General features: G+C 31.9%; 39 protein-coding genes, 3 tRNA genes, 1 pseudogene and 1 CRISPR repeat array (1 of these 44 cut by a window edge). Of the genes and pseudogenes, 25 read left to right on the top strand and 18 right to left on the bottom strand.

Going from position 1 to position 57,671, the window contains the following annotated elements:
* Positions 1–27: 27 nt before the first annotated feature.
* The 4 genes from AC2TDS_RS06815 to AC2TDS_RS06800 form a co-directional block, all read right to left on the bottom strand.
* On the bottom strand, positions 28–1,068 hold the full coding sequence (locus AC2TDS_RS06815) for a M28 family metallopeptidase (RefSeq protein ID WP_484738351.1): 1,041 nt from the start codon (positions 1,066–1,068) through the stop codon (positions 28–30).
* Between the two features lie 61 nt (positions 1,069–1,129).
* A complete protein-coding gene (locus AC2TDS_RS06810) occupies positions 1,130–1,915 on the bottom strand; it encodes an ABC transporter ATP-binding protein (protein ID WP_484738350.1) in 786 nt (261 codons plus the stop codon).
* A gap of 62 nt (positions 1,916–1,977) precedes the next feature.
* Positions 1,978–3,009 carry an iron chelate uptake ABC transporter family permease subunit gene (locus tag AC2TDS_RS06805; RefSeq protein WP_484738349.1) on the bottom strand — a complete coding sequence of 344 codons (1,032 nt, stop codon included), beginning with the start codon at positions 3,007–3,009 and terminating at the stop codon, positions 1,978–1,980.
* Entirely contained in the window at positions 3,010–3,588 is a 579-nt protein-coding gene (locus tag AC2TDS_RS06800; protein WP_484738348.1) for a non-canonical purine NTP diphosphatase, read from the bottom strand. It abuts the gene before it with no gap.
* Positions 3,589–3,792: 204 nt separating this feature from the next.
* On the opposite strand from AC2TDS_RS06800, the gene AC2TDS_RS06795 reads away from it, so the two are divergent.
* The gene (locus tag AC2TDS_RS06795) at positions 3,793–4,557 is read left to right on the top strand and encodes a helix-turn-helix domain-containing protein (RefSeq protein WP_484738347.1); all 765 of its coding nucleotides are present in this window, start codon (positions 3,793–3,795) and stop codon (positions 4,555–4,557) included.
* Positions 4,558–4,786: 229 nt separating this feature from the next.
* Here AC2TDS_RS06795 and rlmH read toward each other — a convergent pair whose 3' ends face one another.
* Entirely contained in the window at positions 4,787–5,260 is a 474-nt protein-coding gene (gene rlmH, locus AC2TDS_RS06790) for a 23S rRNA (pseudouridine(1915)-N(3))-methyltransferase RlmH (protein WP_484738346.1), read from the bottom strand.
* A gap of 60 nt (positions 5,261–5,320) precedes the next feature.
* Between rlmH and nadC the strand changes: the two genes are divergently transcribed.
* From nadC to folE, 6 genes are all read left to right on the top strand, one after another.
* Positions 5,321–6,181 carry a carboxylating nicotinate-nucleotide diphosphorylase gene (gene nadC, locus AC2TDS_RS06785; RefSeq protein ID WP_484738924.1) on the top strand — a complete coding sequence of 287 codons (861 nt, stop codon included), beginning with the start codon at positions 5,321–5,323 and terminating at the stop codon, positions 6,179–6,181.
* 15 nt (positions 6,182–6,196) lie between these two features.
* On the top strand, positions 6,197–8,299 hold the full coding sequence (locus AC2TDS_RS06780; RefSeq protein ID WP_484738345.1) for a M3 family metallopeptidase: 2,103 nt from the start codon (positions 6,197–6,199) through the stop codon (positions 8,297–8,299).
* 22 nt (positions 8,300–8,321) lie between these two features.
* Positions 8,322–8,891 (top strand): pentapeptide repeat-containing protein, encoded by a 570-nt coding sequence (locus AC2TDS_RS06775; protein WP_484738344.1) that lies wholly within the window; start codon positions 8,322–8,324, stop codon positions 8,889–8,891.
* Positions 8,892–8,915: 24 nt separating this feature from the next.
* Positions 8,916–9,845 (top strand): YihY/virulence factor BrkB family protein, encoded by a 930-nt coding sequence (locus AC2TDS_RS06770; RefSeq protein WP_484738343.1) that lies wholly within the window; start codon positions 8,916–8,918, stop codon positions 9,843–9,845.
* 106 nt (positions 9,846–9,951) lie between these two features.
* Positions 9,952–11,316, top strand: coding sequence for a histidine--tRNA ligase (hisS, locus tag AC2TDS_RS06765; protein ID WP_484738342.1), 1,365 nt, complete (start codon positions 9,952–9,954; stop codon positions 11,314–11,316).
* Between the two features lie 44 nt (positions 11,317–11,360).
* Positions 11,361–12,050 (top strand): GTP cyclohydrolase I FolE, encoded by a 690-nt coding sequence (gene folE / locus AC2TDS_RS06760; RefSeq protein WP_484738341.1) that lies wholly within the window; start codon positions 11,361–11,363, stop codon positions 12,048–12,050.
* A gap of 94 nt (positions 12,051–12,144) precedes the next feature.
* On the opposite strand, the gene AC2TDS_RS06755 is transcribed toward folE, so the two are convergent.
* Entirely contained in the window at positions 12,145–13,389 is a 1,245-nt protein-coding gene (locus tag AC2TDS_RS06755) for a tetratricopeptide repeat protein (protein ID WP_484738340.1), read from the bottom strand.
* Between the two features lie 12 nt (positions 13,390–13,401).
* Complete coding sequence (gyrA, locus tag AC2TDS_RS06750) at positions 13,402–15,906, bottom strand: DNA gyrase subunit A (protein ID WP_484738339.1); 2,505 nt, start codon at positions 15,904–15,906, stop codon at positions 13,402–13,404.
* Between the two features lie 321 nt (positions 15,907–16,227).
* Here gyrA and AC2TDS_RS06745 point away from each other — a divergent pair, with 321 nt between their 5' ends.
* Complete coding sequence (locus AC2TDS_RS06745) at positions 16,228–18,780, top strand: ATP-dependent Clp protease ATP-binding subunit (protein ID WP_484738338.1); 2,553 nt, start codon at positions 16,228–16,230, stop codon at positions 18,778–18,780.
* Between the two features lie 46 nt (positions 18,781–18,826).
* The gene (locus AC2TDS_RS06740; protein ID WP_484738337.1) at positions 18,827–20,509 is read left to right on the top strand and encodes an ArnT family glycosyltransferase; all 1,683 of its coding nucleotides are present in this window, start codon (positions 18,827–18,829) and stop codon (positions 20,507–20,509) included.
* A 305-nt stretch (positions 20,510–20,814) separates the two neighbouring features.
* Here AC2TDS_RS06740 and AC2TDS_RS06735 read toward each other — a convergent pair whose 3' ends face one another.
* Both AC2TDS_RS06735 and AC2TDS_RS06730 read right to left on the bottom strand, forming a co-directional pair.
* Positions 20,815–21,582: a C40 family peptidase gene (locus tag AC2TDS_RS06735; RefSeq protein ID WP_484738336.1), complete on the bottom strand. Its 768-nt coding sequence runs from the start codon at positions 21,580–21,582 to the stop codon at positions 20,815–20,817.
* Positions 21,583–21,603: 21 nt separating this feature from the next.
* Positions 21,604–22,779 carry an acetyl-CoA C-acyltransferase gene (locus AC2TDS_RS06730; protein WP_484738335.1) on the bottom strand — a complete coding sequence of 392 codons (1,176 nt, stop codon included), beginning with the start codon at positions 22,777–22,779 and terminating at the stop codon, positions 21,604–21,606.
* A gap of 105 nt (positions 22,780–22,884) precedes the next feature.
* Here AC2TDS_RS06730 and AC2TDS_RS06725 point away from each other — a divergent pair, with 105 nt between their 5' ends.
* The 4 genes from AC2TDS_RS06725 to AC2TDS_RS06710 all read left to right on the top strand — a co-directional run bounded on the left by AC2TDS_RS06725 (position 22,885) and on the right by AC2TDS_RS06710 (position 25,299).
* The gene (locus AC2TDS_RS06725) at positions 22,885–24,948 is read left to right on the top strand and encodes an HD family phosphohydrolase (protein ID WP_484738334.1); all 2,064 of its coding nucleotides are present in this window, start codon (positions 22,885–22,887) and stop codon (positions 24,946–24,948) included.
* Positions 24,949–25,042: 94 nt separating this feature from the next.
* A tRNA-Ser gene (locus AC2TDS_RS06720) sits at positions 25,043–25,125 on the top strand.
* Positions 25,126–25,144: 19 nt separating this feature from the next.
* Positions 25,145–25,219: transfer RNA gene (locus tag AC2TDS_RS06715), tRNA-Pro, on the top strand.
* A 6-nt stretch (positions 25,220–25,225) separates the two neighbouring features.
* A tRNA-Arg gene (locus AC2TDS_RS06710) sits at positions 25,226–25,299 on the top strand.
* 153 nt (positions 25,300–25,452) lie between these two features.
* On the opposite strand, the gene AC2TDS_RS06705 is transcribed toward AC2TDS_RS06710, so the two are convergent.
* Positions 25,453–25,914, bottom strand: a complete 462-nt coding sequence (locus tag AC2TDS_RS06705; protein WP_484738333.1) for a lipocalin-like domain-containing protein — start codon at positions 25,912–25,914, stop codon at positions 25,453–25,455.
* A gap of 253 nt (positions 25,915–26,167) precedes the next feature.
* On the opposite strand from AC2TDS_RS06705, the gene AC2TDS_RS06700 reads away from it, so the two are divergent.
* The gene (locus AC2TDS_RS06700) at positions 26,168–26,752 is read left to right on the top strand and encodes a GNAT family protein (protein WP_484738332.1); all 585 of its coding nucleotides are present in this window, start codon (positions 26,168–26,170) and stop codon (positions 26,750–26,752) included.
* An 11-nt stretch (positions 26,753–26,763) separates the two neighbouring features.
* On the opposite strand, the gene AC2TDS_RS06695 is transcribed toward AC2TDS_RS06700, so the two are convergent.
* A complete protein-coding gene (locus tag AC2TDS_RS06695) occupies positions 26,764–27,108 on the bottom strand; it encodes a transposase (protein ID WP_484738331.1) in 345 nt (114 codons plus the stop codon).
* Between the two features lie 352 nt (positions 27,109–27,460).
* Positions 27,461–27,622, bottom strand: a pseudogene (locus AC2TDS_RS06690) (ISAon1 family transposase N-terminal region protein); the annotation flags it as partial.
* A gap of 356 nt (positions 27,623–27,978) precedes the next feature.
* Here AC2TDS_RS06690 and cas9 point away from each other — a divergent pair.
* The 6 genes from cas9 to AC2TDS_RS06660 all read left to right on the top strand — a co-directional run bounded on the left by cas9 (position 27,979) and on the right by AC2TDS_RS06660 (position 37,357).
* On the top strand, positions 27,979–32,130 hold the full coding sequence (cas9, locus tag AC2TDS_RS06685) for a type II CRISPR RNA-guided endonuclease Cas9 (protein WP_484738330.1): 4,152 nt from the start codon (positions 27,979–27,981) through the stop codon (positions 32,128–32,130).
* An 8-nt stretch (positions 32,131–32,138) separates the two neighbouring features.
* Entirely contained in the window at positions 32,139–33,029 is an 891-nt protein-coding gene (gene cas1 / locus AC2TDS_RS06680) for a type II CRISPR-associated endonuclease Cas1 (RefSeq protein ID WP_484738329.1), read from the top strand.
* A 374-nt stretch (positions 33,030–33,403) separates the two neighbouring features.
* Positions 33,404–33,709: a CRISPR-associated endonuclease Cas2 gene (gene cas2 / locus AC2TDS_RS06675; protein ID WP_484738328.1), complete on the top strand. Its 306-nt coding sequence runs from the start codon at positions 33,404–33,406 to the stop codon at positions 33,707–33,709.
* A 109-nt stretch (positions 33,710–33,818) separates the two neighbouring features.
* Positions 33,819–34,854: a CRISPR direct-repeat array (repeat unit 47 nt; unit sequence CTTGTGACTTCTCACGTAAAAATACAAAATGAAAGCAATTCACAACA).
* Positions 34,855–35,337: 483 nt separating this feature from the next.
* The gene (locus AC2TDS_RS06670; protein WP_484738327.1) at positions 35,338–35,862 is read left to right on the top strand and encodes a hypothetical protein; all 525 of its coding nucleotides are present in this window, start codon (positions 35,338–35,340) and stop codon (positions 35,860–35,862) included.
* Between the two features lie 397 nt (positions 35,863–36,259).
* Positions 36,260–36,532: a hypothetical protein gene (locus tag AC2TDS_RS06665; RefSeq protein ID WP_484738326.1), complete on the top strand. Its 273-nt coding sequence runs from the start codon at positions 36,260–36,262 to the stop codon at positions 36,530–36,532.
* Between the two features lie 630 nt (positions 36,533–37,162).
* Entirely contained in the window at positions 37,163–37,357 is a 195-nt protein-coding gene (locus tag AC2TDS_RS06660; protein WP_484738325.1) for a cold-shock protein, read from the top strand.
* An 855-nt stretch (positions 37,358–38,212) separates the two neighbouring features.
* On the opposite strand, the gene AC2TDS_RS06655 is transcribed toward AC2TDS_RS06660, so the two are convergent.
* From AC2TDS_RS06655 to AC2TDS_RS06630, 6 genes are all read right to left on the bottom strand, one after another.
* The gene (locus tag AC2TDS_RS06655; RefSeq protein ID WP_484738324.1) at positions 38,213–38,869 is read right to left on the bottom strand and encodes a hypothetical protein; all 657 of its coding nucleotides are present in this window, start codon (positions 38,867–38,869) and stop codon (positions 38,213–38,215) included.
* 1,163 nt (positions 38,870–40,032) lie between these two features.
* On the bottom strand, positions 40,033–42,141 hold the full coding sequence (locus AC2TDS_RS06650; RefSeq protein WP_484738323.1) for a prolyl oligopeptidase family serine peptidase: 2,109 nt from the start codon (positions 42,139–42,141) through the stop codon (positions 40,033–40,035).
* Between the two features lie 149 nt (positions 42,142–42,290).
* Entirely contained in the window at positions 42,291–42,446 is a 156-nt protein-coding gene (locus AC2TDS_RS06645; RefSeq protein WP_484738322.1) for a hypothetical protein, read from the bottom strand.
* Positions 42,447–42,568: 122 nt separating this feature from the next.
* On the bottom strand, positions 42,569–44,278 hold the full coding sequence (locus AC2TDS_RS06640) for a helix-turn-helix domain-containing protein (RefSeq protein ID WP_484738321.1): 1,710 nt from the start codon (positions 44,276–44,278) through the stop codon (positions 42,569–42,571).
* An 8-nt stretch (positions 44,279–44,286) separates the two neighbouring features.
* The gene (locus AC2TDS_RS06635) at positions 44,287–45,135 is read right to left on the bottom strand and encodes a thiopeptide-type bacteriocin biosynthesis protein (RefSeq protein WP_484738320.1); all 849 of its coding nucleotides are present in this window, start codon (positions 45,133–45,135) and stop codon (positions 44,287–44,289) included.
* The gene (locus tag AC2TDS_RS06630; protein ID WP_484738319.1) at positions 45,135–47,279 is read right to left on the bottom strand and encodes a lantibiotic dehydratase family protein; all 2,145 of its coding nucleotides are present in this window, start codon (positions 47,277–47,279) and stop codon (positions 45,135–45,137) included. Before AC2TDS_RS06630 ends, AC2TDS_RS06635 begins: the two co-directional genes overlap by 1 nt.
* A 442-nt stretch (positions 47,280–47,721) precedes the next feature.
* Here AC2TDS_RS06630 and AC2TDS_RS06625 point away from each other — a divergent pair, with 442 nt between their 5' ends.
* The 5 genes from AC2TDS_RS06625 to AC2TDS_RS06605 all read left to right on the top strand — a co-directional run.
* Entirely contained in the window at positions 47,722–48,255 is a 534-nt protein-coding gene (locus tag AC2TDS_RS06625) for a UpxY family transcription antiterminator (protein ID WP_484738318.1), read from the top strand.
* Positions 48,256–48,310: 55 nt separating this feature from the next.
* Positions 48,311–49,162: a hypothetical protein gene (locus AC2TDS_RS06620; protein ID WP_484738317.1), complete on the top strand. Its 852-nt coding sequence runs from the start codon at positions 48,311–48,313 to the stop codon at positions 49,160–49,162.
* A 37-nt stretch (positions 49,163–49,199) separates the two neighbouring features.
* Positions 49,200–55,652 carry a non-ribosomal peptide synthetase gene (locus AC2TDS_RS06615; RefSeq protein ID WP_484738316.1) on the top strand — a complete coding sequence of 2,151 codons (6,453 nt, stop codon included), beginning with the start codon at positions 49,200–49,202 and terminating at the stop codon, positions 55,650–55,652.
* A 240-nt stretch (positions 55,653–55,892) separates the two neighbouring features.
* On the top strand, positions 55,893–56,858 hold the full coding sequence (sbnA, locus tag AC2TDS_RS06610; RefSeq protein WP_484738315.1) for a 2,3-diaminopropionate biosynthesis protein SbnA: 966 nt from the start codon (positions 55,893–55,895) through the stop codon (positions 56,856–56,858).
* Between the two features lie 20 nt (positions 56,859–56,878).
* Positions 56,879–57,671, top strand: the 5' portion of a protein-coding gene (locus AC2TDS_RS06605) for a 2,3-diaminopropionate biosynthesis protein SbnB (protein WP_484738314.1). The gene runs 176 nt beyond the window's last position; 793 of the gene's 969 nt are visible here — the first part of the coding sequence; it begins with the start codon at positions 56,879–56,881; its stop codon lies beyond the right edge, outside the window.

Below are 57,671 nucleotides of genomic sequence, written 5' to 3'. Positions count from 1 at the left end.
ACGAGTAATTTAAATAGTCAATAACTATTATTTTTCAACTTTATCAACCAATATACGATGTTCACGATTGGCAATTTCCCAAGCAGTATGGAAAACCAAACGAGTTCTATTTTTAAGCATTTCGTAGTTGATTTTGTCTGCTGTGTCCGTTGGTTGATGGTAATCGGCATGCGTGCCATTAAAGTAAAAAATAATAGGAATATTGTGTTTAGCAAAGTTATAGTGATCAGAACGATAGTAAAATCGATTTGGGTCATTCTCATCGTTATATTTATAATCTAAGCCTATTTTTGTGTATTTTGTATTCATAGCTTCAGAAATAGTATGTAGTTCAGTACTTAGCTTATCAGAACCTATTAAGTATATATAGTTTGGATTTCCTTTATGACGGTCGTCAACTCTACCTATCATATCGATATTTAAGTTGGTAACGGTATTTGCCAATGGAAAAATTGGGTTTTCTGTGTAATACTTAGAACCTAACAATCCTTTTTCTTCACCTGTAACATGTAAAAATAAAACGGAACGTTTAGGTCCTTTACCTATATCAGATGCTTTTTTAAAGGCTTCTGCAATTTCTAAGATTGCTACTGTACCGGATCCATCATCATCAGCTCCGTTGTATATCTTTCCATTTTTAATACCTTCATGATCGAGGTGTGCAGAAATAACGATAATTTCGTCTGGCTTTTCCGTTCCTTTGATAAAAGCAACCACATTTTCTGAGTCTTTTAAAGCCTGACCTCTTTGATTGTTACTCAAATAAGCAGAAGGCACTTCTTGAAAATAATCACCATTTCCAATAGGAGATTTAATATTCTGACTTACATAAAAGTCTTTTAAATATTTTACAGCTTTCTTTTGCCCTGGTTCACCAGTATCTCTTCCCTCAAATTCATCGGAAGCATAGATAAATAAGTGTTTTCCAAGATCTTTAGCCGTGATGGTTTCAGCAAACTCGATGGCATAATCAACATCACGATCATTTTCAATTCCTGATGTCTCTTTACTAGAACCACAAGCTACAAGTGTCGCTGCACTTGCTACCAGATATAATAGTTGTTTCATTAATAGTAATTAAATTTGGTGATTAAATGTTAACAGTATTGTTATTCTGTAACCCCCAAATTTAGTCTTTCTTGATAACGAATTGTTCTAATGTTTTGTTAAAAATTATAAGTTCTTTAGGAAAAAGAGTATCAAAAGCATTTTTTTTAATCAGTTCCTTAGAGGTTCCTGTGTGTATTTGATTTTCAGAAAGCAATACGAATTCGTCAGCCAATTGAATCGCTAAATTGATTTCGTGCGTAGAGATTATAATAGTTTTTTGAGTAGTTTTAACAAGTTTCTTTAAAAGCGAAAACACTTTAAAAGTATGATGAATATCTAAATGAGCTGTGGGTTCGTCTAAGATAATTATTTCAGTATCTTGAGCTAAAGCCCTTGCGATAAGAACTCGTTGCAATTGTCCATCACTCAATTCGTAAAACAACTTGTCTTTTAAATGACTAATTTCTGTAAGTTCAATAGCCCAAAGTATTTTCTTTAAGTGGTTATGTGTTAGTTTATCTATCCAATTGGTATAAGGTTGTCTACCAAGAGCTACCAATTCTATGACGGTTAATTGACTTAGAGGTAAGCGTTCAGTCAGTACTAAACTTAAGGAAGTCGCTAATTCTTGATAAGAGTATTCCTCTAGGTTTTTGTTTTTAATCTTCACATGACCAGATAGTGGTTTTTGGACTTTAGAAATAGTCCGTAGCAAGGTAGACTTACCTATACCATTTTTACCTAACAAAACGACGAATTTCCCTTTGTTTATAGATAAATTGATATTTGAGGCAATGACGTTTTTTTGTTTTTTATCAGCATAACCAATAGAAAGATTTTCTGTTTCTAAGATGGGTTCTTTCATATTAAACGCATAGATTTTGTTAAAGATAAGTATTTTTGTTCACGGCTCAATATTTACAAAACTTACACATATATTTTTTTCTTTCTCACGAGTAACCAGATAACAATAGGAGCTCCAAATAGCGATGTAATAGCGTTTATAGGCAAAACAAAAGAACTCGTTGGTAGTTGAGCAATACTGTCACAGATTAATAAAATGATTGCGCCTAGTAAAGCAGCCGCAGGAAGTAATATTTTATGGTTTGAACTTAAGAATGTAATTTTTGCTAAATGAGGCACAGCCAAGCCAATAAATGCGATAGGCCCCGAAAAAGAAGTTATGACTCCTGTAAGAAGGCTGGTTACAAGTAAAATAATAATTCTGCTTCTTTTGGTGTTAATCCCTAAACTTTTGGCGTAGTTTTCGCCCAATAGAAAACTATTTAAAGGTTTAATAACTGAAAAGGTTATGATAATAGCTGTAAGGTAAATAGCAGCAAATACAAAAATTTCACTCCAAGTTAAATTGCCTAAACTACCGAAGCCCCAAAATTGATATTGTTGAATTTGTTCTGCTTCGCTAAAATAAGATAAAACGCTAATAATTGCCGAGGTAAAAGAACCGAACATTAGGCCAATAATTAAAATTGACATGGTATTACGAACCTTATTTGCGGCAATAATAACAGCAGAAAGAACCAAAAATGCACCGATGCTTGAGGCAAAGGCTAATGACCAGTTTGAAAAAATAAGTTTTGCGAAAACGCCTCCGAACATTCCTGAGCCAAAAATAAACAGAGCAACCCCTAAGCTTGCGCCAGAAGAAATTCCTAGAACAAAAGGACCTGCTAGGGCATTTCTAAACAAGGTTTGCATCAATAAGCCACTAATTGATAATCCAGAACCTACCAAAATAGCTGTAATTGCTTTCGGAAGTCGGTAGTTAATGATAATAGTGTGCCAACTATGTTTAGAAGCAGGGTTTCCAAGCAGTATATCCAGTATATCATCTAAAGGAATCGCAACAGAGCCTAAGCTAATATTTAAAAGAAAAAATAGTATGAGCAATACTGCTAATAGAATAAAGTGCTTGGTGTATGTTTTTGGTAGCTTCAATTAGTTGATTGCTTTTAAAAATTCCACAAGCTTTTGAATAGCCAGTCCACGATGGCTTATTTTATTTTTTTCTTCCAATGACATCTCAGCAAAAGAGATAGGATATCCTTGGGGTTGAAAAACAGGGTCATAACCAAACCCTTTTCCTCCTTTTTTCTCTGTTAAGATTTCTCCTTTGCAAATACCATCAAATAAAAATTGCTCATTATTAACATTTAGGCAGATAGAAGTTCTAAACTGTGCTTTTCTATTTATGTTGTTTTCAAGAGCTACTAATAGTTTTTGAATATTGTTTTCTGCATTGGAAGGCTCACCAGCATACCTAGCAGAATACACACCCGGAGCTCCATTTAAACTGTCTACTTCTAATCCAGTATCATCAGCAAAACAAGAATATCCAAATTTCTCCGTAACATAGTTTGCTTTAACTTTAGCATTTCCTTCTAAGGTCGAGGCTGTTTCTTCAATATCATCAAAACAGTTGATGTCTTTTAAAGAAAGTAACTCAATTGTATCAGGAAGCATTTTTTGAACTTCCGCTAACTTGTTTAGATTGTTTGTGGCAAAAACTAATTTCATTCAAAGTAAGTTTAGAACTAACAAATGTAGTATTTTTTATCATCTTTGTAAGATGTTTTATTGTATAACAATAATATTAAATAGTTGGTGTAACTATTGTAAATAAAGGAATGTCGTGTGAATGTCGGGTGAAATACTGGCTATTTTTTTCGTCAATTTAAAACCCTAAACTAATATTGTATGGAAAATGAAAATATATACATTATGAAACAGCCAGGATTAGGAAAAAAGATTTCCGACTTAAGAAAGCAAAAAGGATTAACACAAGAGGAACTTGTTGAGAAATGCAATATTAGTGTTCGAACAATTCAACGAATTGAAGCAGGGGAAACAACACCTCGGAGCTTTACTGTAAAAACAATATTGCAAGCATTAGATGCGGACTATCATATAGACCGTTTAGAAGATGAAGTTGTAATAAATAAACAAGATAAAAAAATAGTAACGATAGCATGGATTTTTGGAATTGTATATTTAGTTATAGGTTTTATTGAATCAATTGCAGATGTTTTTCAAACGATTGATAATGTTCCGTATTTTGATAATATCCCTTACTCTATCATAAAATTGATATCAACGATATCCTTTGCACTGTTCTTTTTAGGTTTTTGGAAAATATCTAAAATATACGCATCAAAATTATTAGAAATAGTGGTGTATATATTCATTATTGTATACGGAATATCTGAATTATATGATGTTTTGAGTATAGACGCTTCTGGAGAAACACTAGCTGCTAGTATGTTAATTAAATCAATAGTTTTTGGGAGTCTTCAAATAGTTTTTGGTTTCAGTTTATTGCAACTTAAACATAAGCTAGGAACACTAATTCAAGTTAACGCCATTTTAGAAATAATTGTAGGGGTTTGTTTGGCAACAATTATTTTAGCTTATTTGGGCTTGTTCCTTTTAGTACCGACAGTAATAATTGAAATAATAGTTTTGTACAGATTCGCTAATAAACAATAGCTGGGTGTGTCTTTTCATATTGATAACTCCTTGTTTGTTATAGTCTTGTGAAAGTAACTAAACAAGTGGTTTTTTGTAGGGGTTAATGAGAATGTTTTTCACCTGTCTTTACCAATAAAATGAAGAAGCGTAAATTACTTGCAGTTTATGAGAATCGTACTTTTGAAAAGAAGTTGTCTAATATAATATCTATAGAGTTTATATACACCCGGAATTTTTTTTGTCGTAACTATTCATGATGATACGGTTCGTTTCGAAGAATAGTAAATCCACGATAAATTTGTTCTATTACAAATAAACGAATCATCTGGTGGGAAAATGTCATTTTAGAAAAAGATATTTTCCCATTGGCTTTTTTATAAACAGCATCTGAAAAGCCATACGGACCACCTATAACAAATACCAGTTGTTTAATACCTGAATTCATTTTCTTTTGGAGGTATTGAGAAAATTCAATTGACGAAAATTGCTTTCCTTTGTCATCTAATAAAACAAGTTGATCAGTATTTTGAAGCTTCGCTAAAAGTAAGTTTCCTTCTTTTTCTTTTTGCTGAGCTTCACTTAGATTCTTTACATTTTTGATGTCAGGAATAATGTCAACTTCAAATTTTATGTAATGCTTTAAACGGTTTTGGTATTCCTCAATTAGCGCAATTAGAGGTTTGCTATCTGTTTTACCAATAACGAGTAACTTTATTTTCATGGGGTAAAATTATGAATTATGAATTACGAATTAGTATTTTTACAACAAGAATATAGAACAATGATTTCAAAAGAACAATTCAATAGCGAACTAGAGATAATAATAACCAATGCCATTAGAGAAGATATAGGAGATGGCGATCATACGTCTTTATCATGTATACCAAATGATGCACAGGGGAAAGCAAAGTTATTAGTGAAAGATGAAGGGATTATTGCAGGTGTTGAATTTGCTAAAAAAGTATTTGCCTACGTTGATGAAGATTTAAAGGTAGAAACATTAATCCATGATGGGGAAAAGGTCGCTTATGGCGATATAGTTTTTTACGTTTCAGGGAAATCTCAATCTATTTTACAAGCTGAGCGATTGGTGTTGAATGCCATGCAACGTATGAGTGCTATTGCTACGAAAACACATTTTTTTGCTAATTTACTTGAAGGAACAAAAACAAAAGTGCTTGACACTCGTAAAACAACACCAGGAATTCGAGCCATAGAAAAATGGGCAGTAAAAATTGGAGGGGGAGAAAACCATCGATTTGCGTTATATGATATGGTTATGATAAAAGATAACCATATTGATTTTGCGGGAGGAATTACCCAGGCTATTACGAAAACAAAAAAATACCTTGCTGACAAAGGTTTAGATATCAAAATAATTGTAGAAGCTCGTAATTTGGAGGAAATCAAAGAGATTTTATCAAATGAAGGAGTCTATAGAATTTTAATAGACAATTTTAATTATGAAGACACTCGTAAAGCTGTTGAAATGATAGGAAATCAATGCTTAACAGAATCATCAGGAGGGATTAACGAAAAAACAATTCGTAACTATGCAGAGTGTGGTGTTGATTTTATATCTTCAGGAGCCCTTACTCATTCTGTTTATAATTTGGACTTAAGTTTAAAAGCAGTAGATTAAATAAAAAATAGTATAATGAATAAATATGCAATAGTGATAGTAACTTTAATATTGATTACATCTTGTAACATTAAAGAAGCTAAAAAAGAATTAAAAATGAATACAGTTGACAATCCATTATTAGTAAAAAGTACGTTAGACTATGGAGCTCCAGACTTTACAAAAATAAAAGATGAGCACTTTATGCCGGCTATACTGAAAGCAATGGAAATCCAAAATGAAGAAATTGCTAAAATTATAGAAAACAAAGAAGCTCCTAATTTTGAAAATACTATTCTAGCTTTAGAAGAAAGTGATAAAGTATTAGATCAGGTAAATGCTGTGTTTTACGCTTTAGCAGGAGCTCATACAAATGATGTTATCAAAGAAAATCAAAAAGAATTAGCACCTAAGTACTCGAAACACAATGATGAAATTTTCTTGAGTACTAAATTATTCGAAAGAATAGAATTGGTGTACAAAAGCTTAGAGGTTTCAACCTTAGATAGTGAATCAAAACATTTAGTGAAAGAGTACTACAGAAAGTTTGTGAAAGCAGGTGCGAACTTATCGGAAGAGATGAAAAAACAAATGAAAGAACTCAATGCTCAGTTAGCAGAACTTTCTAATGATTTTGGAAAAAAACTATTAGATGCTAGTAAAAAAGGAGGTCTTACAGTAACGGATATAAAAGAGTTAAAAGGGCTTTCGAAAGACAAAATAAAATCGATTGAAAAAGAAGGGAAGTATGAAGTTCAACTTATCAATACTACTCAACAGCCCTTATTGCAAACACTTGAAAATAGAGAAACAAGAAAAGCATTGTTTGAAAAATCAATTCATAGATCAGACCAAGGGGAGTACGATACCAGTGAATTGGTGAAGAAAATGGCGCTTTTAAGAGTAAAAAAGGCGCAAATATTAGGATTTGATAATTATGCTAGCTGGAGTTTACAAGGAACAATGGCTTCAAAACCTGAAAAAGTTTTTGAGATGTTTAAAGGGTTAATTCCAGGAGCCTTGGAGAAGGCGACGTCAGAAATTAATGAAATTCAAGCAGAGATTGGCAAAGAGGGAAAAGATTTTACCTTAGCGGCATACGATTGGAATCACTATGCCGAAAAAGTTCGTAAATCAAAATACAATTTAAATGAAGAAGAAGTAAAACAGTATTTTGAATTAACCAATGTACTCGAAAAAGGAGTGTTTTATGTAGCGACAAAGCTTTATGGAATAACCTTTAAAAAACGATCGGATATTCCAACGTATCATCCTGATGTGGTAGTTTATGAAATTTTTGAAGAAGATGGTAGTAAGTTAGGGTTGTTTTATGGTGATTTCTTTGCGAGAGATAGTAAGCGAGGTGGAGCTTGGATGAGTGCTTTTGTGAAACAATCTAAATTACGTAAACAAAAGCCAGTAATATACAATGTTTGTAATTATGCCAAACCAGCAGAAGGAGAGCCAGCACTTATTAGTTTTGATAATGTTGAAACGACTTTTCATGAATTTGGTCATGCGTTACATGGGTTGTTTGGAAATCAAAAATATGAATCTATTTCAGGAACAAATGTTGCCAGAGATTTTGTTGAATTCCCATCTCAGTTTAATGAAAATTGGGCCACTCACCCCGAAATATTAAATAATTATGCCTTACATTATAAAACGGGAGAAGTTATACCTACTGAATTATTGCAAAAAATTAAAAACGCAGGAACTTTCAATCAAGGATATTCAATTATAGAAAATTTATGCTCTTCTAATTTAGATATGCAATGGCACACCATTTCGACGGAGACGAAGGTTGAAAATGTGGAAAAATTTGAAGAAGAAGCGCTAGAGAAAATGAAACTGAAAATAGCTGAAATTCCACCAAGATACCGTTCAACGTATTTTGCTCATATATTTAGTGGAGGATACGCAGCGGGTTATTATTCGTATTTATGGACAGAAATGTTGAGTCATGACGCCTATGATTGGTTTAAAAACAATGGATTGCTAACTCGTGAAAATGGACAAAAGTTCCGAGAGCAGATATTGTCAAAGGGAAATACAATGGATTATGCTGAGATGTATAGAGTTTTTACAGGACGTGATCCTAAGGCTGAACCTATGTTAAAAGCAAGAGGGTTAAGATAATAGATAAGTTAACATGTAATTAATGAACGATTATATTGACAATGAAATATTTTCCAAAGTCAGTTTTACCAGTGAAAAACTGAGTAAAACTGACTTTGATTCTTGTACTTTTAAAAATTGTGATTTTTCTGAGCTACATATCAATGGCTCTGAGTTTTTAGAATGTGAGTTTGTAGATTGTAATTTGAGTAATGCCCGATTGAAAGACACGAGCTTTAAGGAGGTGAATTTTGTTGATTCAAAATTAGTAGGAGTTAAATTTTTTGAAGTAGATCCATTTTTACTTCGAATACATTTTTCACGTTGTCAATTAGATTTTTCGTCTTTCTATCGCCTTAAAATGCATAATTTTCAGTTTGTAGATTGTCAGATGTTGGAAGTCGATTTTACGGAAGCAGACGCTCAGCATTGCTATTTTGAAAACAGTAATTTAAATGGAGCTATCTTTGATGAAACGAAACTACAAAGCACCAATTTTAGTACGGCTAAAAATTTCTGTATTGATATTGAAAAAAACAATATAAAAGGAGCAATATTCTCGAGGGAAAACCTAGCTAATTTATTGAATAAATATCAAATAAAGGTAGAGTAAGAACCGATTAAATAACAGCGCTCAATGATAAGAACAATTGAAGATAAGTTAGAAAAAATACCGGTTATAAATTTGTTGGTGCGCTTTGGTAAAACCATTAAAATACCGGGGTTAGAAGGATTGTCGTTATACGATGTTCTTGAAATGTATGTTATTGGAATTGTAAAGGGAGCGTTAACTACTAGGGCTGGAGGTATTGCCTTTAGTTTTTTTATGGCAATATTTCCTTTTTTGTTATTTATATTAACACTGATACCCTATATGCCTATTGCAGGCTTTCAAGATGGATTGTTTTCGTTAATTCAAGAAGCATTACCGCCAAAAACATTTGAAGCTGTTGATGGAGTTTTAAAAGATATTTTGAATAATCAGTATGGTGGGTTGCTTTCTTTTGGTTTTTTAGCATCTATTTTTTTAATGACAAATGGGGTAAATGCTATTTTTGGTGGGTTTGAATATTCCTACCACGTTAAAGAATATAGAACGCTTGTAAGAGGATACATTATTTCATTGGGTGTATCACTGCTTATGTCGTTCTTTTTAATTATCACAGTGGTTTTTGTGATTTTATATCAAATCGCTTTGACAAAGATTAATGAAAAGGGCTGGTTTGACACGAATGACTTGGATTTGTTTTACTACGGCAGAGGGTTCTTGTTTTTATTAATGGTTTTTACCATTGTATCCTTGTTGTTTCGTTATGGAACTAAACAAGGCAAAGAAATTAGGTTTTTTTCACCTGGCGCCATTCTTACCACAGTAGTGTCAATGTTTTCATTTTATTTATTTGCTATTTATGTAGTTAAGTTTGCAAAATATAATGAATTATATGGCTCAATAGGAACCTTACTCATTCTTATGTTGTTTGTGTGGTTAAATGCCATAATCTTACTTTTAGGGTTCGAATTGAATGCAACAATTTATCGACTAAAACGCAAAAATAAAACTTCTTAATTTCCCGATTAATTCGGATATTTGTGCCTTTAATGAAGCAGGAAATAATTGTACTGTGAACAATTAGTAATGATAATTCACAACCCAAAATCGAATATAGTTTATTATGAAACCAAGTATCCCAAAAGGAACCAGAGATTTTTCATCAACAGAAGTGGCAAAAAGAAATTATATATTTTCTGCTATAAAACATTCGTTTGAAAACTTTGGGTTTCAACCGATAGAAACACCAAGTTTTGAAAATTCTTCCACGTTAATGGGGAAGTACGGTGAAGAAGGCGATCGTTTAATTTTTAAAATATTAAACTCTGGAGACTATTTGAAAAAGGTAGATAATGACGTGTTGTCAGAAAAAAATAGTCAAAAATTAATATCTGAAATTTCTGAAAAAGCATTGCGTTACGACTTAACAGTGCCTTTTGCACGTTTTGTAGTACAACATCAAAATGAGATTTCATTTCCATTTAAGCGCTATCAAATTCAACCAGTATGGAGAGCTGATCGTCCACAAAAAGGGCGCTTTAGAGAATTTTATCAATGTGATGCTGATGTGGTAGGGAGTAATTCTTTATGGCAAGAAGTGGAGTTTATTCAATTATATGACACGGCTTTTAGTAAGCTTGGCTTGCAAGGAACGACCATTAAAATCAATAACCGTAAGATATTGTCGGGAATAGCTGAGGTAATTGGAGCAAAAGACAAATTAATTGATTTTACGGTAGCTCTAGACAAGCTTGATAAAATAGGTAAAGATGGGGTTGTAACGGAGATGTTATCTAAAGGAATTTCGGAAGAAGCAATAGAAAAAGTAGACCCGCTATTTGGTTTTTCGGGAGGAAGTAATGAAAAATTAGCTGCTTTAGAAAAGATGTTAGAAACCTCTACAGAAGGATTGACTGGAGTACGAGAGTTGCGTTTTATCTTTGATACAATTGCTGAACTAGGATTGATATCTGCAACCTTAGAGTTAGATGTTACCTTAGCGCGAGGATTAAATTATTATACAGGAGCTATTTTTGAAATTGCGGCACCAAAAGGAGTGAAAATGGGTTCCATTGGAGGTGGAGGAAGATACGATGATTTAACAGGGATTTTTGGCTTAAAAGATGTATCGGGTGTTGGAATTTCTTTCGGGTTAGATAGAATTTATTTGGTAATGGAAGAGCTAGGGTTATTTGATGTAGTTGAACTTCCAAAACCTAAAATATTGTTTTTAAACTTTGATGAAAACGAAAGTTTAACCAAGGTAAAAGCAATTAAGAGCTTACGAGAAAAGAATGTAAAATCAGAGATGTATCCTGATGTTGCAACAAGTAATAAACAGCAAAAGAAACAATGGAAATATGCTACGGGTAGACAAATTGAATTTGTAGTAATAGATTGTAATGGTGGTAAATTTCTATTGAAAGACATGAAAACTGGAGAACAGAATTTACTAGATTTAAATGAAATAGTTGATTTGGTAAACTAACTAGTTAGATTGTCGTATCTTTGCAAAATCAATTTTTTAAAATAATGTTCGAACTAAATAATACTATGAACGACGATAGAATTGACGAAATAGGGGAGGATCACGTTGGTACGTCTGCGAAAACACCATTGCGTAAGGATGCTTTTGATATTTCGGACAAGGAGAAAATAGCAAAAATTCAAGAGAGTGTAAAAGATATACTCGAAACGCTTGGAATGGATTTAACTGATGATAGCTTAAAAGGTACGCCAAAGCGTGTCGCTAAAGCTTATGTGAGTGAGCTCTTTATGGGATTAAATCCAGCGAATAAGCCAAAAGCATCAACATTCGACAATAATTACAATTATGGAGAAATGTTGGTTGAGAAGAACATTGTAGTATATTCAACTTGTGAACACCATTTATTACCTATTATTGGTAGAGCACATGTGGCGTATATTTCTAGTGGAAAAGTCATTGGGCTTTCTAAAATGAACAGAATAGTTGAATATTTTGCGAAAAGACCTCAAGTACAAGAACGATTGACGATGCAAGTGGTACAATCATTACAAGAAGCACTTGGTACACAGGATGTTGCTTGTGTTATTGATGCGAAACACTTGTGTGTTAATTCAAGAGGAATTAAAGATATCGAGAGTAGCACCGTAACCGCAGAATTTGGTGGTAAGTTTAAAGATAAAGAAACTAAGAGAGAGTTTTTAGATTATTTAAAAATGGACACTGATTTTGATTAATGTCTACTAGAAAATATATTCTATAAAAAAAATCAGGCCGCGAGCCTGATTTTTTTTATAGAAAGAAGTTAGTTTTAACACTAACTCTTTTTTGTTACTTCATAGATTTATAAAGTTTTCTAAATTTATCTGCTTTATCAGTTAATTCTAATATTTCATAAATATTCATTAACGTTTTAACAGTCTCCATATTTCTATTAAGACCATCAGCTTTTTCTAAATAAGGTACCGCTTCTTGATACACTTCTTTTTGTTGCAAAGCTAACTCATCATACTTTTTAAAATTAGATAAGTTTTTGTTCATTTCTTCAACGATTGCTTTGTCTTTTTCTAAAATAACAACAGCAAGATTCATGTAGGCATCAGAATAATCAGGTTTTAATTCGATGGCTTTTTCGTAGTGTTTTTTAGCATCTTCAACTCTTCCTTGATTAAAGTTAACTACACCCAAGTTGTAATATAAAGTTGGGTTGTTAGGATCTAGAGCCACCGCTTCTTTCATTAATTCACCAAACTTATCCATTCGCTCGATGTCAATATATAACTGAGCTTCATTTAAGATAAGATTCAAATCTTTTGGATTTGATTTACGTGCTTCTGCCATGGCTGTAATAGCCTCTTCTGTTTTACCTTGTTCTTTCAATATTAAAGCAATATTTTTAACGATAGTCGCTTTTTTCGACTCAGAAACTTGGTCTTCTGGTTTAATATATTGCTTAGATTTAACCATTAAATCTCTTTGTACTTTAGAACCTAAGTTTTCAACTTTACCAGTAGCTACGTTTGTAGCTAGGTATTTTGTTTCGATTCCTGAATACCCCAAGTCTTTTAGCTCATAATAGTATTTTAATGCCGTTTCATAGTCTTTTCCTTGTGTAGAAGCAACGGCTGCATTGTATACAAAAGAGGTGTCTCTTGGGCTTAATTGATAGGTTAAATAAAAATTCTCGGCAGCTGCTTTGTAATCTTTATTCTTGTTATAAAGAGCTACTGCTTTGTTTGAAACATCTTGAATAATACTATTTAATAAAGGTTCTGCTTCTTTAGAATACTTGTTTTTTCCTGTTTCTTTTTCGAAAGCGATTAAATTTTGAAAAGCTTTGGCAGCAGTTCTGTAATCTTTCTTTGAAACATACGCTTTACCCTTCAAGAAGTAGAATTTTGATTTGTATTTATCATCTGCATCCGCAATTAACTTTTCGGCTGCGGTAATTGATGAAATAGCACTGTTAAATTCTTGTTTTTTTATTGCTTTCTCAGCGGCTTTAAGTTCCGCTTTTTGTGCAAAAGCTCCCATTGATACCACCCCTAAAGAAAGTGCTAAAATTTGTTTTTTCATTTTAGATATTATTTATTGTTGTTCTTGGTTATCATTTTCATTGTCATCATTTTCAATTTCTATGCCATTTTCATTTTCTTCTTCATGCATAACCTTAGCAACGGCAGCAATACTGTCATTATTTTTAATATTAATTAAACGAACCCCTTGAGTAGCACGACCCATTACTCGAAGATCTTCTACTGCCATTCTAATGGTAAGTCCTGATTTGTTGATAATCATTAAATCATTTGAGTCATCAACGTTTTTTATGGCGACTAAGTTACCTGTTTTTTCAGAGATATTCAATGTTTTAACACCTTTACCTCCACGGTTCGTTACACGATAATCTTCCAGTTTAGAACGTTTACCATATCCTTTTTCCGAAACAACCAGGATATTACTGTCCATATCGTTCACAGAAACCATGCCTATTACCTCGTCTTTATCATGTTGTAAGGTAATTCCTCGCACACCAGAAGCAGTTCTACCCATAGGCCTAGTTTTTCCTTCTTCGAAACGAATAGTTTTTCCAGATTTTAGTGCAAGCATTACCTGGCTATCACCAGTAGTTAACTTTGCTTCTAGTAATTCATCTCCTTCTTTAATGGTTATTGCATTAATACCATTAGCCCTTGGACGCGAATATTGTTCTAAAGAGGTTTTTTTAACTTGCCCTTTTCTAGTGGCCATAATTACATAATGGCTGTTGATATATTCTTCATCTTTTAAATCGGCAGTCACTAAGAAGGCTTTAACCTTGTCGTCCTGCTCAATATTAATTAGATTCTGAATAGCTCTTCCTTTAGTGCTTTTACCACCTTCAGGTATTTCATAAACACGCATCCAAAACACTTTTCCTTTTTGAGTAAAGAACATCATATATTGATGGTTGGTGGCTACAAATAAATGTTCTAAGAAATCTTCATTTCGAGTAGTGGCACCTTTCTGACCACGACCACCTCTGTTTTGTACTTTATACTCGTCTAAATTGGTTCTTTTTAAATAACCAGCGTTAGAAATAGTAACTACTACCTTTGAGTTAGGAATCATGTCTTCAATACGCATGTCTCCACCAGCGTACTCAATAGTTGAACGACGTTCGTCACCGTATTTTTCTTTGACGTGAACTAGTTCTTCCTTTATGATTTTATAACGTCTAGGCTCATTTGAAAGAATATCTTTTAAATCAGTAATAGTTCTAATGATTTCGTCATATTCAGTTCTTAACTTGTCTTGCTCCAGACCAGTTAACTGACGTAAACGCATTTCTACGATGGCACGCGCTTGAATTTCTGTTAGTTCAAAGCGTTCAATCAATTTTTCACGAGCTTGATCAGCATTGGAAGAACCTCTAATAATTGAGATCACCTCATCTATATTGTCGGAAGCAATAATTAATCCCTCCAAAATATGTGCACGTGCTTCTGCTTTTTTTAATTCATATTCTGTTCTGCGAACCACTACCTCATGGCGATGCTCAACAAAATAATGAATAAGTTGTTTTAGGTTTAGTTGTTCCGGGCGCCCTTTAACCAAAGCAATATTATTTACACTAAACGAAGTTTGTAGTTGTGTATACTTAAAAAGCTTATTTAAAATAATGTTTGGAATAGCATCTCGTTTTAAAACATAAACAATACGCATTCCTTTTCGGTCAGACTCGTCGCGAATAGTGGCAATTCCATCTAATTTTTTATCGTTAACTAGGTCAGCAGTTTTTTTAATCATTTCTGCTTTGTTAACTTGGTATGGGATTTCGGTAACGATGATGCACTCACGCCCCTTCACTTCTTCAATAGTCGCTTTTGCTCGCATGACAATGCGTCCGCGTCCAGTATGAAATGCGTCTCTTACGCCGTCATAACCATAAATAATTCCTCCAGTAGGAAAATCAGGAGCTTTAATGTGTTGCATCAACTCATCGATGTCAATATCTCGATTGTCAATGTAGGCAACGGTTCCATTAATAACTTCTGTTAAATTGTGAGGTGCCATATTGGTAGCCATCCCCACAGCAATTCCAGAAGCACCATTAACTAGTAAAGTTGGGATTCGAGTTGGTAGTACAGTTGGTTCTTGTAACGTATCATCAAAATTTAATTTATGATCTACCGTGTCTTTGTCAATATCGGATAACATTTCTTCCGATATTTTTTGCATACGCACCTCTGTATAACGCATAGCCGCAGGGCTATCGCCATCAACAGAACCAAAATTCCCCTGTCCATCGACCATCATATATCGCACACTCCAATTTTGAGCCATACGAACCATCGAGTCGTAAACAGAAGTATCACCATGCGGGTGATATTTACCCAAAACTTCACCAACTATTCTTGCCGACTTCTTATAGGTTCCTGTAGCTTTTATTCCTAGTTCATGCATTCCAAATAAAACCCTACGGTGCACAGGTTTTAAGCCATCACGTACGTCAGGTAAAGCTCTTGATACAATTACCGACATAGAGTAGTCGATATATGCTGATTTCATTTGTTCTTCAATATTGATAGGAATCAACTTTTCACCATCTGCCATATATTTTTCTTTAAAATATTAGTACTTGTTATTTAATAAAAAAAAGTGAATTTTATAACTCATAAAACCCCCTTTTAAGCATGCCGTAAAAAGCACGTGTTTTCTAAAACATTGCAAGATACAATAATGACAAGTTTTACACAAAATTTGAGGTTGTTGTTTTTAGGTAGAGTTATTAACATTTTTATGTTGAATAGATGAGTAGGAGTCAAAGCTCGCGTCTTTTTGAAAAGTCATAATGTCAGCGTGTAACTATATGGCATCTTTTTTGTGGTTTTGTAAGAAAATCTCACTAACTTTACAGAGACACAAATTAAATTTATGGACGATAATTTTTCACCACAAGTTAGAGATGTGATTACTTTTAGTAAGGAAGAGGCTTTACGTTTAGGTCACGACTTTATTGGAACAGAACACTTGCTTTTAGGATTGATAAGAAAAGGAGATGGAAAAGCGATTGAAATCTTAACTACGTTTGACGTAGATTTGGATTTGGTACGTAACAAACTAGAAAAGCTAAATCCGTCTACCTCTTTAATAGAAAACAATCAAAAAAAGAGTTTACATCTAACAAGACAGGCAGAGAAAGCAATAAAAACCACGTTTTTAGAAGCTAAGTTATATCAGAGTAATGCTATTGATACAGCTCATTTATTGTTGTGTATTTTGCGTAATGAAAATGACCCAACAACAAAGTTATTGCAGAAATACGATATTGATTATGAGCAGGCGAAATCATTATATAAGGAGTTGCATGTAGACGACTCAATAAGTCCTATTGCTGAAACACCTTCGGATGACGAATTTGCCGATGATAAGACAAATCCTTTTGGGCAACAAACACCTAGAGGAAAACAAGCGAAAAAATCAAAAACCCCAGTTTTAGATAATTTTGGGCGTGATTTAACCGCTTTGGCAGAAGGTGGGAAATTGGATCCGGTAGTCGGTAGGGTAAAAGAAATAGAACGTGTTTCTCAGATTTTAAGTCGTCGTAAAAAGAATAATCCTATGCTAATCGGTGAACCAGGAGTTGGTAAATCCGCTATTGCTGAAGGGTTGGCTTTACGAATTGTAAACAGAAAAGTTTCTAGAATTCTTTTTGATAAACGAATTGTTTCTCTCGATTTGGCAAGCTTGGTTGCTGGGACTAAATATAGAGGGCAATTTGAAGAACGAATGAAAGCTTTGATGAATGAATTAGAGAAGAATGATGATATCATTTTGTTTATTGATGAGATTCATACTATTGTTGGGGCAGGAGGAGCAACAGGTTCACTAGATGCATCTAATATGTTAAAACCTGCATTGGCGAGAGGAGAAATTCAATGTATTGGAGCAACCACATTAGATGAATACCGAACAAATATTGAAAAAGATGGTGCTTTGGAGCGTCGTTTTCAAAAAATAATTGTAGATCCTACAACGGTTGAAGAGACTATTCAAATATTACACAATATAAAAAGTAAATACGAAGCGCATCATCATGTCAATTTTACAGATGAAGCAATAAATGCGTGTGTAAAGCTTACCAATCGTTATATGACTGATAGATACTTGCCAGACAAAGCTATAGATGCATTAGATGAGGCAGGATCGCGTATACATATCACAAATATTGTAGTGCCGCAACAAATACTAGAATTAGAAGCTAAGTTGGAGGAGATTAGAGACCGAAAAACAAAAGCGGTAAGTGGTCAGAAGTATGAAGAGGCAGCTAAGTTGCGTGACGATGAGAAGAATCTAGAAGTCGCTTTAGAATCTGCTCAAAATCAATGGGAAGAGGATTCAAAATTGCATAGAGAAACAGTAACTGAAGATAATGTAGCGGAAGTAGTTTCTATGATGACAGGAATTCCCGTGAATAGAGTAGCGGAAGCAGAAAATAGTCGTTTGGCTGAATTACCTAACTTAATTAAAGGGAAAGTAGTAGGGCAAGACGAAGCGGTAACGAAAGTAGTTAAAGCCATTCAACGTAATAGAGTTGGGTTGAAAGACCCGAATAAACCGATTGGATCCTTTATATTTCTAGGTTCAACGGGTGTTGGTAAAACACAGCTAGCAAAAGTACTTTCTCGTGAGTTATTTGATTCTGAAGAATCATTGATTCGAATTGATATGAGTGAGTATATGGAAAAGTTTGCTATTTCTCGCTTGATAGGTGCACCTCCAGGATACGTAGGGTATGAAGAAGGAGGGCAATTAACTGAGAAGGTTCGCAGAAAACCATATTCGGTAGTGCTTTTAGATGAGATTGAAAAAGCGCATCCTGATGTATTTAATATGTTGCTGCAAATTTTAGATGATGGGTATATCACTGATAGTTTAGGAAGGAAGATTGATTTTAGAAATACGATCATAATAATGACTTCAAATATTGGTGTTCGTAAACTAAAAGATTTCGGAGTTGGAGTTGGTTTTGGAACTTCTTCTAAAAAGGAACAAGAAGATGAGCATGCAAAAGGTGTTATAGAAGGAGCTTTGAAAAAGTCGTTCGCGCCAGAGTTCTTGAATCGAATTGATGATGTTATAATTTTTAATACGCTAGAGCGATCAGATATTCATAAAATTATTGATATTGAGTTGAATAAATTGTTAAGTCGTATTTCAGATTTAGGATATCACTTAAATTTAAGTGAAGAGGCCAAAGATTATATTGCAGACAAGGGATATGATAAGCAGTATGGAGCGAGACCTTTGAAAAGAGCAATTCAAAAGTATATTGAAGATGCGCTAGCAGAAGAAATCGTAAGCTCTAAACTAGATGAGGGAGATTCCATTTTTATGGATTTAGACAAAAAAACAAAGAGGCTCAGTATTAAAATTGAAAAGGGTGAAAAACCAGCAGAGACTCGAACAGAAGTTGATGAAGATTAATTTGAAATTGTAAGCTTTATCATTAAATTATATTGCATAAGAATTTATGAAGCAGAATAAAAAATCACAAGGAATACTTTATGTATTCCTTGTTTGTTTATTGTTGTTAAATGTACTACAAGGAAAGTACTGCGAGTTACTTGGAGATGAGGCTTATTATTGGGTCTATAGCAAACAATTAGATTTTGGATATTTTGATCATCCACCTATGGTGGCTTTATGGGTTTATATTTCTAAACTTTTTATACCTACAGGTGAACTTAGTGTTCGGTTTTTTTCGGCTGTAACGTTATCCTTAACATTTTATTGTACGTGGTTACTGATTAAACATCCAAAAAAAAGAGAGCATATAGGGCTATTTATCTTAACGGCATTTTCTTTTGTTCTAATTAATGTATATGGTTTTATTACAGTGCCAGATACATCACTGATCTTTTTTATGGCGGTCTTTTTAATAGGTTATCAAAAGTATTTAGAAGATGAGTCGCTATTGAGTTACGTGCTTATAGCCTTATCAGTGGCCGGAATGATGTATAGTAAATATCAGTCAGTGTTGATCGTTTCTTTTGTGATTCTATCTAATTTAAAAGTACTTAAAGACTATAAGGTATGGATAACCTTCGCGTCGATTGTATTACTGTATACGCCTCATTTATATTGGCAATATGTAAATGGGTTTCCTTCGTTTAAGTTTCATTTATTTGAGAGAATGAATGATACTATCTATAGTTTTGATTTCACGTTTGTACATATCGTGAATATGATTGCTGTGGTAGGGCTGACTTTTCCAGTGGTTTATTATGCGTTCTTTAAAGGATTAAAAGAAAAAGACCTATTCTCTAAAGCACTGAATAGCATCGTAATTGGGTTTTTCTTATTTTTTTTACTGTACTCTTTTAAAACTCATGTGCAAGCGCAATGGGTAGTTCCGATTTCAATACCGTTAATAATTATAACCTTTAAGTATCTTATTGATACTGTAAAAAGTAGGAGGGTTTTTGTTTGGTTATCTTCGATTTCGATTTTATTGATGCTAATTTTAAGGGTTTTTATAGTTTCTGATACATTGATCGCTAAAAAACTGGGTGTTCGAAATAATAAGGATTGGGCATTGACGTTATCAAATAAATATGAAGGGTCTACATTTCTTTTTCAGGATGCTTACCAATTAAGTTCGTTGTTTTGGTTTTATTCAGGGGAAGAACCACTCCAGTATAATATTTGGTCTAGCAGAAAAAATCAATTTGATTTACTTCCTCAAAACAAACGATTTTTAAAGAGAGATGTAATTCATATTTTAAGTAGGAACAATAAAGAAGTTATTGATTCCTTAACCTATGGGGTAAATCAAAAAACCTATATTTCAAAAATAAAGAATTATCAAAATATAAATGGTTTAAAAATAGAACTATTAAGCGATAATATAGTGATTGAATCGAACAAAGAGAATAGGGTTCAAATAGCGAGTATAATTATCCCTGAACACATGGAGAATCTTACTAATATAGATGTGGGAATCGTGTTTAGAGAGGAAGGTAAACGCCCTATTAGATTAGAGAATTGTAAGTATATTACTGCCCATATAAATACTAATGAAATGGTGTTTTACTGCCCGAAATCAGATGTAAAAGATATTCCACGTTATATGCAATTAGTGGCTAGTGTTCGTGGTGAAGCAAAACGGCCAATAAGAGTAAGTCCTATTTACGAAGTTGTATTTAAAGAATAAAAAGACTTATTTTGGTGATGAATATTAAAAACATAGCATTTTTTGCTATGTTTTTTTATGACACGCAAATTATACCATTTACCATTTTATTTTCCAGTAAATTCAAACAATAGCTGGTATAATATCATTTCTGATGTTAATTTATCGACTATAATTGTTATGGTAAATGCCGATCTATGGGTAAGACAAAAGTATGGTCGCAAGGAAATGATTGGGTGATTTTACCTAAGAATTGGTATTAGCATAGAAAGTTAGCAAAAAAGGTTGTTACGAAGTCTTTTTCAGGTTGAAGTACTCGTTATTTGTTATAAATAACGCTTTATAACCCGTAATTTATGTGTGTGCTTTTGTGAATCAGTATTGTATATGCCGCTATGATCTAATTTATCGATACGGACTTTACCGTGTGCATGAATAATGTTATAATCATTCATTATAATCCCTACATGGGTTATAATTCCTTCTTCATTATCAAAAAAGGCTAGATCACCAGGTTCACTCTCTTCGATAAAACTCAGTACCTCTCCTTGAGTTGCTTGTTCTTTAGCATCACGCAATATATGATAACCGCAGAGTTTGTAAACTGTTTGTGTAAAACCAGAACAATCGATACCAAAAGGAGATTTACCACCCCATAAATATGGAACATTTAGAAATAGAAAAGCTGTTTTTATAATCGCAGATTTAGCCATTACAGAGTTCCGGGTTTTACCTTCGTAACTGTAGTTTTGGCTTCCTATTTTTATAGAACAATCCTCAAAAAATGGTAAATGAGCACCTAAGGGTATCGTTGTTAAGTTGTTATTATTATCAACTATAAAGTCGATTAATTCACCTGCATAATGTTTTTTATTTTCTTCTAAAAGTTGGTAATCTTCTTCAGATATTTCTTGATATTGTTTGTTGTCGACATAGCCTTCATACCCATCAAAAGATAGTTTAATTTTACTCCACTTTTTATCTTTTTCAAGAATTGTAAAATGTTCTCCAAATAATAATTGGTTGATCATTTCAGAAGTGTCTGATGGCGCTAAACGTAAAGGTACAATACTAAGGTTACAAATTCCAAACATTAAATACAGAGGTGCGTTAAATTAAATTTTTTCAATAACCATTGCGCTTGCACCACCACCACCGTTACAAATACCAGCAGCACCAATTTTAGCGTTATTCTGTTTTAATATTGATGTTAGTGCGATTATAATTCTTGCTCCAGAAACTCCTAAAGGATGGCCTAGTGATACAGCTCCGCCGTTCACATTTACATTATCAGCTGATAAGCCTAAAATTTTCATATTTGCTAATCCAACAACTGAAAAGGCTTCGTTTAGTTCAAAATAATCAACATCGTCAATTGAGACACCAGCTTTCGCTAGCGCTTTTGGCAATGCTTTAGCAGGTGCAGTAGTAAACCATTTTGGTTCGTGTGCTGCATCCGCATAACCTGTGATTTTAGCAAGTGGGGTAATTCCTAACTCTTTTGCTTTGTCTGCTGACATTAAAACTAAGGCAGCACCTCCATCATTAATAGTAGAAGCGTTGGCAGCCGTAACTGTTCCTTCTTTGGAGAAAGCAGGGCGCAAGGCAGGGATTTTTTCCATTTTCACGTTTTTGTACTCCTCATCTTCGCTAAAAATCAATGGTTCTCCTCGACGCTGAGGTACCTCTACAGGTACGATTTCATCGGCAAATTTCCCATCGCTCCAAGCTTTAGCTGATCGATTATATGATTCAATTGCGAACGTATCTTGATCCTCTCTAGAAAAATTGTATTTCACCGCACATTCATCAGCGCAAACACCCATTGCTACTTGCTCATATGCATCTACCAAACCATCTTTTTGCATTCCATCTTCCATTTTTACCGGACCGAATTTAGAGCCGTTTCTTGCATGTTGGTAGTGTGGAATCATACTCATGTTCTCCATTCCTCCAGCAACAACCACATCAGCATCTCCCAAAGCAATAGTTTGAGCAGCTAGCATAATCGATTTCATTCCTGATGAACATACCTTGTTTATTGTCGTACATGGTACAGATTCTGGGATGCCTGCAAATATTGCTGCTTGTCTAGCAGGTGCTTGTCCTAATCCGGCAGAAACCACATTCCCCATAAAAACTTCTTCAACTAATTCGGGTTGTAAATTGATTTTATCTAAAGCTCCTTTTATGGCAATAGCTCCTAATTTTGGAGCAGGAACATTTGATAACGTTCCTAAAAAGCTTCCAATCGGAGTTCTTGCAACTGATGCGATAACTACTTCTTTCATATCTTGAATATATATTTGCGTTAATTTGGTCTTGCGAAAATAACTATTTTAGGTCAAGTACTCAAATAATACAGAAAGGTTATATTTACGTTTTAAAACTGAAGAATGAACAAGATTATTAATAAATTATATAAAAACAATGCCATAGTATATAAGATACTCCTGTTTTTAATTACTGCGGTTGCCATTGTATATCTGTTTCCTAAGGAAGGACAGTTTAAGTATGATTTTATTTCAGGAAAGCCATGGCAGTATGATAATTTATACGCTCCATTTGATTTTGCCATACATAAAAGTGAAGGTGAGATTAAAAAAGAAATACAACAATTGCAAAAAGAAGCTAAAAAATACTTCATTTTTAACCAAAGCATAAAGCAAGAAGTAGCTCTTAAACTTAGGCAACAGTTGAAATCTCTTACAACTTCTGATTCATTGTCTGCTACTGATATTAATGAAATTGTAAAACGAGGGAAGTCGATTATTAATGTAATCTACCAGTATGGGTTTATTAATGATGAGGATGTTATGAGTCATTTGCAAGGCGAAGAGAAAATTATAGAACTCATAAGGGGGAACTCTGTTGAAAGCATCTTATTCTCAAAATTGATTAAGTCCAAAGATATCCTTCCAACGGTCAGTCGGAAAATTCAAGATTTAAGCCCATTCAAACGTCAAATTTTACTTGCTAAAATAGGTGATGTTGTGCGGCCGAATGTAATTTTTGATGATAAATTTACCCAAAGAGAATTGGATGAAACACTTAAAAACATTTCGTACACAAAAGGAAAAGTGTCTAAAGGAGAGTTAATTATATTGAAGGGTGATATCGTAGAAGGAAAGAGGTTTAGCGTATTAAAATCCTATCAATTAGCTTCACAATCTACTATTTGGTCAAAGTCGAATTATAATTGGATCGTTTTTGGGTATACCATATTAGTTTCATTGGCATTGTTAATGCTTTTATTGTTTTTACAACGATATCGATTTGAAATTTATAATGACAATAATAAAGTGACATTTATCTTTTTTAATGTCTTTATAATGATTTTGGTTCAAACCTTAGTGGTAAAAGCGAACTCAGATTATTTGTATGTTGTCCCTTTAAGTATATTGCCTATAGTTTTAAAGGCGTTTTTCGACGCGCGCTTAGGATTGTTTACTCACGTGCTAACAGTATTGTTACTGGGGTTTATTGTGCCTAATAGCTTTGAGTTTATCTATTTGCATATTATTGCTGGAATTGTAACCATATTAACAGTGTCAGAGCTTTACAAAAGAGCTAATTTATTTATATCTATCGGGCAAATAACGCTTATATATATGATTACCTATTTTGCTTTTTCTATATTGAAAGAAGGAAATGCAGATGAAATTAACTGGTTGTATTTTGGTTTATTCGCAGCCAACGGTTTGTTGTCTTTTTTAGCAGTTTTCTTTATCTATTTTTATGAAAAAGTATTTGGGTTGGTGTCAGATGTAACCCTATTAGAGCTTTCTAATACAAATTCCAAACTATTGAGAGAACTGAATGAGAAAGCCCCAGGAACTTTTCAGCATTCAATGCAGGTAGCCAATTTGGCCGAAGCAGCAGCCAATGAAATTGGAGCAAACTCAATGTTGGTAAGAACAGGTGCTTTATATCATGATATTGGTAAAATGATTACTCCAATGTATTTTACAGAGAACCAATCTACTGGGGTGAATCCACACAATGATTTATCACCTAAAGATAGTGCCCGTATTATTTTAGATCATGTTATTAAAGGAATTGAAATTGCAAAAAAAAATAAACTACCAGATAGAATTATTGATTTTATTCGTACCCACCATGGAACAAGTGTAACGTACTACTTTTATAAAGAAGAATTAGAAAATAACCCGAATGCAAAAATTGATGTTAAAAAGTTTCAATACCAAGGGCCAATTCCTTTTTCAAAAGAAACAGCCATTTTAATGATGTGTGATGCAGCTGAGGCTGCTTCTAAGAGTTTAAAAGAACCTACAGCACAGAAGATAGATACCTTGATAGATAAGATAATTGAGAAGCAAAAAAATGATGGTCAGTTTATAAATTCGGATATTACGTTTAGGGAAATAGAGAAAATTAAAAAAATTATTAAGAATAAGTTGATGAATATCTATCACTTACGTGTAGAGTATCCAGATTAATGTTTTTTTTTGCTTAAAAAGTTTGTGAGAACACTTAATTAGTTATAGCTTTGCACTCGCAATTTTTAACTCACACATTCGTGAAAAAATTGGAGGAGAGGTGGCAGAGTGGTAATGCAGCAGCCTGCTAAGCTGTCATCGTTTTTCGATGCCCGGGTTCGAATCCCGGTCTCTCCGCTAAAGAGTATGACCCAATCGGGGTGTAGCGTAGCCCGGTCATCGCGCCTGCTTTGGGAGCAGGAGGTCGCAGGTTCGAATCCTGCCACCCCGACAAAATGGTCGCGTAGCTCAGTTGGATAGAGCATCTGCCTTCTAAGCAGACGGTCACAGGTTCGAATCCTGTCGCGATCACTTAGAAGACCCTTTAAAGCCATGGTTTTAAAGGGTTTTTCTTTTTTTACTCTGCTAATATGCCGACCATATGCCGACGGAAATATCCAATATTGAATCCTAATTTTCTGTAATACATTTGTAAGCCAATACTTTTCTAACACTACGATATGATTAATTTGCTCTTTTCCAAACGTCTTTACCTGGGTAGACACCCCCAGACCCTCCGTTCAGGTCATCGTTTATTTGTCTAATTTCCATTGTGTTGACATCAGGAAATTTAACCTGTACAACATTTTCTATTGTAATATTTTGCCCTTGATTGTCTGTATTGGGCCAAAACGTTGTTAGCCTATCACCATTCAAATCAAATTCAATGTTGGTTCTATTATTTTCTAAAACACAATCACCATTAACCAACCAATAATTGAACATGTCAAAAGTATCATTGGTTTTAAAGGTTATATTGGACCTCTTTTCACAATCTGTTAAACTCTCCATAGAACCATTGTTATTATACCTCGTTTCGAAAGTCCATTTTCCATAAATTAAATCTTGACTACTTTCATCGTCCTCATTATTTGAACATGAAATAACTGCAACGGCAATAAATACCAACATGATAATTTTTCTCATAATTTCTATTTTATAGTTATAGTTTTATTAAACAAGATGTACACCCAATAGCATTAAACTTTAGGCGTAGTTATAATTTCGAATAATAGAGGGAAGTTTGATTGCAATTTACAACTTTAATTACAATTATTAAATACCTAGAAACACTGAATCGTCTATAGGGTAATCCCTGAAGCAAATGTTAAATCTTTGCTTTTAAGTAATATAACCTTTCTTTTTTAGTTAAAGAAAGGTTCTAGAACAAAAACAATAAATGATAAAAGCAACAAAAGAAGAAAGGCAACTAGTTGTCGATATCTTGGTGTCAGCATTTGAGCCTATAAGGTTCCCTAACTCAATTAATTTTGTGGTAAAGAATGATTCTAAGAGGAAAAAACGATTACGTGTTTTAATGCAGTATCTTTTCAATAACTCTTTATTGTTTGGCGATGTTTTTTTATCGAACAACAAAAAGGCTTGTGTATTGATTCAATATCCTCACAAAAAGAAAACAACATTAAAAACTATTGTTTGGGATTTGCAACTTGTGCTTAATTGTATAGGTCTGTTTAATTTATTTAAAGTATTAAAAAGAGAATACACTTTAAAAAAATTTCATTTTAAAGAACCCCATTTACACCCAATCATATTTGGAACCTATGCTAAATATAAAGGCAGGGCTTATGGTTTTAGGCTTGTTAAGGAAGTTATAGAATATTATAAGCACAACACGTTACCTGTGGTCATAGAGACCACGACAGACGAGAATTTAAGCTTATATAAACAGTTCGGTTTCGAAGTGTATGAGAAAAATGAAGAACTTGAATATCCGTTATACTTTTTAAAAAGAAAAAAATAGATTATTATTCTTTATTTCTGTAAAGTAAATAACTGCTTTAAAGTATCTCCATTGCTGAAGATGATAGAGGTATATGTGTTATTGTTATCTCTAGCCTCTTTTATGTTATTGTTTTTTGTGTCAATAGCTTCCCAATGGTGTTCTATACGAATATCTTGTAGAGCATCTAAGGCTAACTTTTGTAAATGGAATCTATCGGTTACCTGTGCAGTTTTCGGGAAACATCTTTTAACTATCAATTTCATTGAGCTAGCCATGTCAAGAGTAATTTCTTGAACCTTGTTTCTTTTTATAATAGGAATCTTTAACAGTTTGTCAATAACCTGTTCTGCTTTAGTTCCCGTAACGATAGCCACAATACTTCCTGCTTAACCTTTGGTCTTTTTAGTGGTAACAATAATGTAAAGCTCTCCTTTAGATAAAGCAACTTCGTCTATGGAGAGTTTTTTTTACCTATGTTTTTAGTGAATAATAACCAATCTTTGACGTGTGATTTGTCTTTCCATTGTTTGAAGTCACTCATGTAATCTCTAAATTGACGTTGTAGCTTCTTGCCATTAACTCCATAAAACTTGCTATAGTAGCACAGTTATTGACTTTAGTACAGATTAAGTACTTTTAAAAACCAACGAACTCAACAGTCATTCGAGTTCCCTGTGTTACTAAATCCCAATTTCTGTACACTACTTTTTGAGTCGTTTTATTGAGTCATCTCCTACGTTTGATATGAAGTAAAACAATTTTACCTCTCAAAGGAAAATCTTCCACTATTATTTCTTTATGAAAACCATGGGAAATGACTATATCCTTGGAAAACTCTTCTGGAATAGTCTTCTTTTCTTCAAAATAAAGGTGTAAGCCTTTTTCTTTTAACTTGTGTTCCTTTTATAATGATTGGACTGATTTTAATTTTTGTGAACAAGAATCCATTATGCAATAAAGAAGTTAAATGAGTCAAATAAAAACACAGATGTTATAACAGATCATTTTTAATACTTTTAACGAACTGTTAAAAAGTTATCTTTATTTTTTATGATTGAATTGACATAAAAAGAAAAAGCGACATCTATGATGCCGCTTTGAATGTTTTCACAACGGAATAATCCTTATTGTGAAATGCTTTCATTTTGTAATGGCAATATACAGAAAAAAAATAAAGTATAATTATGGTTTTCCGCAAGAATAATTGTGGCTTTTATTTTATTTTTATGAAAAAATCACATTATATGAAAAAAGTTTTAGGGTTAGATTTAGGGACAACTTCTATTGGTTGGGCGTTAGTTAATGAGTCGAAAAACGAAAATGAACAATCTGAAATTATAAAATTGGGAGTACGGGTTAACCCCTTATCTGTTGATGAAAAAACAAACTTTGAAAAAGGAAGACCCTTGTCTGTTAATGCTGATCGTACTAGTAAAAGAAGTGCAAGAAGGAACTTGCAACGTTTTAAGTTAAGAAGAAAAAATCTAATAGAGATATTATTTCAGCATCATATTATTACTACAAATACCATATTAACTGAAACAGGAAAAAACACAACACATCAAACGCTCCAGTTACGTTCAAAAGCTGTAATAGACAGAATATCATTAGAAGAATTTGCTCGTGTTTTATTAGCGATCAATAAAAAAAGAGGATATAAAAGTAGTCGTAAAGCCAAAAATGAAGAAGAAGGTATGGCTATTGATGGAATGGCTATAGCAAAAGAATTGTATGACAAACGCTTAACACCAGGGCAATATGTATATGTATTGCTTAAAGAAGGTAAAAAATATATCCCCGATTTTTATCGTTCAGATTTACAAGAAGAGTTTGATAAAGTTTGGAAGTTTCAAAAACAGTTCTATCCAACTATATTAACGGATGAGTTTTATACTAAACTCAAAGGGCAAGGACAACAAAACTCTCGAAAACTATTTTTAGCGGTACATCAAATATATACGGCAGAAAATAAAGGAAAACGTGATGCCGTAAAATTACAACATTACAAATGGCGAAATGAAGCAATTTCTCAAGAACTTACTGTTGAAGAGGTGGCGTATGTTTTAGTAGAAATCAACAATAACATCAATAAATCAAGTGGGTATTTAGGAGCAATCAGCGACAGAAGTAAGACTTTATATTTTAACAATGAAACAGTAGGTGAATATTTGTTTAAACAAATCCAAAAAAACAAACATACTCCACTCAAAAATCAAGTTTTTTATCGTCAAGATTATTTAGATGAATTTGAAAGGATTTGGGAAACCCAATCCAAGTTTTATAAAGAATTAACTAGTGATTTAAAAGAACAAATACGTGATGTTGTTATTTTTTATCAACGAAAATTAAAATCACAAAAGCATTTAATTTCGGAATGTCAATTTGAAAAACAACATAAAGTAATACCAAAATCATCACCGTTATTTCAAGAGTTTAAAATATGGCAAAACCTCAATCATTTAGACTTTAAACATACGCAAAGTAAAGAAGAATTTTCCTTTAACGAATTAGATGATGAAACAAGGCAGCTTGTTTTTCAGGAGCTTAATCTTAAAGGTGTATTGAAAATCAATGAGATAAAAAAAATCATGGGTTTAAAGACTCCTAAATATTGGAAGGCGAATTTTGATAAACTTGAAGGGAATCGAACAAATGAAGCTCTATATAATATATATCAAATCATATTAGATGATTTAGGGTATGGTTTTGATTGGTCTAAAAAATCAGCTTCTGAAATTATGGAAGAAGTAAAAAATGTTTTTCAGGATAATAGTATTAATACGGATGTTTTAGGGTTTGATGCAGAGATTACTGGAGATGCTTTTGACAAGCAGGAAAGCTATCAATTATGGCACTTGTTGTATGCAACTGGAGATAACGATAAGGTAAGAGAAGAAGATACATTACGTTATGGGACTGTAAATGCTAGCTTAAAGAAAAAACTGCACTTGAAATATGGCTTTCAACCAGTTTTTGGAAATTTATTAGCAAATATTTCACTACAACAAGACTATGGAAATCTAAGCGCGAAAGCCATCAAAAAAATACTTCCCTACTTAAAAGCAGGAAATAGTTTTTATGAAGCATGTAACATGGTAGGCTATAACCATTCTAATTCTTTGACTAAAGAAGAGGAGCAAAATCGAAAATTAAAGGATAGTCTTGCTTTATTACCAAAGAATAGTTTGCGAAATCCTGTAGTTGAGAAGATTTTGAATCAAATGGTTAATTTGATGAATCAGTTGATAGATGAATATGGAGAGATAGATGAAGTACGTGTTGAATTAGCACGAGAACTTAAAAAATCAGCGAAAGAGCGCGCTAACTTATCAAAACATATTAATGATGCTACATTGAGGAACCAAAACATTAGAAAAATTCTTCAAAAAGATTTTGGCATACAGAACCCTTCAAAAAATGATGTAACTCGTTATAAATTGTATGAGGAGTTGAAGGATAATAAATATAATACGCTATTTACAAATAAATATATTCCTAGAGAGTTGCTGTTTTCAAAAGACATAGACATTGAACATATTATTCCCAAAGCGATTTTATTTGATGATTCTTTTTCTAATAAAACATTAGCCTACAGAAAAGTGAATTTAGCAAAAGCTGATAGTACTGCTATAGATTTTATATCGAGTAAATATGCAGATGATTTAGCAAATTATAAGGCAAGAGTAGAAACACTATATCAGTCGAAGGCAATAAGTGGCGGGAAATATAAAAAATTATTGATGTCGCGTAAAAATTTACCTGAAGATTTCATTGATAGAGATTTACGTAATAGTCAATACATTGCAAAAAAGGCAGTACAAATGCTTAAAGAAGTCTTTAGAATCGTAGTTCCAACAAGTGGAAGGATTACAGATAAACTTCGTGAAGATTGGGGTTTAATCAATATAATGAAAGAATTGAATCTTCCCAAATATAAAGAATTAGGGTTGACCAAATTTCAAGAACGAAAAAATGGTAATAGCGTTGAGCAAATCATAGATTGGACCAAACGAAATGATCACAGGCATCATGCAATGGATGCTCTTACGGTTGCTTTTACAACCGATGATCATATTCAATACTTAAATAATTTAAATGTTACCCACGGTGTCAAGTCTGAAGAAGTGCAACATGATCAAAGTGATTTATTAGGAATCAAACAAAAAATAACTAGGATATACACTGAAGGAACAACAAAGAAGCGAAAATTTGTTCTACCTATTGAAAACTTTAGAAGTGAAGCAAAAAAACATCTAGAGGGAATATTAATATCTTTTAAAAATAAAAACAAAGTTGTTACAAAAAATAAAAACAAAACCAAAACTAGTCAAAAAGGTGTTTTCAATGAAAAAGTTCAACTAACCCCTAGAGGACAACTACACAAAGAGACTATATATGGTCATGTGAAAAAAGTTATTGTTTCCAAAGAAAAAATTTCCGGAAAGTTTACTTTAGAAAAAGTGCAACAGGTTACGAAACCGAGCTATAAAGAAGCATTGTTAAAACGATTAGAAAACTTTGATAACAATCCTAAAAAAGCTTTTACAGGTAAAAACAGTTTAAATAAAAACCCTATTTATATAGATGCTTCAAAAACAAAGACCGTTCCAGACGTTATTAAGATACGTTATTTTGAAGGCGTTTATGTAATACGTAAAGACATCAATTCCGATAATTTTAAAAATGAAAAAAGTCTGCAAAAAATTGTAGATGTAAGCGTACGACGTATTTTAGAAAAGCGCTTGCAAGCATATCATGGAAATGCAAAGGAAGCGTTTTCAAATTTGGATAAAAATCCTATTTGGAAGAACAAAGAAAAAGGTATTTCAATTAAAAGAGTACGTATTGAAGCACTCAAGAACGCTGAACCATTGCGTACAAAGAAAAATCATTTAGGAAATAGCATTACAGATGAAAATAATAAGAGTATCCCTGCTGATTATGTAAGTACAGGAAACAATCACCATGTAGCTATTTATCAAGATAAGGAAGGAAAACTACAAGATACAGTAATTTCGTTTTATGAAGTAGTGTCACGCGTAAATCTTGGATTGCCAATTATTGATAAAACATATAATGACGATTTGGGATGGAAATTTTTATTTTCAATGAAGCAGAACGAAATGTTTGTGTTTCCTTCTGATGGTTTTAACCCTAAAGATATTGATTTGCTCAATGTTCAAAATAATGTTGTAATTAATGAAAATTTGTTCAGAGTGCAGTCTATTTCAGAAAGAGATTTTTGGTTCAGACATCACCTTGAAACGGAGTTAATTGATAAAAAGGAATTAAAAGGAAAAACATTTCATAGATTGAGAAATCTAAAAATGCTAGATCAATTAGTAAAAGTAAGAATCAACCATATTGGAAAAATAGTACAACTAGGAGAATACTAAAAAAAGTCATGATAAAGCGTACGATTTACATTGGTTCTCCAGCTTATTTAAGATTCAAGCAAAAACAGTTAGTCATAGAAAACCCTGATGATAAAAGCATCAAAGGAACAATCCCTATCGAAGATATGGCATTGTTGATGCTCGACCATTATCAAATTACAGTAAGCAATCAATTATTACTAAAATTACAGGGAAATACTGTGGCTATTGTGAGTTGTGATGCCCATCATTTACCTTTCGGAATAATGTTGCCTTTATACGGGCATACGGAGCATTCAGACCGTATTAAACATCAATTACAGGCTTCTGAACCGTTAAAAAAACAATTGTGGAAACAAACTGTTGAACAAAAAATAAAAAATCAGCAAGCACTCTTAAAATTATATGACAAGCCTTATGAACAAATGGATTTGTATTGGCAATCTGTAAAAAGCGGAGATACAACCAACAATGAAGGTAAAGCAGCGCAACATCATTGGAAATACTTGTTTGAGGGTTTTACAAGAGAACGTTTTGGTATTGCTCCTAACAACATGCTCAATTTTGGATATGCTGTATTACGAAGTATTGTAGCAAGAGCATTAGTGTCAAGTGGGTTATTACCTGTTTTAGGGATTTTTCATCGAAATAAATACAATCCTTATTGTTTGGCAGATGACATTATGGAGCCGTATAGACCATTTATAGATAAAATGGTGTACAACTATGTGATACAATATGGAGTTCCAGAAAGACTTACTAAAGAGTGTAAAGCATACTTGCTCAATATTGCGACACAAGATGTGCGGATTGATGGATTAGAACGCCCATTAATGGTTGCTGTAACGATTACAACTACTAGTTTGTATAAATGTTATTATGGAGAATTACGACAGATAAAATATCCAGAACTTGACTAAAAATGTATGATATGTTATACCAGTTATTGTTTGAATTTACTGTAAAAGAAAATGAGTATTTTTTTTTATATAAGACATAAAAATCAATAATAGCAGTAGTTATGATTTCTTTGTATATTGAAATAGAAAGGGAAAAAGGACGTTTTATTACGGTAAATTCAAATGGCAGATCGTATTATACGATTTACAGATACATATTTCGTGTATAGGTATTGAATTATTTTAAGTTAGTTTAAGGCATAAAACTTTAGCATAGCCAAGCTATGGTTAAGTTTTATAACGCAAAAATAGCTACAAAAGAAATAATAGATATGCGAAATATTTATTTGTAAATCGTATTACTTACTACAAATCGTTATAATGCATATAGGGTTATGTGGGTACTAGTATTTTTTGATTTGCCCACAGAAACTAAAAAAGAGCGACGCGCTGCATCACAATTTCGGAAAAAATTGATTGATGATGGTTTCACGATGTTTCAATTTTCAATATATCTGCGTCATTGTCCTAGCAGAGAAAACTCCAAAGTACATACAAAGCGAGTCAAAAGAATGTTACCAGAACATGGAAAAGTCTGTATTTTAGAAATAACAGACAAACAATTTGAAAAAATGGAGTTATTTCATGGGGTAAAACCAGTAGAAATTCCGCAACCAGTGCAGCAGTTAGAACTGTTTTAGAATTCAAAAAATCACCAAAAGCACAAAGTAAATAGCAAAAAAACATCATTTTTTCAATTCTAAAAAGTAATCCCGAAGTATTGATCTTACTCAACAATTCGGGATTGACCTTGTGACTTCTCACGTAAAAATACAAAATGAAAGCAATTCACAACACAACACTAGTAATTGAAGAGGCAGAAGAACTTGTGACTTCTCACGTAAAAATACAAAATGAAAGCAATTCACAACAACCGGGACGCTTACGAGGTGGGTGAGGTTCTTGTGACTTCTCACGTAAAAATACAAAATGAAAGCAATTCACAACTAAGTCGTTTAAAACCTTCTTTCAAGCACAGCTTGTGACTTCTCACGTAAAAATACAAAATGAAAGCAATTCACAACAATGCTGCCAATTCTTTTTATCACATGATGCTTGTGACTTCTCACGTAAAAATACAAAATGAAAGCAATTCACAACATATAGACGGATTTAAAAATATTTATATGTCTTGTGACTTCTCACGTAAAAATACAAAATGAAAGCAATTCACAACAAATTAACACCTGAAGAATTGAAATTGTATCTTGTGACTTCTCACGTAAAAATACAAAATGAAAGCAATTCACAACATGATTGCAGGATTAATGAGTGGAACCATGCTTGTGACTTCTCACGTAAAAATACAAAATGAAAGCAATTCACAACAACGGAGCAGTTTTAAATCCATACAAAGTACTTGTGACTTCTCACGTAAAAATACAAAATGAAAGCAATTCACAACACTAGCGTAAAACTTGCCTTTCATTCTTATCTTGTGACTTCTCACGTAAAAATACAAAATGAAAGCAATTCACAACATATACAGTACTACTACAATGCCTCAGACGCTTGTGACTTCTCACGTAAAAATACAAAATGAAAGCAATTCACAACAAATCTCTAACTTTCCTTTTTTCTGTATACCTTGTGACTTCTCACGTAAAAATACAAAATGAAAGCAATTCACAACTTAAATGATAAATAATTATACCTCAAAGATCTTGTGACTTCTCACGTAAAAATACAAAATGAAAGCAATTCACAACCGATTTGGAGAACTCAAATTGATTTCAAAACTTGTGATTTCTCACGTAAAAATACAAAATGAAAGCAATTCACAACAAGAGATAGATTCCAATCAAACAAATTTATTAGAGGGGTTAGATAATTCCTAACACTTTCAGCGGAGAAAAATCTGCTCCTCCTTGGGGACGGAGGGGGAATAGAATGTTAAGTATAACGTTCCTTATATTTTTATATAAATTGTGCTTTTTTGCGTTTCCATTGCGTTTATTTTTGCGCTAGGTAGATATATGAAAACACAATAAATAGAATGTGTTATAGAGTATTGTAAAATCAGTTTTGCGTTTTTTTCTTAAAAGCCCAAAAAACGCAAAACAAATAGTAATATGATCTAGAATTTTAATAGATGATAAAACATAGTTTACTGAGATACATTCGCCACTAAGCAGATTTTTTTCCGCTGAAAGTGTAAAAGAAACAAGAAAAACGCAAATATTGTAAAAAGTACAATTTTAAATATTGTAAATAATTTTTTTTTAGAGAAAATTTATATAATTTTATTTTTGTAAAAAAATTCAAACATATGAAATACTCAAGATTAATAATTTTCGCTTTATTTACTTTAGCTTTGACAAGCATTCTTTTTATTAGTTGTAATAGAAATGATGAACTTCCTAATGAATTAAGTTCTGTTGATTTTTCTTCAAAAGGTTTTGCTGGAACAAAAGTTGCTTACAAAAATGAGAAGTCTGTTAAATTAGCGATATCGAATGATGAACTTATCAATTCTTTTACTACATATTCATCTAAGTATGGTCTCAATAAGAAAGGGAAATCCTTTGAAATATTAGAAATAGAAGGAAAATATTATATAAGATTTACTAATACAGATGATTCTGTATCAACTGTTGCTTTATTAAATCATTCATCTAAATTTAAAAACCAAAATAACAAAATAGGGAATTTTAATATAATGTATGTAGGTGAAACTGTTTGTACAACAGAAGCTTGTTCTTCTTGTTGTGGATGCATTCCAGCTGGAAGTTATTGTTCAAATTGTGAATTAAATTCAAGAGATTGTAATAGAACCACTTCAGGAGGAAATTAATTTTAATATGTGATTAGTTAAAAAAGATATTATTAAAATAAAAAAGCGCAAAACTTGAGTTTGCGCTTTTTTATTTTAGACACTTTTCGTGCGTTGGAGTTGTCGTCTCCGGCAGAGCTCCGTAGGTAAAGATAGTTGTTTTTCTGTAAATTGTGATGAACTTTTAGAATAAGGTTATAGTTGCCCACTATAACCCTAAAGAGTAAGCTTGTGACTTCTCACGTAAAAACACAAAACGAAAGCAATTGACAACTCAAAAATTAGACTTTTCTTCAATTATGCTTAGTATGGATTTCTGCAAAAGGAGAAGCGGAAAATAGCCTAACAGAAATGGTTACGACAATGAAATGATACTGTTTCCTCTGAAAAAGAGTTCATAAAACTCCGAATAGAAAAAGTGGTTTTTAAAGATGTGTTTTTCAACGAATTCATCGAAAAACTACGTGTGCAAATACTAGAATTCGATTTTACTATTGCTAACGAAGAAATACCATTGATTCGAAAAGATATGGGTTTCATTACCTTTACAAACCTTTTAAATGAGCATATTAAACGGATTGATTCGAAAATTCAGCTAACATTAATAGATACTGAACTAAAGTTATATAAAGAATATACCTACTTAAAGTTAATAAATATTTCAGGAAGTCAATGCATGCCTTTGCTATAACCAATTCGTTGGCTGAATTGATAAAAATAACAATCCCGAAAAGAAGGAATTTTATTATGTTTATTGGAATATGATCCAAATCGTTAGATCATTATAGAAAACTTAATGAATTAACGTTTACTAATAATTTAGTATTTGACGTGCAAATTGGTTCATAAAATGTACTTTAAGGAATCATTCTTCAATAACTAAGGGAGGAAAGTGGTTTGTTGAACGTTATTTTACTAAGGAGGAAGATTGTGTAAGCGCGTGTTTTAAAAGATTTTCGCTTTGTTAAGGTGTTGTTTTTGAGTGCTTTTGTGTTTTACGACATGGGTAATACTTTTAATTAGTCCTTTAAAAAGGAGAGAAATAAAGAAATTGTAAATCTTTTTTAAATTTAGTTTGTTTATAAATAAAAAGTTCTATCTTTGCAGTGTCGGTTAGGGCACCTGTTAATAAGATAGTAATAGTAGTATAATTAGTTTTTTTGAGTTTTTTCTCTTCTTTCCATTTTTATTTAATCATTACTTTATCATTATAATTTGTCTTTACATAATGTAAATAGTTTAAAACTATTGCGTTTTTAAAATGTAAAAACATTAGGGAGTTCTTAGATTAAAAATAATTAATAATATAAAATTAGTAAACATGCAAGAAGGCACAGTAAAATTTTTTAACAGCTCAAAAGGATTTGGGTTTATTACATCATCAGATTCAGGAGAAGATATTTTTGTACACAGTTCAGGTTTAATAGATGATATTAGAGAAGACGATAAAGTACAGTATAATACTGAACAAGGAAGAAAAGGGTTAAACGCTATTAACGTAGAAGTTATCAACTAAACCCCATAGACTTGCGTGTAACATAGTTTATACGAAGAAGTCATAAGAATAGAAAGAAGGTTATCTGAAAAGATAACCTTTTTTGTTTTGGGAAACATCGAAGATTGTAATTGGTATTGATACGGTTGGTATTATCAATTGCATCTTTTTCTAGAGGATGCTAATTATTATAGCGTTTAACATGTCGTTATAAAAGGTATTAATACTAGAGAAAAGGAGCACTTCGAGAGAAGTACTCCTTTCCAAAAAAACTAACCAAACTTCTAAAAAAAATGAATAAACAATGTTTAAATTGTTACTTAAATATAATTTATAAATTATACAAGTTTGGTCAATCTTAGTTCAAATGGATGTTTACATAGGTGAAGTGTCATGCCTTTATTATCAATTACGAAAAATATAAAAATGATGAATACAAGTAATTTAGTTAAATAGAGACGTGATATGTATTTAGAGCTGACGGTTATTTGATAAAGGTGATGAATGATGTTTAGTTATATGGTTATTTTACCGGAGTTCGAGATAGAACAACATAAAAATTCTGTTAGATGAGGTATTACGGAGTTCTTTCAGACTGAAGTATTCATTTTGTTAGAAAAGGCTAATACAAAAACGCTATTTCATTACGTTTTTTTCGCAGTGATTGGCTAACTTCTAAAAATATTTATAGTAAAATTACTTAGAACTTACGTTATTTAATAAGAAAATCCAATACCTTAAAAGTTAAGATATTGGATTTTTAATGAGTCGTCTAAGAGTTATTGAGAATTATTTTTATTATTCTCATGGAATATAGACTTTTTATACCAGTAAATTCAAATGGTAAATGATATAAACACCTCTTTTTGAATTCTGTTATTTTTGTTTAGGAAATATTCGTGTCACATTGTACGTATACTTCTTCTTTTTATTTAGAATTTTAGTCATTGCTGTTTGACCCGATGCGCTCCAAGTCATTAGTTCACCTTGCGTGTCAATATATACCCAGTGGTCTATTCTTGAATTCTTGTTTCGATCAGAATCATCAGTAAGTTTCTGGATTCCATAAATCCCCGGTCCTAAGTTGCTGCTTTTGCTTTTCCAAAGATTCTTGATATCGGAATTAGTTTTTTTACGATCATAAATTTCAATATCCATCTCAATTTTAAACAGATCTTCTAAATATTGAATAATAGAACCAGCAGTCAATGCTAAACCAGGTTGACCCTTCCAATCCCAGCCTTTTTTAATTGCATTTTCGAGAGTAACATTCTCCCATTCTTCTCCGAATGTCGCTGTATATTGTACGGATTGTCCTAATGCTGTGAGAGCATTATCCTTTTTATTTTTATGATGGTTTGTTTGTATACTAAGCCATTCATTGGCAAATTCCTTTGCGGAGTTTTTGTATTGACTTTCAAAATTATCTAAGGTCATTTTTTTAGAATCAATTGCACATTGAAGTATAGCAACAAATCCGCAAATTCCTACACCATCATCGCTTATTTCATGTATGTGATTTGGTTTTGGCATAATGTATTTATATTTATTTAATAGAGTAACCATTATTTATTTTAGGTTTTATGTTAACCTTATAATATGTGAGGTACCCTTTGTTTTTCCTACTCTTTGTGAAAATGGCTTTTCGGATTCCGCCTTTAGAATCAAAAGAAAGGAAGGTAGCTACTCAATCGAAAATTCTTTTTTGATTATGAAAATATATCTTGATCTTATGGTGTTATCGGAAGATGTTTATGTTAATATCTAAGTGATTACCATGATGGTCAGGATTGTCTAACTAATTTTGTGACACTTCAAAGTTGCCGTATAATTGTAGAAAAATTCAAAAGAATGTATTGAAGCGTTGCATGAATGTTAGAAGTAGCTATATAGGCTACATGACAGGTAAAACAAAGTGCTACTGCTTCTTGTGAGTACTATCCCTTGGTTAAGACAAAAGCATGATTGCAAGGAAAATGACTCTGTGTTTTTACCTAGATTGGTATGGGAATACCTGTACGAAAGTGGAATTATACCCGTTATTGTATGAATTTACTGTAAAAAAAAATGAGTGTTTTTTCTTTTTATATTGAAATAGAAAGGGAAGAAGGATGTTTTATTCGGTAAATTCAAATGGTAAAGGGTAGTATGGATTACGATTTAGGTTTTGTTGATTGAAATTAGACCAAAGAAAAAAAGGAGTATTCCCCTACAAATACTCCTTCCTTTTCGATAGAAAACTAAAATTTAGTTTAATAACTACAAGACAAAAATATAAGAGAGCTCTATTTATATTTCGAAATTTAGGTAAATGAACACTATCTATAGATTAAATGCATAAATCTACCTGTCAATTGTAAGGAACAGAGCGATATGAATAAAATGTACTGATTTATTTCAGTCTATTACCTGGTTTGGTTCTGTAAATAGTATTACTATTTATTTTGTTAATTTACCGACCATAATTGTTTATGGTAAATTCAAATGGTATTATATAAAAAGAAATGCTATCATCATGTGTATACAACATCATTATTTTATTGAAATTTAAAAGAATACTACGAGTTTAAGTGTAGTTACCTTCTTTAAAGGAACGTACTTTTACCGTATAACGTGGTGGTTGTCTTTTGTGATTCAGGGCGTTGTGTTGAGTTGTCTATTAGGTAAAATTTTTTTATTCAACCTGATATAAAAAATTAGTGACTAGGCTGGTAATCTGGATGGCCTGTTTGCCATAGGAAAAAGGATAAAACAGTTGCTGTTTCCTTGTTTCTTTTGTTCCCTAAAGCATCAAACCCATGTCCACCTTCAAAGTCAACAGAAAGCAAAACAGGTTTTTCAGAAGTAGTTGCTTCCTGCATTTTTGCGGCAAATTTAGCAGGTTGCCAAGCAGGAACTCTTGCATCATTCATCCCTGCTGATAAATATGTTGCTGGGTATTTTGTTCCATTTTTGATATGATGATAAGCATCCATTTCTAACAATGCTTTAAATTCGTTCTCATCTTTAAACGTACCAAATTCTTTGGTGTTATTCGCTCCGTTATAACCAGTTTCAGATCGCAAGGTATTTAGTGTACCTGATCTAATGAATGCAGCAGCATATAAATCTGGTCGCTCTGTAATAGCTCTACCAATTAAAATACCACCTGCACTAGCACTCCAAACTGCAATCTTTTCGGGAGATGAATATTTTTTATCGATAAAATATTCAGTACAAGCTATGAAGTCTTTCCAAGTATTTGGTTTCGTTGATTTATAACCTTGCTTATGCCATTTATTTCCTTTCTCACCTCCACCTCGAACATGTGCAGAAGCATAGATACCTCCTTCATGTATCCAATGTAACATATACTTACTTAAATAAGGGTAATGAGATGATCCATAAGCACCGTAGCCTGTGATTAATAATCTGTTTTCTCCATTCAATTTCATCCCTTTTTTGTACATAATAGATAATGGCACTTTAGTACCATCATGTGAGGTAACTTCTATTTCTTCCACAACAACATCATCTAATTCATTGTATTTTGATATTTTACCTAAATTTTGATTTTTAAATGTACCTGTTTTATGATTGTAGTAATAACGCTCTTTATTATTTGTCCATCCTTGAATGCTAATCCATAAATCGCTCGAATCAATGTTTTTAGAGCTAAGGCGAATAGAGCCAGATGATTTTGGTAAAGGAATATTTTGTTTTTCACCTGCGTTAAGATGATATAACTTTGCTTCAACACCATTTTTAGTTTTTACATAAAAAAGTCCATTTTTTGTGAATATGAAACTTGTGATGACGGCATTTTTATCCTCTTCAACTAAAACTTCAGGGTTTTCAAAATTTAAGTTTGCTAAAGCAGTTTTACATATTTTATAATTTGAAGCATTCTTAGATGTTTTATAAACTAAACTATCGTTTGCAATAAAGTATTGTTTTATTTGATGTTCTTTTTTAAATAACGGCTTCCAAGGTATTTTCTTGTTAGTAATAGAACTAACAGGGGCGTAATAATAATCTTTAAAGCCTAGACCACCTACTTTTGCAATCAGATACTTATCAGCTTGATTCCAAAAATAAACGATACATAAATCCTTAGATTTTAAATCTAATTCAGGATTATTAGTTTTAGAAAAAAGTGTTTTATTGTTTTTTGGATTGTCTTCAAGTTTATAGAGAACGCTAGCGGTATTTAAAATATAATTTTCAGATTCTTTATTGATGTCTGGAATGTGAGTGTAAATAAAACCAGAATTATCTGGAAGCCAATGGATACCTCCAATACCAGAAGGCCAACAATTTTTTATAACTTCATCATAGGTAGTTTTCTTTTGAACATCTAAAATAATGATCTCTGAAATTTCTTTATCTTGTGAAGTAATGCTTATGGCTACTTTTTTTCCATCCCAACTAGGTTGAATGTAATTAATCGAATACTCTTCTTTAGAATTTGGAGAATAATCTTTGGGGTTAAATAATTCTTTTTCAACACCATTAAACCCTTTTTTATAGTGCAGTTTTGCTATGTTGCTATTTGGTTCTTTTTTTACATAAAAATGCGTGTCATCTTCAATAATTCGTAAGAAAGAAAAAATAGCATTATTTTCATTATCGCTGTTAGATACTTTATCTAATAATTGGTTGCTATTTGGGATTGAATTCATAACCTTATTAGTGTGCGTTTCTTGTGATTTTGCCCATGCTAAAAATCTGGAATCTTGTAGGTTCTCCATATATTGATAGGGATCGTTTACCTTCTGGTTATGATATTCCGTTGTAACTACTATTTTAGGAGCTAAATTCGACATTTCTTTTTTTTTACAACTGATTATAATTATAAAGAAAAGAGCACAGATACTAATAAAAAGTTTAAGCTTCATTTACTATTGCTGGTTAAGTATGTAAAAATAAATTCACCAAATATAAGTATAAATATATTTGGTGAATAAAATAAATGTTAAATACTAGTTGGAGGTTTTTGAGTATGACCTGTATCATCATCAGTCTCTTGATTCCCCCCTATACCGCCAAATATTTTTTGAGGGTTTTTAATTTTAGCAATTTGAAATTTCTTAAGACTTAATTTACTTTTTTGTTCAAGGTTTTTTTTCATTATGATATGTTTTAGTTTAAAAAATTAAATCAATCAAAAATACACTTTAAACACCTAAAAAAAGACAAGATATTGTTGATATTTATAAATTTCAACAACAACTTTAGTACTTCAAAGTGTTGTTAATTAGTGGTTTTGTCTTCTGATATTTGTTTTATAAAATAAGTGATAGAAATACCTGTTTGTTTTTTAAACGCAGTAGAAAATGATTGCGCTTTATTAAAACCAACTTCTTCTGCAATTGCTTGAACCGTATAATTTCTATAAGATTTATTAGTTTTTAATTTAGTTACGGCATAGTCAATTCTTAATTTATTAAGGTAATTTCTAAAATTAACTTTCTTTGAGCTATTTATTATTTTAGACAAATAAGAACTATTGGTCTTTAATTCTTTTGCTAATGAATTTAAAGTATAATCATTTTTTACAAACTTATTAGACTGTTCAAAAATGAGTAATTTATTTAACACATCTTTTACCAATTCTTCTGATAATTCAGCAGTAGTGGAAGTAATCTCTATTAAATCAGTATTTTTTTGGTTAGATTGCTCTTCCTTGCGATCGGATTCTTGTATGAGAGTATTAAACTTTCTTTTGTTTGCGCTATTTTTTCGGAAAAAATAAACTGTTAAAAATAAAAACAAGGAAGTTATAATCACTAAAATAAAAATACTTGTTTTTTTAGATACATTACTCTTATTCAGCTCTGATATGAGTTGTTCTTTTTCAGTAAGAAGCATAGGGATCTCATATTTATTAATAATTTTTTTCCTTACACCTCTTTGTTTAATTTTAATAAGGCTATCTATAGCTAATAGATTCTCTATGGTGTTTAGATATTTTTCTTTGTCGTTGTTTTTTTTGTAATATTTTAAAAGGTATTCATAAGACTCTTTAGCTTGAAAAACAATCTCTGGATGCATTTTGAATAGAGAATCATTGTTTTTTAAATATTGAACACCTTTAATTGGTTGGTTTTCTCCAAGAAAGGATTTGTATAGATATAAATTGCTAACAGCAAGGTTTATTTTATCATTTTCAAATAATTGCGCACTTTTTAGTAAACTATCAATTGCTGTACTATAGCTTTGTTGTAAATTCTTAGTAATTCCATAGGACATTAAAAATTGTGGATATAAGTATCTGTTTTTATTTTTCCTACTTATTTTAAGTCCTTCTTTATTAATGATTACCGCAGAATCTAATAGCCTGTTTTTATTGTATGAATCAGCTAAAGCAAACAATGATTTTATATATTGTTTTTGATGTTTTACTTGGTTCTCTTTCGTTTTAAAAAACAATAAATTTTTTCTAAAAATTTTTAATGACTCTTTAGGCTCATTAATACTATTTTTAAGTAACCCTATATAATGCTTGACACACAGTTGACCATATTCATTTTTAGAAATTTTATAATACTCATGTGCTTTTAAGTAATTTTCAAGAACCTCTGAATATCTTGCCAAATAATATAATTGTATACCTTTTTGCAAATAACCCTTTGCTGGATATTCATTATTCTTTTTAGTTATTTTTAATGATAAGATACTATCAGCGTATTTTACACCTAAAGAAGTATGCTTGTTTAGATTGGACAAAAAGTAATAGCCTTCTGCCGTTTTAATGGAGTTTTTTTCTCTTTTTGCTTTTGATAAAAATGCTTGCGCATACTGTTTTTTAATAGCATCAGATACCGATTCCTTATAATGGGTTTCTAAAATGCTAAAAGGTTGTTTAGATAATGAGTCTATTTGCTTGTTTTGAGCAGTAATGGACTGTATAATTGTAAAAAAAATTATAATGGTGGTAGTAGAGGGGTTAAAAGAAATCATTATAGGGTTTATTTTTTGACTAGTTTAAGGTTATAAAATCGATATAAACTATCATAAGAGACTAATTCATGTAAACGTTGTTTATCTCTAAATAGTCTGTTTATGGTTATGTGTATATAGCTTGATAATAAATCGTTTATATTCAAGTTATATTGTAATTCTTTTTGTGGTAGTATTGTTTTCAATATTTCTAACTGCTCTTTTTTAGTATTTAACAAATCGATTAAAGGTTGATATTCCGTATGGCTTTTCATTTCCATAAACTCGATGAGCTCTTTTTTTAAACTAGTATATTTTTTATAGAGCTGTGTGCTTAACATTTTGGTTGCGTTAAACTCAGTTTTAAAAGCTTCTCTATGCTTGTTTGTGAAATTAAGTTTATCGTGTATTGAAAAATAAAAAACGTCAAAAATAGTATTTATAGAGCGTAATGCAAACATGAAAAGTAGGTCATCATCTTCAATTAATTCTAAGGCTCTAACACAGATGTTACTATCTATATAAAAAAAATGTTCTGTTTGTTTTATGTTATTTGCGCCATAGCGTTCTATTTCTCTGTTATACGTATCTGTTTGCACTCTCCATATCATATCACTTTCTGTATACTTAGATATTGTTTTGTTAACGAGAGCTATAATATTTCCTAATTTTTGAATGTCTTTACAATGGAAGCGAATTCGTAAATGAGGGTTTGGGTCTGAGTATCTAATAAAAAACCATTGATCTATTAGGTTATTTGCTAGTAATTTTTCAGTAAGAGGTTTTATACAATCAACTAAAATCATATCAGCGGTTCTTTTGCCACAATATAATTTATAGTACAACCATTCATCTCCTAATATAAAAGTTCGTTTCATTATAGAGTTGTGGGGTTTAATTTTTCTTGGTTATATAGTGTAATGATACATTCGTTTGTGAATTTTTCATTTTTTCTATTCACAATGGTTTGTTCTGTGAATAAAAACTCTTCGAGTAAGAATTGCTTCTTGTTTTTAATCGTACCTAATAAAAGCTGTATGCTGTCAAAATTTTCTAAATCTATTAACAATGTATTATCACCTTCTACCAATTGAACATATTTAGGAATCTGAAAACAGGCTCTCCATTTTTGGAATGATGGCATCAATAACGCTTCATTTTGATAATGAACTAGCGTGGCTTCAATATCTTCTTTCTTCAGAAACCATTTTGCTTTTGATAAAATGGTGTCTTTATAAACTACCCTTGGTAAAAAGGAATGATTATTGGCTAATTTAGGCCATGAAAAACCCAAATACTGTTTCTTGTGCTGTGCTTGTAGGTCACATAAAAAATGATAGATAGGTAGGGCTTTAGATTCATATTTATGTGCATTGGTAAGTCTTGGTAATATTTCTTTATTCAATCTTTTTGAGGTAAGAATAATTTTGTTGTTTCGTACGGAAACCCATAGGTCGTCAATGGTAATTTGCTGGGATAAAGGCAATGTAGATTTTGCCAAATAAGGAATTTCATAAGCCCTTAAATGCTGTCTTTTTAAAATATTTCCCGTTCTTGTTTGAGGAAGATGAGCAATCTCTGCTAAAATTTTGTCAGGTTGCATTTGCTGTTCTATATGGGTAATATGTTTTAAGTGTTTTGATAGTTCTGTATCTCCATAAGAAAAACGAGCCAACAAGTTTCCTGCGTTTGCACTTAATCCATGTACAACAAGACACTCTTTATGATCTCTTTGTAAAACTTCTGTAAAAACCATTAAAGTGTCTGGAATATGATTCCAATCAGACTCAATATCCTCAAAATCCTCATCGTTAAGAACTATTGTGTACCGCTTATTTTTTGCTGCGTTCAATAGCTTTGAATAAATAATACTATCAATTTCACTCCAAACATTGGTTTCTTCGGTACTCATTTTATTTTGAGGAAGTATATCTCCTAAAAATGGAGTAGTATCAGAAATGTGTTGATGTTGAACATACCCAATTCCTAGTTCTACGTCCAAAACTTGCGCTAATGGCATTTCTCTAGTTTCATACCGTTCTAGAAATGATTTTTTGAATTGTTCTAGCTTTTGATTAGGGTGTAAAGGAGATAATTTATTTAGTAAAGGAAGTAATTTCTTAATGGTATAACCATGTTTAATCGCTAGTGTATTCTTATCAGTTTTAGCAAATAGATCAGTTTGAAACACATATTTTTCTTCATACGGAATATCAAGTTCTTTAATGGAGTTAAAGCAATTCAGATAGGGAATAGAATTATTTCCTGTTTTTTCATCTATCAATGTTAAATGATGCTGTAATTTTTTTAAAGTAGAAATAGTTTGTTTTGTGTTTTTTAGTGAATCTAGCTTTTTAACAAGTAAATTAAAAGAGTCATCTCCCGTTACATTTACTTCTAGTTCACTTACCAGTATTTGATTTACTACTAATGACTCTACAAACTCGTTGGCCTGTTCAAATGAAATATCGTTATCTACAATTGCATTTGCCAAATGATCCATTGGTTTCCCATGGGTAGCTGCTTTAAGCACTGTTTCCAAATAGGATGAATATTCTAGACCTTCGATACTATACGTTCTTTTTGCTTTTTCTAAGGTATATTCAATATATCGATATTGATTCCCCAGTTTGTAAAGTGTAGAGTTTGGAAAAAATAATAATTGTTTTTTAATCATTGGATTCTTCAAAAAATGATTAAAAAGAGAAACTACATAATTGGTGTCGAATTTGGTTATTCGTTTATATTGCTCAACGGGTTTTAATTCAATTTCAGAAGTTTTACTAAAGCTCCCAACAGATACCCCAGCAAATAATCCAAAAGGGGTAGATCTTGTCGTTGCTCTAATAGCATATTTCAAAAGTGTATGATCCAATTCTAATGTTTTTGAATTGGAATTTATGTTTTCTTTTAAATAACTAGATAATTTAGTATATAAATAAGGAGAGGCTAAGAAAATAGCCTCTTTGAATACGTCGTTTTCCCAAGCGCTTTTTAATCGCTCAACTCTGTTCGTATTCACTTTAAAAATATTTTTGTAAATATTGAGGGGTAAAGTAGGTGTTCTTAAACAGTAATTTTCTAAAAAATGATACGGGTTTTTGTTTTTTTTCATTGGATTAGGTAGCAGGATAGGAATACAAATATAGTTATTTTTAGATTTTACCTGTGTTTGGTTTAACGCATTAATATTGTGGGTTTTATGCCGTATCTAGGTTGTTTAAATTTATAAATTTCACGTTGAAATTTATAAATTTGAGAAAGTGCTGTTTTAAAATTGACTGATTTATATATTTATTTGTGACAAGGAAAGTTAAAAGTGGTTAAAAAATATTCATTCAAGATTTTCCTTGATTCAAATCTATTTCGAGATTTTTAATCTAAAACATTTATTACAAAAAATAACTCATTGTGACTGAGAATAGCGAAGCTATGTCTAAGAACCAAAAAAATCCTAATTTCATATGAACTTTAAAATTGGATGGCATGTAATATATGTCAAATCTCGTTGGGAGAAGAAAGTATATGAGTCTTTACAAGAGATTTCATTAGAGTCGTTTTTACCACAAGTAAATACCATTCGACAATGGAGTGATAGAAAGAAAACAGTCTTACAACCATTATTTCCCTCATATGTATTTGTTAATATAAACTCTTCACTAGATTTTTATAAAGCATTATCTGTAAATGGTGCTTGCGCTTACATTCGCTTTGGAAAGGAATATGCGCGGGTAACAGAAAGGGAAATTAACCAAGTTAAATTGTTGATTGAGGACAAAAATATTAGTGATTTAAAAACAGCAACAAACCTTCCTAAAGCAGGGGAAGCTAAAAAGATTATCCAAGGACCATTAGCTGGTTTGGATTGTGAAATTGTTAAAGTAGATAACTATAAAAAAATCATTGTAAGAATTGCTTCATTAAGGCAAAACATTGTTGCAACAATATCTTCTCACATATTGGAAGATAAAAAAACCAAAAACGCTGTATTGAGTTAAATCTACAAAACTCATACCTACTGTATTATTTCACAAAACCATAAAAACTACCATTATGACAAATTCTATATTCCATCGTACACAATTTTTTAATCGAGAAGAATTAAACCTTATAAAGAAAAGTGTTTTACAGAATAAGGCAAACTCTCAGGCTAAAAATATGATTGAGCTAAAAAATATTGAAGGGATACACGAAAAGTTACATCATTTTTTTATGGAAGAACTTGGAGAAGAGGTAGATTTCTTGAACTCATTCATCTTTTTCGCAAGCAGCACAACAATGGAGTCGAGGATGAAATCTGGTAATATGGGATGGCATACAGACGGATCTTGTTCTGTTGTAGATGGAGACTGTTATAATGTTTGGATACCTATTTACAACGATTCTAAGCATACCGGGCTTGAGATTATATCTGAAGCTAATAATCCGGATTTATACGCTCAATTTGGCGATCCTACTGAGATTCCAATGATTTATTCCAAAGAAAACTCTAAGGAAGTTTTTGGTTTTTTTGGAGGTGCAATACCTGAAGATACAGATTTAATACTTGTAAAAGTAGCCTCAGGTTTAGTTTTACCGATATCAAAAAAGAATTTGCATATAGATAGATATGAAAACCCAGCGGCTGGTGATGTTATAGTGTTTAAACAGTCTGAGTTACATCGAGGCTTTCATGATGGCGGAATTCGTATTCAATTGAGCTTGAAATTCAAACTCAAAAATGCTAAAATCAATAAAAAACCGACAAATCAGTTTTACAAGCTTTTCGAATCTGTTACTCCAGGTGAAAAGAATATCAATGATTATCAGAAATTTTTAGGGTTTATTTTTCCACAAGAAAAGCTTAGTAAGCATGGAAGCTTAGAGAATGAAACGATAAGCTCTCTATTACATATGAGTATGTAATATATAACCTTTTTTTTAAACTACCAATCTACTCAGAATGTCCACTCTTATTGACTTTTTACATAGCAAGAATAACGATGAACTTGTAATTACTTTTATAGAAGGAAGTACTAATGAAGTAACCCTTAATGGGGTAGAGTTGCGAAAAAAAGCATATAAGGTTTTAGCTTTTTTGCAGAGCAAAGGAATGAAGCCCAAACAAGAATTGGTTTTTCAAATAGAAGATAATACTACTTTTATTATTGTATTTTGGGCTTGTCTTCTTGGAGGAATTATTCCTGTACCACTTACTCAAGGTAGAACAGAAGATCATTATCATAAGTTATTTAATGTTTGGAAATTATTGAAAGACCCGTTCCTAATCGTTTCGTCGGGATACTTTTCAAGAATAGAACAAAAAGCTACTTTATTTAATGTAGCTTCCTTATTTTCTGAAATAAAACAAAGTACATTATTTATTGAGGATATATTTTCAATAGAAGATGCAGCAATTATAGCTGAAGTAAAAGAAAATGATATTGCATACATACAATTCTCATCAGGATCTACGGGAATCCCTAAAGGAGTTACGCTAACACATAAAAATTTAATAACGAATGTTGGAGGAATTTTAAATGGAATAAAAGCACCTTCAGAAGGAGATTCATTCTTTTCTTGGATGCCTTTAACACATGATATGGGGCTTATAGGGTTTCACTTAACGCCATTCTTGGCCGGATGGCATCATTATATTATGGCAACTAGTCTTTTTATTAGACGTCCTCTTTTATGGTTAGATAAAATTTCTGAACACAAAATAACATTTACGGCATCTCCTAATTTTGGGTATAGTTATCTCATTAGACGATTCAAAAAAGATAGTATAAAAAAACTTGATTTATCAAGCTTACGTATTATTGTTAATGGGGCAGAGCCTATTTCTGCTACTTTATGTGATGAATTCTATAATGTGTTTTCTGATTATGGCCTTCAAAAGAATGTTATTTTCCCAGTATATGGCTTAGCTGAGGCTAGTTTGGCAGTAACGTTTTCAGAACCATTAGATTGTGTTAAATCCATTAATATTCACAGAGATCATTTAGGGGTAGGAGATCAGATTCAAATAACTGATAGGGAAGATGCCCTATCATTGGTTAATGTAGGAAGTCCGATAAAACATAGTTATGTTAAGATTGTTGATTTTGATAAAAACCCTGTTCAAGAAAATGTAATTGGTGAAATTCAAATAAAAGGAGATAACGTTACTGCCGAATATTATGGAAATAAAAGCATAACAGAAAGAACAATAGATAAAGATGGATGGTTAAGTACAGGTGATATGGGGTTTTTTTATCAGGGAGATCTCTTTGTTAGTGGAAGATTAAAAGATGTGATTTTTATTAATGGGCAAAACTATTATGCTTATGATTTAGAAAGTGTTTTAGATGGTGTTTCGGAAATAGAACTTGGAAAAGTAGTTGTGGCGGGCCATACTAATTTTGAAGGAGAGAATGAAACTCTTGTTTTTATATATTTTAAGAAACCTCTTGAAAAGTTTATAAACATTATTGCCGCTGTAAAAAAGAAAATTAATCATGTATTTGGTTTTGAACCAGACCATGTTATTCCAGTAAATGAGATTCCTAAAACTACAAGTGGAAAAGTACAACGATATAAATTAATAGAACGTTATAACAATTCAGAGTTTAATAGTGTTTTGACTACAATTAAAGAGTATCAAAACATAGTAGATGAGAAGAAAGGTTATGAGAAGGCAAATACCGTTGTAGAGAGTAAAATTGCAGACGCTTGGAATGATGTGTTAGGACATAATCGTTTTGGTACCACAGATAAATTTTTTGAAGTAGGAGGGAATTCATTAAAAGGTGCTCAAATTTTAAACGCTCTTCAAAAAGAGTTTCATATAGATTTTGATTATCATCAACTATATGAAAAACAAACGATTAAAGAGATTGCAAATGAAGTGGAAAACAGTAAAAGTATAACACCTTACCAAACCATACCTACAAAAGAAAAACAAGAATGGTATCCACTTACGTCAATGCAAGAGCGTTTATACTATTTCTGGCAATTAAGTCCTGAGGCTACGGCGTATAATGTTCCGTTAGCAATTCGTTTTCATGGCCAGTTAAACGTTGAGCAACTAGAAGATGCTATAAATGATGTTGTTAGAAAGCATGAGGTATTAAGAACGTACTTTACCGTTAAAGATCAAAAACCAAAACAAGGTTATATTGAAGCTATACAGGTAAACATAAATGTTGTTGACATCGAAATACAAGCTCTTGATGCAGAACTAAGAAATAGGGTTCAGCCATTTGATTTACACCAAGGACCTTTATTCCGAATGGAACTTTTGAAGGAGTCTAAAGACACACATGTTTTGTTCATCGATATTCCTCATATCATTATTGATGGTGTATCTATGAGTTTATTACTTAAAGAAGTATTCAATAAATATCAAGGAAATACTATAGATACATTAGATATACAGTATAAAGACTATGTTGTATGGAGAAATGATTTTATAGAAACAACTAAAGGGAAAGAGCAACAAAAATATTGGTTAAAGAGATTAGCAGGAGAATTGTCAACATCTGAACTTCCCACAGATTTTAAGAGACCTAGTATTTTTAACTACGAAGGAGGGAAACACCCTTTCAGTATAAAACAAGAATTAATAGATCAACTTAAAATAGTTGCTCAAGAAGAGAAGGTATCTCTTTATATTGTAATGTTAGCAACGTATACAATTGCGTTATCTAAATATATGAGATCGGAAGAGGTAGTAGTAGGAATACCAGTTTCGGGTCGTGGTCATTATCAATTACAAGGATTGCTTGGAATGTTTGTTAATAATCTAGTACTTCGTAATTTTCCTTCAGGAAAAATACGTTTTAGAGATTATCTTCAAGAAATAAGAAACAATACACTTAATGACCTTACCAATCAGAATTATCCCTTTAGTCAGTTAATTAAAGATTTAGAGGTTAAAAATGACCCTAGTGGGAGTCCACTTTTTAATACCATGTTTGTATATCAGAATATGGACATCCCTACCTTAGAAACAGCTGTTTTAAAAACGACTCCATACTTTTTTGATTCAGGAATAGCAAAATTTGATTTGACTTTAGAAATTATAGAAAAGCCAGATCAAATGGAGTATTATTTTGAATATGCAAAAGCATTGTTCAATAAAGAAAGTATTATAGAGTTTACAAAACATTACAAGCAACTGATCAAGCAGATAGCAGTTAATCCAGATCAACTGCTTTCTGACATGACATTAGTTTCTAATGAAGTATTGCAAGAATTTTTCTTAATAGAAAAAGCACCGATAAAATTCACTTCGTTAGAGGTCCACGAAATAATAGCTTCTCAAGTAAAAACGTATCCGAACTCTGTTGCCATATCTATGGGAGCAAAGACGATAACCTATTCTGAACTGGAACAAAGATCGATAGCCTTAGCGAAAAATCTTCAAGAAAAAGGAGTGAAAAAAAATACTCCGGTAGCAATTATCTCGAACAGACATATTGATTTTGTAGTTTCAGTTTTAGCGGTATTAAAGGCAGAAGGGTGTTTTATTCCAGTGGAAGCAAATTACCCAGAAGATAGGATTCAATTTATTATTGAAGATTGTGGAGCTCAGGTTGTTTTAGCAACCGATACCATAAGTAAGAACCCATTATTTAAAAAGACATGGGAATCAACGCCTCTAGAAGAGATGGAACTGGTATTATTAGAACAGATTGCAGATGTTGAGATAAAAACTATTGAGAGCGATTGTAACTTAGCTTATATCATATATACTTCAGGTTCTACAGGGAAGCCTAAAGGCGTAAAAGTGGGGCATAGCTCATTAATGAATTATTTAGAATGGGCTAGAGAAGCATATGATATTGATCAAAATTCAACTTTTCCGCTGTATACTTCTATTGCTTTTGATCTAACTTTAACATCAATATTCTTACCTCTTATTTCGGGAAGTTCCTTGGAAATTTATCAAGATACGGATGAGCAATTATTAATAGAAAGTGTATTACTAGATAATCAAGTAAAGTTATTAAAAGCGACTCCTTCACATTTGAAGATTATGAAAGAGTCTTCTATATTAAAAACTGGAAAAAACCAGAGTGTTTTAAAGACCTTAATTGTAGGAGGAGAGGGGTTCAATGCACAATTAGCTAAAGAGATCACTGATCTTTTTGAAGGAAATATTAAGATATTCAATGAATATGGCCCTACAGAAACGACCATTGGTTGTGTAGTGCATGAATACAATACTTCGCTAGATAAAGGAAATAATGTTCCTATCGGAAGAGCCATCGCTAATACTCAAGTGTATGTGTTAGATGAGTATCAAAAACCTGTTCCTCTAGGAATTGCTGGAGAATTATACATCGCAGGAAAAGGGGTGTCTGAAGGATATTTGAATCGAGATGAATTGACAAAAGAAAAATTCATTTCCAATCCCTTTATTCCAAAACAATTAATGTACCGCTCTGGTGATTTGGTAAAAAGGAAATTAGATGGGAATCTCGAATACCTAGGAAGATTAGATGATCAAGTAAAAGTTAATGGATATAGAATAGAGCTAGGGGAAATCGAGGAAACAGTAGCTACCTATAAAAAAGTTAAAGATGCTTTAGCAGTTTATAAAAAAGGAAATCCTTTAAGTGTTTATATCACAGTTGATGATCATGAAAACATAGCAGAATTTCAGGAAGGAATAAAAGCGATGTTACGAAAACAACTTCCTGATTACATGATTCCAACACATATTATCCCTATAGATAAAATTCCACTTACAGGAAATGGAAAGGTTGCTTATGATCAATTGCCAAAGCCTATACTTAATTTTAACCAAGAAGTAGTAGCACCGAATTCAGACATAGAAAAAATACTAGTAGAAGCTTGGAAAGATATTTTAGAAAATGCTGCGATGGGCGTAACTAATAATTTTTATGAAGAAGGTGGAGATTCTATAAAAGCAATACAAATAGCATCTAGGTTGTATGAAAATAACATAAAAGTTAATGCCAAAGATATACTCACGTACCCTACCATTAAGCAATTGACAAATTATGTAGAAATTATAGAAGTACATGAAAATGATGAAGAGTTAACAGGAAAGGTATTGGAAAGAAGTCCTATTCAACATTGGTTTTTTGAGAAAAACTTAGAAAACCCAGATTTCTATAATCAATCAGTTTTATTGAAGTGGATCGGGCAGGTTGAGGAAGAAAAGATAAACAAGACTTTTATTGAACTATTTAATCATCATGATGCGCTAAGCTTGAATTATGATGACAATGAAAAGACTTTTTATTATAACAAACAAAAGGATAATTTACCTTTTGAATTAGAGAGAATACAGCTTGAAGAGACGTTCAATAATCTTGCAAAAGGTGATTTACAAGAATTGCTAGTTTCTATAAAAAAATCAATAAAAATTACAGCTACATCATTATTGAAAGTAGCAATTTTAACAATTGAAGACATAGATTACTTATTTATCACAGCTCATCATTTAATTATTGATGGTGTCTCTTGGAGAATTTTATTGAAAGATCTTTACGAAACCTATTTTACTGTGGCCAATGGAAATGAAGCGAAGCTTCCTAAAAAATCGGCATCATTAATAACGTATCAAAATGAATTAAATGAACTTTCAAAACAATTCACGGAAACAGAAATCTCTTTTTGGGAAGAAATAGAGCAAAATGAATTCGAAATCTACTCGAATAAAATACCTGAAAATAAAGTAAAAAATCAAAACGTAATAACTACTGAATTATCTATTGATGATACTTCCTTTTTACTTAGAGAAGCAAATGCAGTTTTTAATACAAATACCGAAATACTGTTACTAGTTGCTTTAACAAAAACTATTGCTGAAGAATACAAAACAAACCGAGTTACTTTCGAATTAGAAGGTCATGGTAGGGATTTAGAAACTATAAATACCTCAAGAACAATAGGATGGTTTACCTCATTGTATCCATTGCGTTTTGAGAATTCTTCTTCAATAGAAGAAGCTATAAAAAAGACTAAAGATCTTATAAAGAGCATCCCTAATGGAGGGTTACATTATGGAGTTTTAAAGTATTTAAGTAAGCGACTAAGCAGCGAAACACCTAAAAATAATATTCGATTCAATTATTTAGGACAGTTTTCAAAAGAAACCTCGAACGATCTGTTCTCTATAGTAAATGAACCTTTAGGCATTGAATCTGATCCTGAAAATGATACTGGTGTCATGTTAGAGTTTAATCTTATGGTATTGAATGATACCTTAAAAATACAAGCACATTATTTACACGACGTAAACACACATGATCTTATTAGGAAAATAGTTGATACGTTTAAAGAAAATATTCTTAGCATACTTGATTATCTCAGAGATGAAGATGATATACATTTTACTCCTTCAGATTTTGAAGCAGCTTATTTAGATAATGATGATTTAAAAATTCTATTTGAATAAAACCAAAACAATTTTTTAAAAAATTAATCAAAATAACGATTACCAAGAAGTCGAAACTCAGATTATTTGTGATTTAATAAGAGGTTTAATCTCACTAATTATTATCAAAAAATTCAAAAATCAAAGAATAGTAATACCATTTATAATTTTTTTAAATGATATAAAAATTACTGAGAAACAGTAAGGAATCTGGTAATATATCCTAATTAAAAATAATGAATATTAAAATAATCTAAAAATATGATGTTAACTAATATTTTGCAAAAAGTAGGTGATACACCTCTTATGACTATAAAATTAAATGATAATGATTTAATTAAGGTCTGTATGAAATTAGAATTTTACAATCCAACAGGTAGTGTAAAAGATCGTGCAGCGTCATATTTAATAGATAAGGTTTTAAGTACAGGAGTTATTAACGGTAGAACTACACTTATAGAATCTACTTCAGGTAATTTCGGGGTAGCACTTTCTGCATATGCCAAATTTAATGACCTTAAATTTATTTGTGTTGTAGATAAAAATACCCTACCAGTAAATAAAATGCTAATTGAGTTTAATGGGGCAGAAATAATTGAAATAGACACTCCTGATGTTAATGGGGGGTACTTACTGAATCGAATCAAAAGAATAAAACAAATTTTAGCAGAAAGAGAAAACATGTACTGGGTAAATCAATATGAAAACCCACTGAATGCTGAAGCATATTATAATTCGTTAGGAAGTGAAATGTGTGAAGAAGCTCCAAACGGTATTGATTATGTTTTTATGGGGGTCAGCTCTGGTGGAACAATTACTGGGGTATCTAATAAAATAAAAGAATGTTTTCCTAATGCTAAAGTAATTGCTGTTGATATCAGTGGCTCAGTAGTTTTTGATAAAGAGCCTAAAAAAAGGTATATACCAGGAATAGGTTCAAGTATGAAGCCACCAATTTTAAAAGAAGCCAAAATAGATGACGTGGTTTGGGTTGATGAAGTAGAAACTGTTTATGGTTGTAGGGAACTATTAGAAAAACATAATATTTATGCAGGAGGATCATCTGGATCTGTTTATGTAGGAATAAAAAAATATTTTGAAACAAAAAAGGTTACGACTTCCACAAACGTTATGTGCATCATGGCAGATAAAGGAGACCGTTATCAAGACACAGTCTATAATGACGAATGGTTTGATAAACTTAAAAATAAAACACTTAAAAATTAATAATCTCAATATATAAATATATGGTCTATTTAAACGAAAATCACATCAAGGAATTAGGTTTTAATTGGGAAGAGAACCTTAGAACAATTCAGAAATCTGTTGAGTGTATGATCGAAGAAGATTATTCTCAACCTATAAAACCGTACTTACGTTACAAAGAAAAAACAAATAGAATAATAGCAATGCCAGCATTTGTTGGAGGAGAAATAAATAAGGCAGGGATAAAGTGGATTTCGAGTTTTCCAAATAATATAAAAAATGGATTACCTAGAGCCCATAGCGTTGTAATTTTAAATGATGCTGACACAGGTGTTCCTTCAGGAATATTGAATAGTGGATCGGTTTCTGCAATAAGAACAGCTTCTGTGAGCGGAATGGTAATGAAACGCTATTTAGAAGCAAAGGATCCAAAGAACGTTAAAGTAGGTATTGTTGGTTTCGGACCTATTGGGCAATACCATTTAGATATGTGTTATAGTCTTTTAAAAGATCGATGCGATGAAATTCGAATTTTTGATTTGAAAGGAGTGAAAACAGAGGGAATAAGGGATGAAATTAAAGATAAAATTACGGTTGTAAGCTCTTGGGAAGAAGCGTATCAAGATGCAGATATTTTTATGACTTGCACAGTGTCTAAAACTACCTATATAGATATGCAACCTAAGCCGGGTTCATTGCATTTGAATGTCTCATTAAGAGACTATATGTCAAAAACGTTTGATTGGTTTTCAAAAGCGATCATTGTAGATAATTGGGAGGAAATTTGCCGAGAAAATACAGATATAGAAAATTTTCATTTGGAAAAGGGATTAC

The sequence above is a fragment of the Tenacibaculum profundicola genome (genome assembly GCF_057220795.1).
The sequence above is the reverse complement of the archived record's forward strand: the minus strand, read 5'-3'. Positions and strand labels throughout refer to the sequence as shown.

Bases quoted from the DNA above. Each gene is read 5' to 3' on its own strand.
- gyrA (WP_484738339.1), bottom strand. From the start codon at position 15,906: ATGGCAGATGGTGAAAAGTTGATTCCTATCAATATTGAAGAACAAATG.
- AC2TDS_RS06620 (WP_484738317.1), top strand. From the start codon at position 48,311: ATGACAAATTCTATATTCCATCGTACACAATTTTTTAATCGAGAAGAA.
- AC2TDS_RS06705 (WP_484738333.1), bottom strand. From the start codon at position 25,914: ATGAGAAAAATTATCATGTTGGTATTTATTGCCGTTGCAGTTATTTCA.
- AC2TDS_RS06730 (WP_484738335.1), bottom strand. From the start codon at position 22,779: ATGAAAGAAGTAGTTATCGCATCAGTTGCAAGAACTCCGATTGGAAGC.
- AC2TDS_RS06745 (WP_484738338.1), top strand. From the start codon at position 16,228: ATGGACGATAATTTTTCACCACAAGTTAGAGATGTGATTACTTTTAGT.
- AC2TDS_RS06775 (WP_484738344.1), top strand. From the start codon at position 8,322: ATGAACGATTATATTGACAATGAAATATTTTCCAAAGTCAGTTTTACC.
- AC2TDS_RS06795 (WP_484738347.1), top strand. From the start codon at position 3,793: ATGAAACAGCCAGGATTAGGAAAAAAGATTTCCGACTTAAGAAAGCAA.
- AC2TDS_RS06670 (WP_484738327.1), top strand. From the start codon at position 35,338: ATGAAATACTCAAGATTAATAATTTTCGCTTTATTTACTTTAGCTTTG.
- sbnA (WP_484738315.1), top strand. From the start codon at position 55,893: ATGATGTTAACTAATATTTTGCAAAAAGTAGGTGATACACCTCTTATG.
- AC2TDS_RS06725 (WP_484738334.1), top strand. From the start codon at position 22,885: ATGAACAAGATTATTAATAAATTATATAAAAACAATGCCATAGTATAT.
- AC2TDS_RS06780 (WP_484738345.1), top strand. From the start codon at position 6,197: ATGAATAAATATGCAATAGTGATAGTAACTTTAATATTGATTACATCT.
- AC2TDS_RS06700 (WP_484738332.1), top strand. From the start codon at position 26,168: ATGATAAAAGCAACAAAAGAAGAAAGGCAACTAGTTGTCGATATCTTG.
- AC2TDS_RS06740 (WP_484738337.1), top strand. From the start codon at position 18,827: ATGAAGCAGAATAAAAAATCACAAGGAATACTTTATGTATTCCTTGTT.
- AC2TDS_RS06615 (WP_484738316.1), top strand. From the start codon at position 49,200: ATGTCCACTCTTATTGACTTTTTACATAGCAAGAATAACGATGAACTT.
- cas1 (WP_484738329.1), top strand. From the start codon at position 32,139: ATGATAAAGCGTACGATTTACATTGGTTCTCCAGCTTATTTAAGATTC.
- AC2TDS_RS06640 (WP_484738321.1), bottom strand. From the start codon at position 44,278: ATGATTTCTTTTAACCCCTCTACTACCACCATTATAATTTTTTTTACA.
- cas2 (WP_484738328.1), top strand. From the start codon at position 33,404: ATGTGGGTACTAGTATTTTTTGATTTGCCCACAGAAACTAAAAAAGAG.
- AC2TDS_RS06635 (WP_484738320.1), bottom strand. From the start codon at position 45,135: ATGAAACGAACTTTTATATTAGGAGATGAATGGTTGTACTATAAATTA.
- AC2TDS_RS06800 (WP_484738348.1), bottom strand. From the start codon at position 3,588: ATGAAATTAGTTTTTGCCACAAACAATCTAAACAAGTTAGCGGAAGTT.
- AC2TDS_RS06755 (WP_484738340.1), bottom strand. From the start codon at position 13,389: ATGAAAAAACAAATTTTAGCACTTTCTTTAGGGGTGGTATCAATGGGA.
- AC2TDS_RS06625 (WP_484738318.1), top strand. From the start codon at position 47,722: ATGAACTTTAAAATTGGATGGCATGTAATATATGTCAAATCTCGTTGG.
- AC2TDS_RS06655 (WP_484738324.1), bottom strand. From the start codon at position 38,869: ATGCCAAAACCAAATCACATACATGAAATAAGCGATGATGGTGTAGGA.
- AC2TDS_RS06770 (WP_484738343.1), top strand. From the start codon at position 8,916: ATGATAAGAACAATTGAAGATAAGTTAGAAAAAATACCGGTTATAAAT.
- AC2TDS_RS06650 (WP_484738323.1), bottom strand. From the start codon at position 42,141: ATGTCGAATTTAGCTCCTAAAATAGTAGTTACAACGGAATATCATAAC.
- rlmH (WP_484738346.1), bottom strand. From the start codon at position 5,260: ATGAAAATAAAGTTACTCGTTATTGGTAAAACAGATAGCAAACCTCTA.
- AC2TDS_RS06810 (WP_484738350.1), bottom strand. From the start codon at position 1,915: ATGAAAGAACCCATCTTAGAAACAGAAAATCTTTCTATTGGTTATGCT.
- AC2TDS_RS06645 (WP_484738322.1), bottom strand. From the start codon at position 42,446: ATGAAAAAAAACCTTGAACAAAAAAGTAAATTAAGTCTTAAGAAATTT.
- AC2TDS_RS06735 (WP_484738336.1), bottom strand. From the start codon at position 21,582: ATGTTTGGAATTTGTAACCTTAGTATTGTACCTTTACGTTTAGCGCCA.
- hisS (WP_484738342.1), top strand. From the start codon at position 9,952: ATGAAACCAAGTATCCCAAAAGGAACCAGAGATTTTTCATCAACAGAA.
- nadC (WP_484738924.1), top strand. From the start codon at position 5,321: ATGATTTCAAAAGAACAATTCAATAGCGAACTAGAGATAATAATAACC.
- AC2TDS_RS06660 (WP_484738325.1), top strand. From the start codon at position 37,163: ATGCAAGAAGGCACAGTAAAATTTTTTAACAGCTCAAAAGGATTTGGG.
- folE (WP_484738341.1), top strand. From the start codon at position 11,361: ATGTTCGAACTAAATAATACTATGAACGACGATAGAATTGACGAAATA.
- cas9 (WP_484738330.1), top strand. From the start codon at position 27,979: ATGAAAAAAGTTTTAGGGTTAGATTTAGGGACAACTTCTATTGGTTGG.
- AC2TDS_RS06815 (WP_484738351.1), bottom strand. From the start codon at position 1,068: ATGAAACAACTATTATATCTGGTAGCAAGTGCAGCGACACTTGTAGCT.